The 57,671-nt window shown below is 44.6% G+C and carries 58 protein-coding genes and 1 pseudogene (1 of these 59 running past the window's edge); 10 read left to right on the top strand and 49 right to left on the bottom strand.

Annotated elements, in window-relative coordinates:
- From AA84_RS0114985 to AA84_RS0114920, 14 genes are all read right to left on the bottom strand, one after another.
- A protein-coding gene (locus AA84_RS0114985; RefSeq protein WP_028977879.1) for a cell division protein FtsQ/DivIB crosses the window boundary here: on the bottom strand, nucleotides 1–645 show its 5' portion. 138 nt of this gene lie to the left of the window's left edge; only the first 645 of its 783 coding nucleotides appear in the window; its start codon is at nucleotides 643–645; the stop codon falls past the left edge of the window.
- 149 nt (nucleotides 646–794) lie between these two features.
- Nucleotides 795–1,892, bottom strand: coding sequence for a stage V sporulation protein E (gene spoVE / locus AA84_RS0114980; protein WP_028977878.1), 1,098 nt, complete (start codon nucleotides 1,890–1,892; stop codon nucleotides 795–797).
- A 65-nt stretch (nucleotides 1,893–1,957) separates the two neighbouring features.
- Nucleotides 1,958–3,322, bottom strand: a complete 1,365-nt coding sequence (gene murD, locus AA84_RS0114975) for a UDP-N-acetylmuramoyl-L-alanine--D-glutamate ligase (RefSeq protein ID WP_028977877.1) — start codon at nucleotides 3,320–3,322, stop codon at nucleotides 1,958–1,960.
- Nucleotides 3,319–4,296 carry a phospho-N-acetylmuramoyl-pentapeptide-transferase gene (mraY, locus tag AA84_RS0114970; protein ID WP_028977876.1) on the bottom strand — a complete coding sequence of 326 codons (978 nt, stop codon included), beginning with the start codon at nucleotides 4,294–4,296 and terminating at the stop codon, nucleotides 3,319–3,321. The genes murD and mraY overlap by 4 nt, the downstream gene beginning before the upstream one ends.
- Nucleotides 4,297–4,358: 62 nt before the next feature.
- On the bottom strand, nucleotides 4,359–5,747 hold the full coding sequence (locus AA84_RS0114965; RefSeq protein WP_028977875.1) for a UDP-N-acetylmuramoyl-tripeptide--D-alanyl-D-alanine ligase: 1,389 nt from the start codon (nucleotides 5,745–5,747) through the stop codon (nucleotides 4,359–4,361).
- Nucleotides 5,748–5,782: 35 nt separating this feature from the next.
- Nucleotides 5,783–7,258: a UDP-N-acetylmuramoyl-L-alanyl-D-glutamate--2,6-diaminopimelate ligase gene (locus AA84_RS0114960; RefSeq protein WP_028977874.1), complete on the bottom strand. Its 1,476-nt coding sequence runs from the start codon at nucleotides 7,256–7,258 to the stop codon at nucleotides 5,783–5,785.
- A 178-nt stretch (nucleotides 7,259–7,436) separates the two neighbouring features.
- Nucleotides 7,437–9,377 (bottom strand): stage V sporulation protein D, encoded by a 1,941-nt coding sequence (locus AA84_RS0114955; RefSeq protein WP_028977873.1) that lies wholly within the window; start codon nucleotides 9,375–9,377, stop codon nucleotides 7,437–7,439.
- A 76-nt stretch (nucleotides 9,378–9,453) separates the two neighbouring features.
- Entirely contained in the window at nucleotides 9,454–11,667 is a 2,214-nt protein-coding gene (locus AA84_RS0114950) for a penicillin-binding protein (RefSeq protein WP_028977872.1), read from the bottom strand.
- Between the two features lie 14 nt (nucleotides 11,668–11,681).
- A complete protein-coding gene (ftsL, locus tag AA84_RS0114945; RefSeq protein WP_028977871.1) occupies nucleotides 11,682–12,038 on the bottom strand; it encodes a cell division protein FtsL in 357 nt (118 codons plus the stop codon).
- Complete coding sequence (gene rsmH, locus AA84_RS0114940) at nucleotides 12,035–12,991, bottom strand: 16S rRNA (cytosine(1402)-N(4))-methyltransferase RsmH (RefSeq protein ID WP_028977870.1); 957 nt, start codon at nucleotides 12,989–12,991, stop codon at nucleotides 12,035–12,037. Before rsmH ends, ftsL begins: the two co-directional genes overlap by 4 nt.
- 44 nt (nucleotides 12,992–13,035) lie before the next feature.
- On the bottom strand, nucleotides 13,036–13,467 hold the full coding sequence (gene mraZ / locus AA84_RS0114935) for a division/cell wall cluster transcriptional repressor MraZ (protein ID WP_028977869.1): 432 nt from the start codon (nucleotides 13,465–13,467) through the stop codon (nucleotides 13,036–13,038).
- Between the two features lie 371 nt (nucleotides 13,468–13,838).
- The gene (locus AA84_RS0114930) at nucleotides 13,839–14,384 is read right to left on the bottom strand and encodes a hypothetical protein (RefSeq protein ID WP_028977868.1); all 546 of its coding nucleotides are present in this window, start codon (nucleotides 14,382–14,384) and stop codon (nucleotides 13,839–13,841) included.
- 340 nt (nucleotides 14,385–14,724) lie between these two features.
- Nucleotides 14,725–14,898, bottom strand: a complete 174-nt coding sequence (rpmF, locus tag AA84_RS0114925) for a 50S ribosomal protein L32 (protein ID WP_010026240.1) — start codon at nucleotides 14,896–14,898, stop codon at nucleotides 14,725–14,727.
- Between the two features lie 24 nt (nucleotides 14,899–14,922).
- Complete coding sequence (locus AA84_RS0114920) at nucleotides 14,923–15,438, bottom strand: YceD family protein (protein ID WP_028977867.1); 516 nt, start codon at nucleotides 15,436–15,438, stop codon at nucleotides 14,923–14,925.
- Between the two features lie 181 nt (nucleotides 15,439–15,619).
- On the opposite strand from AA84_RS0114920, the gene AA84_RS0114915 reads away from it, so the two are divergent.
- Nucleotides 15,620–16,864, top strand: coding sequence for a nucleotidyltransferase (locus tag AA84_RS0114915; RefSeq protein WP_028977866.1), 1,245 nt, complete (start codon nucleotides 15,620–15,622; stop codon nucleotides 16,862–16,864).
- Nucleotides 16,865–16,890: 26 nt separating this feature from the next.
- Here the strand turns inward: AA84_RS0114915 and AA84_RS0114910 are convergent, their stop codons facing one another.
- The gene (locus AA84_RS0114910) at nucleotides 16,891–17,904 is read right to left on the bottom strand and encodes a SepM family pheromone-processing serine protease (protein ID WP_028977865.1); all 1,014 of its coding nucleotides are present in this window, start codon (nucleotides 17,902–17,904) and stop codon (nucleotides 16,891–16,893) included.
- Between the two features lie 181 nt (nucleotides 17,905–18,085).
- On the opposite strand from AA84_RS0114910, the gene ylbJ reads away from it, so the two are divergent.
- Entirely contained in the window at nucleotides 18,086–19,288 is a 1,203-nt protein-coding gene (gene ylbJ, locus AA84_RS0114905) for a sporulation integral membrane protein YlbJ (protein ID WP_028977864.1), read from the top strand.
- On the opposite strand, the gene coaD is transcribed toward ylbJ, so the two are convergent.
- The 10 genes from coaD to cyoE all read right to left on the bottom strand — a co-directional run bounded on the left by coaD (nucleotide 19,277) and on the right by cyoE (nucleotide 25,949).
- On the bottom strand, nucleotides 19,277–19,777 hold the full coding sequence (gene coaD / locus AA84_RS0114900) for a pantetheine-phosphate adenylyltransferase (RefSeq protein WP_028977863.1): 501 nt from the start codon (nucleotides 19,775–19,777) through the stop codon (nucleotides 19,277–19,279). The genes ylbJ and coaD overlap by 12 nt on opposite strands.
- Nucleotides 19,770–20,354: a 16S rRNA (guanine(966)-N(2))-methyltransferase RsmD gene (rsmD, locus tag AA84_RS0114895; RefSeq protein ID WP_028977862.1), complete on the bottom strand. Its 585-nt coding sequence runs from the start codon at nucleotides 20,352–20,354 to the stop codon at nucleotides 19,770–19,772. Before rsmD ends, coaD begins: the two co-directional genes overlap by 8 nt.
- 409 nt (nucleotides 20,355–20,763) lie before the next feature.
- On the bottom strand, nucleotides 20,764–21,051 hold the full coding sequence (locus tag AA84_RS0114890; protein ID WP_028977861.1) for a YlbG family protein: 288 nt from the start codon (nucleotides 21,049–21,051) through the stop codon (nucleotides 20,764–20,766).
- 140 nt (nucleotides 21,052–21,191) lie between these two features.
- Entirely contained in the window at nucleotides 21,192–21,629 is a 438-nt protein-coding gene (locus AA84_RS0114885) for a YlbF/YmcA family competence regulator (protein ID WP_028977860.1), read from the bottom strand.
- A gap of 86 nt (nucleotides 21,630–21,715) precedes the next feature.
- Nucleotides 21,716–21,958, bottom strand: coding sequence for a YlbE-like family protein (locus AA84_RS0114880; RefSeq protein ID WP_028977859.1), 243 nt, complete (start codon nucleotides 21,956–21,958; stop codon nucleotides 21,716–21,718).
- A gap of 5 nt (nucleotides 21,959–21,963) precedes the next feature.
- Nucleotides 21,964–22,407: a YlbD family protein gene (gene ylbD, locus AA84_RS18085; protein ID WP_051578075.1), complete on the bottom strand. Its 444-nt coding sequence runs from the start codon at nucleotides 22,405–22,407 to the stop codon at nucleotides 21,964–21,966.
- Nucleotides 22,408–22,508: 101 nt separating this feature from the next.
- On the bottom strand, nucleotides 22,509–23,585 hold the full coding sequence (locus AA84_RS0114870) for a CAP domain-containing protein (protein ID WP_223362478.1): 1,077 nt from the start codon (nucleotides 23,583–23,585) through the stop codon (nucleotides 22,509–22,511).
- A 78-nt stretch (nucleotides 23,586–23,663) separates the two neighbouring features.
- On the bottom strand, nucleotides 23,664–24,191 hold the full coding sequence (locus AA84_RS0114865) for a hypothetical protein (RefSeq protein ID WP_028977857.1): 528 nt from the start codon (nucleotides 24,189–24,191) through the stop codon (nucleotides 23,664–23,666).
- 127 nt (nucleotides 24,192–24,318) lie between these two features.
- Nucleotides 24,319–24,807 (bottom strand): GNAT family N-acetyltransferase, encoded by a 489-nt coding sequence (locus tag AA84_RS0114860; RefSeq protein WP_028977856.1) that lies wholly within the window; start codon nucleotides 24,805–24,807, stop codon nucleotides 24,319–24,321.
- A gap of 218 nt (nucleotides 24,808–25,025) precedes the next feature.
- Nucleotides 25,026–25,949, bottom strand: a complete 924-nt coding sequence (cyoE, locus tag AA84_RS0114855; RefSeq protein WP_201770059.1) for a heme o synthase — start codon at nucleotides 25,947–25,949, stop codon at nucleotides 25,026–25,028.
- A 330-nt stretch (nucleotides 25,950–26,279) separates the two neighbouring features.
- Between cyoE and AA84_RS0114845 the strand changes: the two genes are divergently transcribed.
- Nucleotides 26,280–27,188 carry a COX15/CtaA family protein gene (locus tag AA84_RS0114845; protein WP_028977853.1) on the top strand — a complete coding sequence of 303 codons (909 nt, stop codon included), beginning with the start codon at nucleotides 26,280–26,282 and terminating at the stop codon, nucleotides 27,186–27,188.
- Nucleotides 27,189–27,255: 67 nt separating this feature from the next.
- Here the strand turns inward: AA84_RS0114845 and pyc are convergent, their stop codons facing one another.
- The 3 genes from pyc to AA84_RS0114830 form a co-directional block, all read right to left on the bottom strand.
- Nucleotides 27,256–30,699, bottom strand: a complete 3,444-nt coding sequence (pyc, locus tag AA84_RS0114840) for a pyruvate carboxylase (RefSeq protein ID WP_028977852.1) — start codon at nucleotides 30,697–30,699, stop codon at nucleotides 27,256–27,258.
- Nucleotides 30,680–31,840, bottom strand: a complete 1,161-nt coding sequence (locus tag AA84_RS0114835) for an FtsW/RodA/SpoVE family cell cycle protein (protein ID WP_028977851.1) — start codon at nucleotides 31,838–31,840, stop codon at nucleotides 30,680–30,682. Before AA84_RS0114835 ends, pyc begins: the two co-directional genes overlap by 20 nt.
- Before the next feature lie 156 nt (nucleotides 31,841–31,996).
- Complete coding sequence (locus tag AA84_RS0114830; RefSeq protein WP_010024900.1) at nucleotides 31,997–32,278, bottom strand: Fpa/YlaN family protein; 282 nt, start codon at nucleotides 32,276–32,278, stop codon at nucleotides 31,997–31,999.
- A gap of 177 nt (nucleotides 32,279–32,455) precedes the next feature.
- Between AA84_RS0114830 and AA84_RS0114825 the strand changes: the two genes are divergently transcribed.
- The gene (locus tag AA84_RS0114825) at nucleotides 32,456–32,668 is read left to right on the top strand and encodes a YlaI family protein (RefSeq protein WP_028977850.1); all 213 of its coding nucleotides are present in this window, start codon (nucleotides 32,456–32,458) and stop codon (nucleotides 32,666–32,668) included.
- 318 nt (nucleotides 32,669–32,986) lie between these two features.
- Here AA84_RS0114825 and typA read toward each other — a convergent pair whose 3' ends face one another.
- Entirely contained in the window at nucleotides 32,987–34,840 is a 1,854-nt protein-coding gene (gene typA / locus AA84_RS0114820) for a translational GTPase TypA (protein WP_028977849.1), read from the bottom strand.
- Nucleotides 34,841–35,035: 195 nt separating this feature from the next.
- Between typA and AA84_RS18080 the strand changes: the two genes are divergently transcribed.
- Nucleotides 35,036–35,218: a hypothetical protein gene (locus AA84_RS18080; protein ID WP_037563890.1), complete on the top strand. Its 183-nt coding sequence runs from the start codon at nucleotides 35,036–35,038 to the stop codon at nucleotides 35,216–35,218.
- On the opposite strand, the gene AA84_RS0114810 is transcribed toward AA84_RS18080, so the two are convergent.
- Nucleotides 35,215–36,060 carry an inositol monophosphatase family protein gene (locus AA84_RS0114810; protein ID WP_028977848.1) on the bottom strand — a complete coding sequence of 282 codons (846 nt, stop codon included), beginning with the start codon at nucleotides 36,058–36,060 and terminating at the stop codon, nucleotides 35,215–35,217. The two genes, AA84_RS18080 and AA84_RS0114810, sit on opposite strands and share 4 nt — an antisense overlap.
- A gap of 200 nt (nucleotides 36,061–36,260) precedes the next feature.
- Complete coding sequence (locus AA84_RS0114805; protein WP_028977847.1) at nucleotides 36,261–36,449, bottom strand: hypothetical protein; 189 nt, start codon at nucleotides 36,447–36,449, stop codon at nucleotides 36,261–36,263.
- 215 nt (nucleotides 36,450–36,664) lie between these two features.
- Between AA84_RS0114805 and AA84_RS0114800 the strand changes: the two genes are divergently transcribed.
- Nucleotides 36,665–37,306: a YktB family protein gene (locus AA84_RS0114800; RefSeq protein WP_028977846.1), complete on the top strand. Its 642-nt coding sequence runs from the start codon at nucleotides 36,665–36,667 to the stop codon at nucleotides 37,304–37,306.
- Between the two features lie 58 nt (nucleotides 37,307–37,364).
- Here AA84_RS0114800 and lpdA read toward each other — a convergent pair whose 3' ends face one another.
- Genes lpdA through pdhA form a run of 4 tightly spaced genes read right to left on the bottom strand, consistent with a single transcriptional unit; the run spans nucleotide 37,365 to nucleotide 42,209 of the window.
- Nucleotides 37,365–38,774: a dihydrolipoyl dehydrogenase gene (gene lpdA / locus AA84_RS0114795; protein WP_028977845.1), complete on the bottom strand. Its 1,410-nt coding sequence runs from the start codon at nucleotides 38,772–38,774 to the stop codon at nucleotides 37,365–37,367.
- Nucleotides 38,775–38,776: 2 nt separating this feature from the next.
- Nucleotides 38,777–40,090 carry a dihydrolipoamide acetyltransferase family protein gene (locus tag AA84_RS0114790; RefSeq protein ID WP_028977844.1) on the bottom strand — a complete coding sequence of 438 codons (1,314 nt, stop codon included), beginning with the start codon at nucleotides 40,088–40,090 and terminating at the stop codon, nucleotides 38,777–38,779.
- Between the two features lie 47 nt (nucleotides 40,091–40,137).
- A complete protein-coding gene (locus AA84_RS0114785; protein ID WP_028977843.1) occupies nucleotides 40,138–41,115 on the bottom strand; it encodes an alpha-ketoacid dehydrogenase subunit beta in 978 nt (325 codons plus the stop codon).
- Nucleotides 41,112–42,209 carry a pyruvate dehydrogenase (acetyl-transferring) E1 component subunit alpha gene (gene pdhA, locus AA84_RS0114780; RefSeq protein ID WP_028977842.1) on the bottom strand — a complete coding sequence of 366 codons (1,098 nt, stop codon included), beginning with the start codon at nucleotides 42,207–42,209 and terminating at the stop codon, nucleotides 41,112–41,114. Before pdhA ends, AA84_RS0114785 begins: the two co-directional genes overlap by 4 nt.
- A gap of 371 nt (nucleotides 42,210–42,580) precedes the next feature.
- Here pdhA and def point away from each other — a divergent pair, with 371 nt between their 5' ends.
- Nucleotides 42,581–43,138: a peptide deformylase gene (gene def, locus AA84_RS0114775; protein WP_028977841.1), complete on the top strand. Its 558-nt coding sequence runs from the start codon at nucleotides 42,581–42,583 to the stop codon at nucleotides 43,136–43,138.
- 154 nt (nucleotides 43,139–43,292) lie between these two features.
- Here the strand turns inward: def and AA84_RS0114770 are convergent, their stop codons facing one another.
- A complete protein-coding gene (locus tag AA84_RS0114770; RefSeq protein ID WP_028977840.1) occupies nucleotides 43,293–44,081 on the bottom strand; it encodes a Cof-type HAD-IIB family hydrolase in 789 nt (262 codons plus the stop codon).
- Between the two features lie 263 nt (nucleotides 44,082–44,344).
- Here AA84_RS0114770 and AA84_RS0114765 point away from each other — a divergent pair, with 263 nt between their 5' ends.
- The gene (locus AA84_RS0114765) at nucleotides 44,345–44,554 is read left to right on the top strand and encodes a DNA-dependent RNA polymerase subunit epsilon (RefSeq protein ID WP_028977839.1); all 210 of its coding nucleotides are present in this window, start codon (nucleotides 44,345–44,347) and stop codon (nucleotides 44,552–44,554) included.
- A gap of 3 nt (nucleotides 44,555–44,557) precedes the next feature.
- Nucleotides 44,558–46,264 (top strand): ribonuclease J1, encoded by a 1,707-nt coding sequence (gene rnjA, locus AA84_RS0114760; protein ID WP_028977838.1) that lies wholly within the window; start codon nucleotides 44,558–44,560, stop codon nucleotides 46,262–46,264.
- 65 nt (nucleotides 46,265–46,329) lie between these two features.
- On the opposite strand, the gene AA84_RS0114755 is transcribed toward rnjA, so the two are convergent.
- From AA84_RS0114755 to AA84_RS0114720, 8 genes are all read right to left on the bottom strand, one after another.
- Complete coding sequence (locus AA84_RS0114755) at nucleotides 46,330–47,337, bottom strand: cytochrome d ubiquinol oxidase subunit II (protein ID WP_028977837.1); 1,008 nt, start codon at nucleotides 47,335–47,337, stop codon at nucleotides 46,330–46,332.
- A gap of 469 nt (nucleotides 47,338–47,806) precedes the next feature.
- Entirely contained in the window at nucleotides 47,807–48,751 is a 945-nt protein-coding gene (locus AA84_RS0114750; RefSeq protein ID WP_028977836.1) for a DUF4097 family beta strand repeat-containing protein, read from the bottom strand.
- Nucleotides 48,748–49,305 carry an HAAS signaling domain-containing protein gene (locus tag AA84_RS0114745; RefSeq protein WP_028977835.1) on the bottom strand — a complete coding sequence of 186 codons (558 nt, stop codon included), beginning with the start codon at nucleotides 49,303–49,305 and terminating at the stop codon, nucleotides 48,748–48,750. Before AA84_RS0114745 ends, AA84_RS0114750 begins: the two co-directional genes overlap by 4 nt.
- Nucleotides 49,292–49,621 carry a PadR family transcriptional regulator gene (locus AA84_RS0114740; protein ID WP_010026503.1) on the bottom strand — a complete coding sequence of 110 codons (330 nt, stop codon included), beginning with the start codon at nucleotides 49,619–49,621 and terminating at the stop codon, nucleotides 49,292–49,294. Before AA84_RS0114740 ends, AA84_RS0114745 begins: the two co-directional genes overlap by 14 nt.
- 219 nt (nucleotides 49,622–49,840) lie before the next feature.
- Complete coding sequence (locus AA84_RS19100) at nucleotides 49,841–49,993, bottom strand: DUF4097 family beta strand repeat-containing protein (RefSeq protein ID WP_160168736.1); 153 nt, start codon at nucleotides 49,991–49,993, stop codon at nucleotides 49,841–49,843.
- A 111-nt stretch (nucleotides 49,994–50,104) separates the two neighbouring features.
- Nucleotides 50,105–51,214: an N-acetyldiaminopimelate deacetylase gene (locus tag AA84_RS0114730; protein WP_028977834.1), complete on the bottom strand. Its 1,110-nt coding sequence runs from the start codon at nucleotides 51,212–51,214 to the stop codon at nucleotides 50,105–50,107.
- 40 nt (nucleotides 51,215–51,254) lie between these two features.
- A complete protein-coding gene (gene dapD / locus AA84_RS0114725) occupies nucleotides 51,255–51,965 on the bottom strand; it encodes a 2,3,4,5-tetrahydropyridine-2,6-dicarboxylate N-acetyltransferase (RefSeq protein WP_028977833.1) in 711 nt (236 codons plus the stop codon).
- 45 nt (nucleotides 51,966–52,010) lie between these two features.
- Complete coding sequence (locus tag AA84_RS0114720) at nucleotides 52,011–52,880, bottom strand: LysR family transcriptional regulator (RefSeq protein WP_028977832.1); 870 nt, start codon at nucleotides 52,878–52,880, stop codon at nucleotides 52,011–52,013.
- A 131-nt stretch (nucleotides 52,881–53,011) separates the two neighbouring features.
- Between AA84_RS0114720 and AA84_RS18075 the strand changes: the two genes are divergently transcribed.
- Nucleotides 53,012–53,245 carry a Spo0E family sporulation regulatory protein-aspartic acid phosphatase gene (locus tag AA84_RS18075; protein ID WP_037563888.1) on the top strand — a complete coding sequence of 78 codons (234 nt, stop codon included), beginning with the start codon at nucleotides 53,012–53,014 and terminating at the stop codon, nucleotides 53,243–53,245.
- A gap of 190 nt (nucleotides 53,246–53,435) precedes the next feature.
- On the opposite strand, the gene AA84_RS0114710 is transcribed toward AA84_RS18075, so the two are convergent.
- From AA84_RS0114710 to AA84_RS19685, 5 genes and pseudogenes are all read right to left on the bottom strand, one after another.
- Nucleotides 53,436–54,443 carry an inorganic phosphate transporter gene (locus AA84_RS0114710; protein WP_028977831.1) on the bottom strand — a complete coding sequence of 336 codons (1,008 nt, stop codon included), beginning with the start codon at nucleotides 54,441–54,443 and terminating at the stop codon, nucleotides 53,436–53,438.
- 90 nt (nucleotides 54,444–54,533) lie between these two features.
- The gene (locus tag AA84_RS0114705) at nucleotides 54,534–55,154 is read right to left on the bottom strand and encodes a DUF47 domain-containing protein (protein ID WP_028977830.1); all 621 of its coding nucleotides are present in this window, start codon (nucleotides 55,152–55,154) and stop codon (nucleotides 54,534–54,536) included.
- Between the two features lie 463 nt (nucleotides 55,155–55,617).
- Nucleotides 55,618–56,748 (bottom strand): radical SAM/CxCxxxxC motif protein YfkAB, encoded by a 1,131-nt coding sequence (yfkAB, locus tag AA84_RS0114700; RefSeq protein WP_028977829.1) that lies wholly within the window; start codon nucleotides 56,746–56,748, stop codon nucleotides 55,618–55,620.
- A gap of 105 nt (nucleotides 56,749–56,853) precedes the next feature.
- Nucleotides 56,854–57,120 carry a hypothetical protein gene (locus AA84_RS0114695; RefSeq protein WP_028977828.1) on the bottom strand — a complete coding sequence of 89 codons (267 nt, stop codon included), beginning with the start codon at nucleotides 57,118–57,120 and terminating at the stop codon, nucleotides 56,854–56,856.
- 208 nt (nucleotides 57,121–57,328) lie between these two features.
- Nucleotides 57,329–57,397, bottom strand: a pseudogene (locus AA84_RS19685) (YjcZ family sporulation protein); the annotation flags it as partial.
- Nucleotides 57,398–57,671 lie beyond the last annotated feature (274 nt).

The following is a 57,671-nucleotide window of genomic DNA, read 5'->3' as shown; positions in this document are numbered from 1 at the left end:
TACAAACGTTCGCGTGCTGGCGACCACTTGGTTTCCATCATTCATGTACAAAACAAGATCTTCATTGTTTTCTGATGCCTTTATGTAGTGAATATCAGAAATGTTATGTGCCATTTGTTTTGATATGCCCGACAAACCTTCAGCAACCTTTTTTATCGCGTCTTGCTCTGAAAAGCCAATGAGTACCGGTGCGTCAAAAGGAAACGTTCCTTTTGATAGTTTATTCAGCATCGCACCATTTTGAAGGATCGGGTAGTAGCCGTCGTTTTTCTGCAGGTATGCCTTGCGCGTGTATTCTCTGATGCTTAATGTCACATGGTTGGGAAATTTCTTCTTAATCGTAACCGAGCGAACCGCCGGCAATTTTTTAATTTTGCGTGTAACGGCCTTTTCCCCAATATCCCATATATGTGTTTTATTCGAGATGCCGCTCGCTTTTATGACGCGCGCACTGCTCGTAATTTGTTCCCCCTGTACGGTAATCGATTGTACCCGGCTTAACGGAGATTGAATATAAACGACGATGAGGACCAAGAGAAAAAAGACAGTCGCATAAAGCGCAAAACGCCGATTTGCTTTCTGTTTTCGCTCTTTTTTTAATTGGGGCAGTCGATCTTCCAGTGCGACAACCTTTTTCTTGTCCATGGGACATGTTCCTCCTCATTTGATGGCAAGACCATTTTCTATGGCAGCACCATGCTCTGTCTTTTTCTCATGAGTCTATTGTATTTTTTTTTGTGAAAAACAGCAAACCCTGCGTTAAGCAGGGTTTGTTTCGCACATATAGCGGACGCTTAATGTGCGTGTTTGCTGACATTCAGCAGTATGCCGATCGATACCAACATTAAGGTTAATGAGGAACCGCCGTAACTGAGGAACGGCAGCGTAATTCCGGTAACGGGAATTAAACCCGTGACAACCGCAATATTGATCATGATCTGTATGGCGATCATCCCTGTAATGCCTACCGCGAGCAATGTTCCAAACAAATCCGGTGCCTTCATCGCGATTAAGATGCCCCTCCACAAAAGAAGAAAGAAAAGCACGAGTACAAAGGATGCACCAATGAAACCAAGCTCTTCCGAAACAATCGAAAAAATAAAATCCGTTTGCGGCTCAGGAAGATACTGATATTTTTGTCTGCTCTGGCCCAATCCAAACCCAAGTAAGCCGCCCGGGCCAATCGCAAGCAGCGACTGGATGATTTGGAAGCCGCCCTGCTTCGGATCTTGCCACGGGTCAACAAATGAGGTCAAGCGCTTAATGCGGTATGGAGCAGATACAATTAGGCCCACAAATCCAAGAACTCCGAGTGATCCCATCATGACGAAATGCTTAATCCGCGCTCCGGCAATGAAAATCATGATCACACAAGTCAGCACAAGAACCATCCCTGTTCCTAGATCCGGTTGGAGCATAATAAGCCCAAAAGCAAGGAGTACCGGTAAAAACGATCGGACAAGCCCTCTCCAGAAGTTGGGAAGCAACGATTGATGTTCGGAAAGAGACTTGGCTAAAAAGATAATCAGCGCCACTTTCGTAAATTCAGAAGGCTGAATTGAGAACGCGCCAACCCCTAGCCAGCTACGTGCCCCGCCTCGCGCAAGACCAACGCCTGGAATTAAGACCACGCAAAGCAAAACATAGCATGCGATTAAAGCAAGCTTTGCCCACGCCCCCCAGAAATGATAGTCGATACGCATCACAGCAAACATTAATCCGACGCCAACGACAGCGAAAAGCAACTGTCGTTTTAAAAAATACAAAGAATCGCCGAATTGGCTTGCAGCTTTAACGGCACTAGCACTGTAAACCATCGTAAGCCCAAGGATGAGCAAGGTGAATGCGATCCCAAGCAGAATGAGATCCGGCGACTGACGATACTTGCGCATGTGCAACACTCCGTTCAGATCGGGGACCCAAATTGCCGACACCAAACCTTACCCGGCCTGTCCCCTTATCTAAACTTATTCACTTCTGCGATAAAAATGTCACCGCGCTGTTCAAAAGATTTGTATTGATCCCAGCTTGCGCAAGCAGGTGAAAGCAAGATGACGTCACCCGGTTGTGACAATGCGAATGCTTCAGGAACTGCAGCCTCAACATTTTCCACTTCTTTAATGAGCGGTATCTTGGCTTTCAAACAGGCATCTTTCAATTTTTGTTGGGTTTCTCCAAACAAAAGTACTGCTTTAATCGGCGCTTTGACAAGATCGGGAACCAGAACATCAAAGCTATTCCCACGATCAAGTCCACCAGCAAGCAATACAATCTCTTTTTTTGGGAACGCATGCAACGCTTTTGAAGTAGCAATACTGTTTGTTGCTTTTGAATCATTGTAGACCGTACGTCCTTGGACAACCCCGACATATTCCAGACGGTGACGCACGCCCTTAAAAGAGCGTAGAACATCGGCCATATGCTGAACTGAAACGCCGTATACACCTGCAACGGCTACTGCAGCCAAAGCATTCATCAGGTTATGCTCTCCAGGAAGCCCCATCTCTTCCACTTTCATGATCGCCTGATCTTTGAAATAAATCGTTTCTTCTGAAACATATACACCATTTGCTACTTTTTGTTTTAGTGAAAAAGGTACTTTTTTTGCTTTTGTTTTCTCGGCGATGAACTGAACTACCCGCTTGCTGTCTGCGTTATAAACCAGCGCGTCATCTGCCGTCTGATTAACCGTAATCTGTGCTTTTGCCTTCGCGTAGTTTTCAACGGTTCCATGATAATCCAAATGATGGTCGAAGATATTCAAGACAACCGCAACATGCGGGTGAAAATCTATCGTCCCTTGAAGCTGAAAGCTGGAAAGTTCGGCGACAATCACATTTTTCTCGTTCGCCTTTTGAACAACCGAAGTCAAAGCCGTGCCGATATTTCCGGCAACAATTGGTTCATAGGCGGATCCCTTCATCATTTCGCCAATAAGCATGGTTGTTGTGGTTTTTCCGTTTGATCCGGTAATGCCAATAAATTGTGCATCGGCAAGCCGACCGGCGATTTCAACTTCCGTAACCACGGGGATACCGAGCGTTTCTGCACGTTTAATCATCGGATTTGAATATGGAATCCCTGGATTTTTGATCATCAACGCCGTCGTTTGATCAATGAGTTCTAATGGATGGCCGCCGTCAACGATCCGTACACCCAGTTTGACAAGCGCCTTAGCGTGCTCATTCTGGCTTAAGTCGCCACGATCATTAACGGTCACATCGGCGCCAAGTTCATTCATCAATTTAGCGGCAGCATATCCGCTTTTGGCTAACCCGAGCACAAGAACTTTTTTATTTGCAAATGTATCCAATGCTTTCAATTGATCATCCCCACCTTCAAATAGATTCCAATTACAGCAAGGGCCAGCCCAACCAGCCAGAATACCGTAACAACCTTCCATTCAGACCATCCGGTCAATTCAAAGTGATGATGAATCGGACTCATTTTGAAGATACGCCGTCCAGTTGTTTTAAATGAAATGACTTGTATAATGACAGACAATGTTTCAATCGCAAACACACCGCCAATAATGGCCAGAAGAATTTCTGTATTTGTCAAAATCGCCATACCGGCAAGTGCACCGCCGATAGCAAGCGATCCGGTATCGCCCATGAACACACGAGCAGGATGGGCATTAAAAATGAGAAAACCCAGCAGCGCACCCAGCATCACCATCGCAAAAACAGCAACACCAAGATTCATGGCGTACCATGAAATGACGGCATACGCAGCAAAAGCGATGATGGATAGCCCGGTCAGCAATCCGTCCATGCCATCCGTCAAATTCGTTGCATTTGGAACACCGATCAATAGAAAAACAACAAATACCGGATAAAACCAAGAAAGATTGATCATAACATTTGTACCCGGGAACGACAGATAAGTCGAATAATCATAGGAGGTGAAAATGAACCAGAAAACCACAGAAATAACAATTTGCGCGGCCATTTTCTGTTTCGAAGTCAGTCCCATATTTCGTTTCATGACAATCTTAATAAAATCATCAAGTAATCCAACAAGCCCGAACCCAAAGGTCACAAAGAGCAGCATGTAAGTTTCCGGTGTTGTTACATGGTATTTAAGGCCCATAACCAGAATTCCGATGAGCAGTCCAATCAAGAAAATAACACCGCCCATTGTTGGTGTTCCGCTCTTTTTTTGATGACTCTGCGGCCCTTCCTCACGGATATACTGACCAAAGTGAAGTCTCCGCAGCATCGGGATAAAAAAAGGTGCAAAAACAAGGGTTACAAGAAAAGAGATCGATAAACCAAATAATAATGTCAATGTCATAAATCCTTTCGCTCCTTTAAAATACGCGGCATACAATTATCTCGATCATATCAAAAGATTCGTTAGTCTGCAGGCGCTTCTGCCTGAAGATGGCTGGAGAGTTGTTCAAGTGCCATTCGCCGCGACGCTTTAAACAACATAACAGTCCTCGCATCCAGAAGCGATTGAAGGTACGGAAGTGCTTCTTTCTTCGTTTTATAGACGCGAACCTCAACGGCAGAATCGCTGCTTTGTTCGCGTAAACCATCAGCAATCCAAGCCCCTTTGTCGCCAATGGTAACTACATGTGTTAACGGTGGCGTCAATTCTGCTGCAACACCTTTATGCATGACTTTCTCATTTTTTCCAAGCTCATACATATCGCCAAGCACAGCAACACGCCGATCATATCCAGACAAATTTTTCAATGTTTCAAGCGATGCCTTCATTGATGTCGGATTCGCGTTATAGCAATCGTTAATGAGCAAAGAGCCGTTCAGTCCGTTTATTCGTTCAAACCGCAAATGGGTCAGTTGCAAATGTGCGAGCCCATGACGAATCGTGTCAACTTCTGTGCCGATGACTCGAGCAGCTGCAAAGCTGAGCGCTGCGTTTTTCACATTATGCTTGCCAAGCACCGGCAGATCAAACGGATGTTTCTGTCCTCTTAGAGAGAATCGCGTACCCGTCAGCGACTCCTCGACATCCTCAATATGCCAATTATTATGATCGCCATAACCGCAACGCACAATCTGAAAAGCGTTGGTCTGAACAGGGGCAAGCAGCGGTTCGTCACCGTCAATGATCAGCGTTCCATGTTTCTTCAAGCCATTTACGATTTCGAGTTTTGCCTTAGCAATGCCCGCACGGCTGCCAAGATATTCGATATGCGACTCGCCGATATTCGTGATCAATGCAACATTCGGTTTGGCGATCTGGCTGAGAAAAGTCAGTTCGCCAAAATGATTCATCCCCATTTCCAGCACGAGAACCTCTGTGTCCTCAGGCATCGCAAGGATCGTCAACGGAACGCCGATATGATTATTCAAATTTCCTTGCGTTTTAAATGTCCGAAACGCGCCTTGAAGGATGCTGTAGAGCATGTCCTTGGTCGTCGTTTTCCCATTAGATCCGGTAACCGCGATGACCTTTGGCTGCACTTGATTCAGATAACTCTTCGCCATGTTCTGAAGTGCTTTTAACGTATCGCGAACGAGAAAGAGAGGAAAATTCGCGGGCAGATCCTGCGGAAGAGGCTCCCTTTCCATCCAGAGCGCTGCTGAAGCTCCATTTTCAATGGCCTTATTGATGAACTGATGACCGTTGAAATGATCGCCGATTAAAGGTACAAAAAGGCTGTTTCGATGCGGCTTGCGGCTGTCTGTCATGATCGCCAAGCGACCGATCAAATGATCGGCAGATCCGATCGATTGAATCGCTTGACCTCTGATTATATCGATACCAATACTCATTGGTTACGCTCCCTTAATGCGAACAGTACGTCCGTTTATTCATTCCGATTCAATCGTTCAAGAATTGCTTTGCGTGCTTCTTCTCGATCGTCAAAATGGTGTTTTGTTGTTCCGATAATCTGATAGTCCTCATGCCCTTTACCGGCGATCAATAGAATATCTCCGCTATCAGCTTCATTTACCGCATCGCGAATGGCTTCTCGGCGGTCGGGAATTTTTCGATAGTCCCGACCCTTTACGCCGGCTTCCATTTCCAGCAGAATTTGCTCGGGATCCTCGGTTCGCGGATTATCAGCAGTTAGAATAGCAAGATCGCTGTTATCCACAGCAATTTTTGCCATAATCGGTCGTTTGCCACGCTCACGATCACCGCCGCAGCCTGCAATCGTAATCACACGCTTTCGAGCAAATTCTTTGATCGTGCTCAGGGCATTTTCTAAGCTGTCCGGGGTATGCGAGTAATCGACAATGACTGTGAAATCCTGACCGGCATCAACGGGTTCAAATCGTCCTGCCACGCCTTTAATTTGTTCCACTGTATGAATCATAGCTTCTAGAGCGATCCCTGAAACGGAACAAGCAGCAAGCGCCGCAAGCACATTATAGACACTGAATTTGCCGATCAGTTTCATTGAAACCGGGTAACTACGACCGGCGTTTTCTAGAATAAACGCCGTTCCCGATGGATTAATTTTGATTGCCTTCGCGCGAAAATCTGCGGAATGATTAATTCCGTAGGTAATCACATGAGCCGCAGTCATGTGTTTATAGACCTCTGATGCAGGATCATCTACATTCAAAACTGCAGCCCTTTTCTGTCCAATGCCGTAGCAATTTCCAAGCTGCGAAAAAAGTAGACTCTTTGCATACATGTAGTCTTTCATCGTTCCATGAAGATCCAAATGGTCCTCAGTTAAATTCGTAAAAACACCTACATTAAAGGCGCAACCATGTAATCGACCATCATAAAGCGCGTTCGAGGAAGCTTCCAGAACGACCGAGACTGCCCCTTCAGCCTTCATTTTCGCTAAATTTTGATGAATTAAATGGACTTCAGGTGTAGTATTCTGGACCGGAATCGATTTATTTTTATAATGCATACCCATTGTACCAATTAAACCGGTATTTATGCCGGCCGCTTCTTGAATTGCCTGCACAAGGTACGTAATGGTTGTCTTCCCATTCGTTCCTGTAACACCGAGCAGAAACAAATCATGGCTCGGCTGCCCATAAAAATAATCCGAGATCATGGCCAGTGCACGGTGCGTATCGTTCACCCGAATCACCGGGATAGAAACATCAACTGCATCTTGAGCAACAATCGCTGATGCACCGCTCGCTTGCGCTTGTTGCGCAAAACGATGGCCGTCAACGTGATGACCTTTTATACAAAAGAATAGTGATCCGGGCTTTACCAATCTCGAATCAATCATAAGCTCATCAATCTCAGGGTTTCCTGCTCCTTCTTGTCTGAAAATATCAAGTGCCTTCAGGCAATCGGAAAGTTTCATTATTTGACACGTCCCTCGTCATCTTAATGTCAAAGCGGTGCACTGCTTCAGCACACGCTGAAACAGCGTTTTTTCAAGGTTAATGCATGATCAAGACCAGGCACAGCCCCCCGCTTAGTTATGTATGCTCGGGGAGCCGGCATTACGCGCACCGGCTCCCGAACGTCCATTGCTTATTTTAATCGTCTGCCTTCTTTTTGTCACCTAAGTACACCATTATTGTTGAACCTTGTTTGACCTTAATTCCTGGTTTCGGCGATTGCATGGTCACAACATCGCCATCACCTTTTGTTTCAAGTTTTAAGTTAAACAGGGCATTTCGCAAATCGTTTTTATCCATACCCTTAAGATCCGGAATTTTAATCATCGGCTGATCTGGATAGCGCACTTCTTTCTCAAGACCGCCTTTTTGTTTCTTGACCCCCATCGCACTCAGACTGTCGCCAATGATTCGTCCGGCAATCGGTGCAGAGACGGTACCGCCAAATTGAACGGTATTTTTGGGATGGTCAATTGAGACATAAACAGTAATTTTCGGATTATCTGCCGGCGCAAAGCCCATAAAAGACACAATATAATCATTACTCAAGTAGCGTCCCGTTTTCGGATCTACTTTTTGTGCGGTACCTGTTTTTCCTCCTACACGATAGCCTTGAACAAACGCATTTCGGCCGGTTCCTTGAGCAACAACACTTTCAAGCGTATCTCGCACCTGCTTGGACGTATTCTCAGAGATCACTTTTCGCTTCATGACGGGTTCAATGCGGTTGATGACCTTGCCGGTATCTGTGTCTACCCACGCTTTTGCAAGTTGCGGCTGATAGAGGTACCCGCCGTTGATCGCAGCGGATACTGCAGTTATTTGCTGAATCGGGGTGACCGAAACCCCTTGACCGAATGCTGTCGTTGCAGCTTCCAGCGGTCCGATCTTATCTTTGTTGAACAAGATCCCTTTCGCTTCGCCTTGAAGATCAATCCCCGTTTTGACGCCGAAGCCAAATTTATCAATATAAGAAAACAATTTGTCCTTCCCGATTCGCTCGCCCAAAGCGACAAAACCAGGGTTGCAGGAATTCTGAACGACTTCCAAAAATGACTCGGAGCCATGCCCGCCTTTCTTCCAGCAGTGAAGATGTGCCCCGCCAACCTCAATAGAACCTGAATCATAAAAATGATCCTTTTTAAGGTCAACGGCTTTCTCCTGAAGTGCTGCTGAAAGCGTGATAACTTTAAATGTTGAACCGGGTTCATAGGTCTTCCAAATCGGCAAGTTGTGATTATACACGTCCGGTGAAACGGTCTTATATTTTTCGGGATTATAATCTGGTTTCGATGACATGCCGAGTATTGCACCGGTATTCGGATCCATAGCAATCGCCAAAGCACTATCCGGATGATAAGCAGCAACAGCATTGTTCAACTCGCGCTCTACGATGGACTGCACACGTGAATCAACGGTCAGCATTAGACTCGCACCGCTTTTGGGCGGAATATACTCATCCTTGAGATCAGACATTCGATTCCCGTTCACGTCTGAGAAAAAGGCAACATGTCCGTCTTTTCCTTCCAAACCTTCATTGTAGTAGGATTCCAGTCCGGTAAGACCTTGATTGTCAATGCCGGCAAACCCTAGTACATGGGCCAAAAAGTTTCCTTTTGGATAGTCCCGTTTAAAATCTTCAGCAACAAAGACGCCTGGAAGGCCCAGTGCTTTCACTTCGGCTGCCTTCTCATTTGAGATTTTTCTTCCCTCGGGGGTAATGCGGACAATGGACTCGTTTTTTGAGATTTTCTCATACGCGCGCTTCTTGCTCATGTTCAGTACAGAAGACAGCTGATCCGCTGTCTTATTTTTATCCTTGACTTGACGGGGGACAACCAAGACAGACGGACTGCTCACATTAGTCGCCAGCACCTTGCCTCGAGTATCCAAGATTCGTCCACGTTCGGCCTCATAGGGAATTTCTCTGCTCCACGAATTCAGTGCGTAATTCATCAGCCAATTATTTTCAAAGATCTGCAAATAAGCAAGTCTCGCAATAAAGATTGCAAAAGCAATCAATCCAATCGTCAAAAAAAACAACAACCGTCTTTTGACGGTCACGTTCGAAATACGCACAGGTAAGCCTCCCTCCTATCTTCCTTGTCCTACCCATATGAGCAGTTCAAGAAAAATAGAACGAGCTTCCAATGATTTACGGGTTATCTGAGGTTCCCGACTCAGAAGCGGACGATGTTGCCGGCACATGTGATGCACCTTCCGACGAGTTCTTCTTTTCGCCTGTCAAAGTGACGGTCAGCGTGCGTCCTGCTTTCAACTCTGCACCTTTTGGAATACTTTGATCCGATGCAAAGCCATTGCCCTTAGTCACGAGCTTAAGCTCTTCCAAATCCGCCAGTTTCATGATATCGGCCATAGACCAACCGCTTAAATCAGGCATCTTCTTTTGCACATCGCCGGATAAGATGAATTTACTGCCGGCGTACACGCGTTCTCCCGGATAAGGCAACTGATTTCGAATCGTTCCTGAGCCAATTTGAATCGGAACGATGCCTTTTGCCTTTAGAGCATTCGCCGTTTCTTCCATACTTTGTCCGGTATAATCGGCCGCTTTGACAGAAGAAAGTTTGGTCTTCTCCGTTGCCGTGCTTGCTTTTTTGTCTACTTGAAGATATTGAAGTGCACTGGTCATCACTGGGCGCACAATGTCGGCCACCGGCTCAGGTCCCAGTTCGGTTGCTTTAAGCTGCGGTTGTTTGACTGCAACATAAACGATCAACTTCGGGTCTTTTTCAGGTGCCATACCTAGAAAAGAGTGGATGTAATTATTTTTGCCATATAAATAGTTCCCGTTTAAGGAGATCTGCGCAGTGCCTGTTTTGCCAATAACGTCATATCCAGGGAGATCATAATTCAGGCCGGTCGCACTTGTCCCGTTGACGACATTTTTGTCTGTTACTACTTTGCGCATCAGCGCTCGAGTCTGTTCAGCAGCTGAGGCAGAAATCGGATGTCCAGTAACAACCGGCTTGTGCTGCAACACGGTCTTGTTCGTCTCTGGATTCACAACATGATCGACGATATAGGGACGCATCATTTTCCCGTTGTTTGCAACCGCAGTCGCAGCTTGAACGATCTGCATCGCTGTGAACGCTGAGGCTTGTCCAAATGAAGCCTCCAATTTATCTAGTCTCCAGCGCCAATTGACAACGCTTGAGCGCTCGCCAGGGAGATCAATGCCTGTTTTTTGCATGAAACCAAATTTACGCAAATAATCGCTCAGCTTGTCCGTTCCCAAATATTTATCGGTCAACACTGCCATCCCTACATTTGATGACAATTCAAATCCTTGGTCAAACGTGATCGTTCCCCAGCCTTGACGCCGCCAATCATGAATTGTCCCGCCATCTGTTTTGTAGTCACCGGATGCATAGGTCGCCGAACCATTGTACACGCCAGCGTCAATGGCCGATGCTACCGTAAATGTCTTCATGACCGAACCAGGTTCGTAAGGAAGTGCGATCGGTGCATTGCTGAACTGCTTAATGTCGCGCTTATTCGGGTTAAAAGTCGGGTAACTGGACATTGCCAATAGTTTCCCTGTTTTAGGATCAGCTACAACACCAATTATATTTTCCGGCTTGTATTTTTCCTGAACACTGGACATCGTTTGATCCAAAACCGTTTGAATTCGTGAATTCAGCGTCAGATAAACATTTTTGCCAGGAACGGACTTTGTCATTTTCTGTTTTTCATCCGGGATGGGAACACCGGTAAGGCTGCGGTAATAACGAATGGATCCGTCTTTTTCCGTTAAATAGTTGTCCAGTGATTGTTCAATGCCAAACACACCTTTTTGCTGATTTTTTTCCGAGTTCATTTGCGTAAAACCAAGTGTGTAGGCAGCACTTGACTGATTCGGATAATAGCGCTTCGATTCCGTAATATAACCAATCCCCGGAAGCTTTAATTGATCAATGGCCTGTTTTGTCTTATAGCTCAGCATCTTGCCCTTAGCTCCGAATTCTACCTGATAAACATTTTTATTGAGTCTTTGTAGAATATCCGAGACCTTCATTCCTAAGATCGGTGCCAGCTTCTCTGCTGTTTTTTGCTTATTCTTCACATAGTTATCACTTTTCGGGCTTAAAATCGCATACAACGTGTAAGCAGGAACATCTTCAGCAAGAATTCGTCCGTTCGAAGAATAAATGGTTCCTCTTTTTTCATCGACAACCTTATACTGCGACCACTGTTTTTCACCGAGTTGCAAAAGATTATGGTTATCAATTTTTTTCCCCTGAGCGATGTAAACGAAGCGCCCAATAATGACAAAAAAAGCCAGCATGAAAATCGTGCCGACTATTCCTGTCCAAAAGCTTATTAATCTTCTTTTGCTTTGATTCATGGGAGCAAACCACCTTAAGGAAGTACTTTGACGTTTTCAATGTCCAGTTTTAACCCAAGTTCCTTTTCCGCAAATCGAACAATGCGTTCCGGCGAACTTAAGCTGTCCGATTCTGCTTTCAATTGCTGGGTCACTTTTGCTTGTTCATCAATTTTCGATTGGAGAGAAGCAACATCTTTTGATGCGATGTACAATTTTGCTTGATTCGCAACGAGCAGTAGTGCCATAGCAAAGATCATGATACCGGCCATCGCCCACAGCGCTTTCTCACCCTTCGTCACGCGCCGGGTAATGACAACTTGTCTCTGGCGCGGTGCCGCTTCAACATACTCCTGCCTTTGTACTTTATACGCTTGCTGACTGAGATTCATTGCTCCTCATCCTCCTCAATAGATCTGATTTTTTCTGCAACTCTTAGCTTTGCGGAATGTGATCGACGATTTTCTAAAACTTCTTTCTGTGAAGGTATTATCGGTTTTCTGCTCACTTTTTTCAAAACTGGTAAAAAAGTTTTCGGTACAACTGGCAACCCGGGCGGCAATTCCGGGGGATCGCTGTATTTTTTGAAAAACTGTTTGCACAGTTTGTCCTCAAGTGATTGAAAGCTGATCACCGCAATTCTCCCGCCAATTTTCACCATGCGGAGCGACTGAGTCAGGGCTTCGTCAAAGCTTCCCAACTCATCATTGACGGCAATGCGCAAGGCTTGAAAGACACGTTTTGCCGGGTGGCCGCCTTTTCTGCGTGCCGGTGCAGGAATCGCTTCTTTAATCAGTTCCGTCAGCTGCTCGGTTGTCTCGATCGGGTGCTGCATACGTACTTTCTCAATTTTTCGTGCAATTGCTTTTGAGAACCGCTCTTCCCCATACAAGAAGAAAATTCGAGACAATTGCTCAAATGGCCATTCATTGACAATAACTGCCGCCGTTAAGGGCTGTGATCGATCCATGCGCATATCAAGCGGTCCATTGTGCTGATAGCTGAAACCACGATTTGCGTGGTCAAATTGCGGTGAGGATACGCCCAGATCAAACAGTATGCCGTCTACTTCCAACACACCATGCTGATGAAGTTCTTGTTCTAAATGTCTAAAGTTCGATTTGATAAACGTGATTTTTTCTGCGAAGGGCTTCAAGCGTTCGGAGGCAGCTTGAAGCGCCTCATCATCTTGATCAAATGCGTAGAGACGGCCTTGATCAAGCTGCGAAGCAATCGCTTCGCTGTGTCCGCCGCCGCCAAGCGTACAATCCACATAAATTCCATTTGGATTCACATTCAGTTCGTTAACTGCTTCATTCTTCAATACTGTTCTATGTTCAAACACTGCTACCGACTCCTATCTCAAAGAACACAAGCAGTTCATTGCCCTTAGAGGTCCAAATCAAGCAAGCTCTCCGAGATGTCATTGAAGGATTCTTCAGATTGTGCGAAATAGCGGCTCCACGTTTCTTGATCCCAAATCTCAAGACGCGTCGATACACCGATGACCACACAATCTTTCACTAATTTCGCATACTCACGGAGACTGTTGCCGATTGATACCCGACCCTGCTTGTCCAACGCGCTTTCACTGGCTCCCGAAAAAAAGAAACGCGTGAATGCACGTGCATCTTTTTTTGTAAAAGGAAGTGCCTTAAGTTTTTCTTCTATTCTGTGCCATTCATTCATTGGATAAACAAAAAGACACTGATCAAGGCCACGTGTGATGACAAAAGAGTCCCCGAGTTCATCGCGAAATTTTGCTGGAATGATGAGACGGCCTTTTGTGTCTATGTTGTGATTGAATTCTCCCATAAACAATAGAGCCGCCCCCTCTTTTGTTTTTACTTTACCACATTCCCCCACTTTCCACCACTTTATTTTTTATATTCGCTTAATTAGGGTTGTAATCCTTCCCAAATAAGAAAAACCGGGCTTGTCCGCCCCTTACTTCTGCAGACCGGTGGCTTTCGCGTTGGGTACAGGGCGTGACCGCGGCTGATCCAGAGTCGCTCCTCAGGGACCCGCATTTGCGCCGCTTAACTTTTAAAAGTTGTTTACTATGTATAAAAAAAGATCAGGTTTAACAAGAAACCCGATCTGAACGCTTGTACGCGAGTCTAACATCATGCATCGCGTCCCCTGCAACGGAAGTCCCAAACCATCAGCATGATTCTTTAATGGGGCGGCTTTCAAGATTCTTTGATCGCTGGAATTTCCTTCCTTGCCTGATCAACAACTTTGAATACATTAAGCAGTGATTCATAATTTTGTTTCATAACTGTATAATCACTTTTTAACTGCTGATAGGCAGATTCCAGCTGCTGCTTTTCGCGAAGCAGCTTTTCCTCTTCCTCAACATCAACATCACTTGACTGTTCCTTTAAATCAGTAAGAAAACGGATTAATTGATCGATTTCCGATTCAGAAATGTGCCGCTTCTGTTCCGGTATTTCGGCAAACGGATCCTTAAGTGGCTGAGATTCTAAATCTCCCTTTTTCTTCTTTTTTTTGCGCGCTTTGCGGATGGCTTTTGCTTCCTGCAATTCTTGCTCATATAACTTGCGAATCGATGAATTCCAACGAAAGCCGCAGGCTGCCGGCGTACGAGAGAGTATGCTTCCGGCCTCGGCAAATCCGGCAAGTTGTGTGCTGCCTTCTTTAATATGGCGCAGAATGATTTCTGCAAGTTTGACATCTTCTGCATGCATCCACGCGTCTTGTCTTATCGATGGCATTCTCTTCCCTCTTTTCTCTTAAATCTTGTTTGAGCTGTGCTCTTGTTTTATACCTTATGCTGTTGATAGGATCGGTAGAAGAAAACCGGCTTTTTTCTTTTGAGACAAGCGATAAAAAAGGGTAGAAAAAACCGGGCAAAAAGTGCCCGGTTATTGCTCTGTATGCAGTTTTTAACCATCAATTTTGTACCTGACGGGCGCCCCAGCTGCTCGCTTGCTGCGGGCAGTACGGGGGCAGCTCGCCTCAAAATGCTCGCAAACGCTTTTCATTGTCTGCACGTTTTGACTTTTGTTTTTCCAACGAAAAAAGAGCCGCTTGGGCTCCTCGCATGAATAGAAATTATTTCTCTACGACTTCTTCACCTTTATATGAGCCGCATGACGGGCACACACGGTGAGCTAATTTATATTCACCACAGTTGTCACACTTTACCATGCCTGGAACGGCCAGTTTAAAATGTGTACGACGCTTGTTTTTGCGTGTAGTAGACGTTCTTCTTTTTGGTACTGCCATGGATGACACCTCCTCAGACACTAATTAATCGTCAAAAAACTTTTTCAGTTTTTCCAACCTTGGATCAATCTGGTGCTTCGACGTTTCCTCATCAACAAGCGCCCAGTCATTCCCGGAGAGATGATCCTGAGCACGCGCTTTTTCACTGACTACTCGCATTGGTTTCTCAACCATAATTGCTTCAACGAGATAAGGGGTTAAATCAATTTGTTCATTCTCAATGGTATGGACAAATTCTCCCTCATCTTCGCTTGCATTCCCCGCCGTTAATAAAAATGTTTCGGCGCTATTGATTTGAAAGGGATAATCAACATCCTCCAACGTCATGGCACATGGGAGCACCATCGTTCCCGATAACCGCAGATGGAAGGTCAATGATCGTTTTGAAAATTCAACGACACCCTTAACCTCAACAGGTGATATGCTTCGTATTTCAGGATCCGAGCGAAACAATTCCAGAGGTAATACAACTTCTTTGTTAAAACTCAGTCCCTCATCTCGATACTGCATCAGATCAGGAACGGACCATGTTAAAGACATACTGAACCACCTCTAGACAACAAATGTTATTATAAGCCCCGCATAATAGAATGTCAATCCGCCGAGCTGCCTTAGTTAAGATTATCATAATAAGCGGACCCAGAGCAATTTCTCTTTTATTCGATGATTATGATAAAATGGGAACATTCATGATCTTGATTTCAAAAAGGATGAACGCATAATGATTATTGCCGGAATTATCGCCGAATATAACCCATTTCATAATGGACACCACTATCAGCTTGACACACTAAAGAAACAACTGCATCCTGATGTTGTCATTGTCGTCATGAGCGGGGATTTCGTACAAAGAGGCGAACCGGCACTTGTTTCAAAATGGCGACGCACACAAATGGCACTTCAAGCAGGTGCAGATCTTATCGTTGAACTTCCTTATGTCTATGCAGTCGGTAAGGCGGATGTTTTTGCTCGAGGCGCAGTCGCCATTCTGGATCGGCTCGGCGTAAATGCTTTACTCTTTAGCAGCGAAGATGGAAAAATTGCGCCTTTTATGAATACCCTTTCGCTGATTGAACAACATCAAACAGACTATGACACGAAATTAAATGAATCGATGAAACAGGGATTGAGTTACCCAAATGCCCATGCAGCTGCTTATCGAGCTATAGCCACTGACAAATCAATTGATCTCGTCGATTTAGCAAAACCGAATAACAGCCTTGGTTTTCAATACATCAGAGCCATTCGGCAGCGAAACAGTACGATAATACCGTACACCATTCCGAGACGTCAAGCACAGCACAACGATCAGAGCTGGGATCAAGCGAATGCTATAGCCAGCGCATCAAGCATCCGCAGCCATCTTGAGCAACAATCAATACAATCGATTAGCGATAAAGTACCTGATTTTGTTGCAGATCAACTAGAATTGGCTCATCGCGAGCAAGACTACGGAACTTGGGAACGCTTCTTTCCCTATTTGAAATATAAATTGATCTCCTCAGACAAAGAGCGGCTTCACGCTATTTATGAAATGGAAGAAGGCATTGAACATCGTTTGCAGTCGCAAATTCGTCATGCACACTCTTTTCAAGCGTTTATCTCGGCAGTTAAAACAAAGCGGTATACATGGGCGCGTCTGCAACGTCTCTCGGCACATATTTTGACGGATACACTGAAAAAGCAGGCGATTTCACTTGCTCTAGAAAGTGAGCCCGATGCGATCCGTCTGCTTGGAATGAACAGCGTCGGACAAGCATATCTGGCGAAGATTCGAAAGAAGATCTCGGTTCCAATTCTTTCCAAAATCCGCAATCACCGTTCAGATATGGTAGAACTCGATCTCAAAGCAGCTCAGATTTACGATTTCTTAACGATTAAAGACCCGACAAAGACAACCTACAGTGAAACAGGACATCCTCCGTTTCGCTATGATGAAACAACAGGACGATTTCTCAATGAGTAAATCGTCCTGTTTCAATCATATATGCGTCATTGTTCCAGATACTCAATGGCTTCTTTAAATGTCGCGACCTTTACAATTTTCATTCTTGTATGGATATCTTTTGCCGTCTTCCGAGCAGTCTCATATTCATGATCGGCCGCAGGGGCAAAAAAGATATCCGCACCCGATCTGGACGCCCCGACTACTTTCTCAGCAATCCCTCCAATGGGTCCGACTTGGCCGTTTAAGCCAATTGTTCCGGTGCCAGCAATGTCTCTTCCTCTTGCAAGGTTTTCCGGGACCAACTGATCGTATACTTCCAGTGTCATCATCAGCCCGGCAGAAGGTCCGCCAATATTTTCTATGTCGAAGTTTACTTTAGGACTCACCTGAACTTTGACATGATTATCTTGGTAGATTCCAATCCCCCAGCCTCTGCCTGCCCCAACATATTGTTTTGGGAATGGTGCAGATCTTACGGTTACGTTCCTGACTCGATGACCGCGCATTAGCGTCACTCGATAGGTGTCGCCAAGCTTCTTCATCTTTATTACGCGATCCATATCCTGCACAGTTTTAATGGTTTGACCGTCTACCCCTGTAATCAGATCCCCTGTCTTAAGCACTTTGCTGCTTGGCATCCCTTGCATGACACCGAGGACGAGTACTCCGGCTTCCGTTAATTTCGGCGCCTTGCCCGCAGCTTTGTAAGCAACATAGGCTGCTGACTGCTGGGCACTGCTCATATAGTTTTGCTGACGCAAATTATAATCCTGCTCATCCTCTTCAGGCATTTTAACCTGATTTTCTTTAACCAACGTTGTGTATTTATTCCGATCGAATTTCGCCCATAAGTATTGGTAAATATTCGCTTTTCCTAAATAGATATAGACAAGACGGTAGGCTCCGTCAACTTTTTTTGCTCCGGTCACCTGAACCATTTTCGCCATTGATTCTGCTTTTCCCGGACGTTGCACATAATAAGGCGTACTGACAAAGTTAAGCCCGAGGAGCACAACAGCAGCAATGATCAAGGTCCACTTTATCACTCTTCTCCGCAAAAAAACGCCGCCTCCTTCAGTTACAAAATTTCGATTGAGAGAATCACCTTTGTGATTATATGTAGTATGCGCTTATTTATTTTTGATCATCGATTGGTCTATCAGCGAAGATCGAAACGTATAGTTAGTGTCATAACGGACAAGTCATAGATACGCTGAAAATTGCAGGTGAACCCAATCAATGAATCAATCAAAAACATTTACTTATTTGCTTGCGACCGGCTCAGTTTCCCTTGTCGCACTTATGGTTTGCTATCCCGAAGTTGCTGTCGGCGGTTCGATCAAGGGATTAACCATTTGGTGGAACCAAGTATTTCCGGCATTATTCCCATTCTTTGTGCTTGCAGAATTGATGATCAGTTTCGGTGTTGTCAATTTTGCCGGTATTTTGATGGAACCACTGATGCGGCCGATTTTTCGCTTACCGGGAATCGGCGGGTTTGTTTTAATGATGGGAGTTGTCTCTGGCTTCCCTGCTGGCGCACGCATCACAGCCGACCTTTATAAAGACAAGAAACTAACCAAATCCGAAGCAGAACGGTTGGCGAGCTTCACAAATTTCAGCAACCCGCTCTTTATTTTTAGTGTTACCGCTGTTCAGTTCTTTCACCAAGCCTCACTTGGGATTATTTTCGCGCTTTCCCATTATCTTGGCAATCTTTGTGTCGGTTTAACCATGCGCTTCTTCAGTAAAAGCAAAAAAAAGACAAGTACCATCCAGGTCCGCTCACGATTTGTATATGCACTTGAGCGTATGCACCAAGAACGTCTTGCGCGCAATCAGCCGTTCGGGAAAAAAATAGGCGATGCCGTCGTATCATCCGTTTCGACACTGCTTGCCATCGGTGGTTTCATCGCTCTTTTTTCAATGTTGTATCAATTATTCCTCAACATTGGTGCAATCAACCTCTTGGGAGAAGTCCTCAGCATATGTTTCAAATGGATTGGCTTTTCACCCGAGCTTGGTTCAGCGGTGATTCCGGGGCTTTTCGAATTGACAATCGGCGACAAATCGGTTGCCGAGTTAACATCGGTGCCGCTCATTGAACAAGTTGTCGTTGTTTCTGGCTTGCTTGGCTTTTGCGGCTTTTCCATTCAAGCCCAAGCAGTCAGTATTCTTTCTCAAGCAGGACTCCGTTCTCGTCTGTTCTTAATAGGACGCATCCTGCAAATGATCTATTCATCCATCGCTGCATTCTTTCTCTTTCACGTATTCCCTACAAGCAGCGGCATTGAAACAACAACCGCGTTCAGTCAGAACGTAAGTGCTCTGACACACCACGCAGTTGTTTGGGGACCGACGCTTACATTCGTTATGCTCATTATCTTTATCGTGCTCCAGTTGCACAGGGTTTGTTCACACAGTCATCATTTAAATGGATGACCTGCCGCTGCTGAACTTTGCTTCTAACGCTTGCTCCACCTGAGCGGGTACGAGTTCATGAACCGATCCATGGTACATTGCAGCTTCTTTAACCATACTTGAACTCAGAAAAGAATACCGATTACTCGTCATCATAAAACAGGTTTCAATTTTCGGGTTCAAATGTTTATTAATTGAGGCAATTTGCAGTTCATATTCAAAGTCGGAAATGGCGCGCAGCCCTCTCAACACAACGCTGACCTTTTTCTTTTGTACATAATCCACAAGGAGACCTTCGAAAGAATCAACCGTCACCGAATCCAAATGCGCTGTAGCTTTCTTGAGCATGTCGACACGTTCCTCAACCGTAAAGAGCGGGTGCTTAGACGCATTATTCAGTACAGCAATAATGACATGGTCAAAAACCGTAAGCCCGCGTTTGAGAATATCTAAATGTCCATAGGTCACCGGATCAAAACTGCCCGGATAAACCGCAATTCGTTCACTCACCCGAAACACTTCCCTTTTCAGATCGGCAGATATAGATCGATACTGCCGTTTGCCCCTGATAGGTTCGATATTTTTCCCGACTTAGCCGTTCATGAAAAAATTCAGGAAGCTCAATTCCCGTTTCATGCTCTGCAACAACAACCGCATGGTCAGCCAGCAAATCCTTTTCAATGAGTGTTTCGATGTCCAATCGAATGTGTTGCTTTGCATAAGGAGGATCTAAAAAAACCAAATCAAATCTCATTTGATCATTGCTTAGCTGCTCCAGAGCACGTGTTGCATCAAGTTTAAGCACTTTCGAACGATTCTCACAGCGGCATAGCGCGATGTTTTCACGAATCGTCTGACATGCTGCTCCCGCCCGGTCAACAAAAACTGCCGCACGCGCACCGCGACTGAGTGCCTCAATGCCCAGAGCCCCGCTTCCTCCATAGAGATCAAGAACAGCACCTCCATCAAAGAAAGGACCAATCATATTAAAAATCGTTTCTTTTACTTTATCCGTCGTCGGGCGTGTCATTCGCCCATTCACAGCTTTCAGCCGTCGTCCTTTGTTTTCTCCTGAAATCACTCGCATGAATCGACCCTCCACTTGAAGATATACCGGATAAGAATCAATCTTCCATAGACGATTGATCTTACTAGCCGAAGAAACAAAAAAAACGCATGTCCGCCTCAGCCCTGTCACACACACAATCAATTACCATGTATATAATTTCATTGCATGGTGAATACTAGCTTTTGGCAACATCCTAGAGAGATGTTGGCCCAACCGCGGATGCTTACGTTTCCCCATAAGTTTTCCGCCGGTTTCTCCTCTCCCATTGTCTTGCATCTTTTTTGATGCGTAAAGACAGCCCGCAGTTTGCCTGCGGGTTTTTTCTTTTTTTAAATTTACTCCATTTTATCCGCCACGTTCATGACAATCATCGCTTCAATTGCGGACCACTTCATTCCGCTTGTCCGCTGCTGTTAAACGCTAACGATCAGCGTACTTGCTCGCGCATAAGCCTCTCGTCGCGTTCCTCAGCTCTGCTTTTTCCCTTTTCATAGGTCGTCCTAACCTCTTGCATATGCGACACATCCACTGCTTTAACAAATTTTAATTTAAGCAGCTGATTCAAGGTTTTTTTTGTTTGCTCATGATCGCAATAAAGAAGCGCATATTTCATTCGTTTTGAAATGTAATGCACATAACCATAACGCCGAAGCACACGTAAATATTTTGTATTATAAAGCCAGACAATAATTCCGTCTCTGTTCTGAATCCCCACTGAAACACACCACCCCTTTGTTTCCGGTCCTTTAAGGGTTTATACTCAGGAACAATCCGCACACGCGCTTAATGATCCATAAGCAGAAACCCAGCTTCTCTCTGAGCATCATCGAAACAATAGAAACGGATGTCTTAACGTTAATGACAGCCGCATTTTCCACCTGATCCGCAGCCGCTGCCACACGAGCGGTCAAAAAACGGATCTCCAGTCGGTACTTTTATTGATTTAGAAACGGCATATGCCAAAACCTTGCTTAATTCACCAAGGAGATCGTTTAACTGTTTCTCCTGCTGTTTATAGGCCGCAATCGAAGGATGCGTGTCAAGCTCACGCTTCATTTGCATCATTTCTTTAATCACTTTCTTGTAATCGGGATGATATCTGCCAAACCGCTGCACTTCATCGTACCGATCTCTCACTTTTAAGAAAGCACGAACAAGTTCTTGCGCTTTTTGATCACGTTCAACATTACGTTTGCTCTCTAAATAGCTCACATAGGGCTCCGACTGAATCATCATCGCAGCAAGCTCGTCTGCCTCATCCAAAAGCGAGATATTTTCCAATGTTCCAATCATCTCGAACACCTCCAGTTCTATTAAAATATACAACAAATGGACGCAAAGTGCCATTCATCGATTCGAATGCCGGCCGATTGGTTGGACTATGCTTTCTTTTCCGCCATGGCCTCCGCCATCGCAACGAACATACTCATCATACTCGCCCGCTGATTAAAACGATCCAACCGCTGACTGAATGTTCGGCCATAAAAAAGATCCGCCGCTGATTTAAGTCTTTGGACTTCCAACGGCGATCTGCTCAACGTCCGGTACCATTCCGGATGCATGCGCACAAATAGTTTTAGATCAGCATTCTGGTCTAAATAGGCCTGAATTTCTTTTCTCATCGGGCTCAATCCCTTCGAAAGAAAAATGGATTTTGTGCAGGTGCAGACGGATGTTCGGTTTGATTTGGCTGTTCTTGATTGTTGGTGCTATTTTGTGGATCCTGATCGCTATTTTGACGAAACTGCCCGATAAATGATTGAATGCCGGTGATCGCACCGCTTATGGTTTCAAGCCTTTCCTGCCACTGTTTTGTATCAATATTATCCACAACCTTCAAGACTTTATGAAAAGAAAACGCTGGATGACTTTTTTCATCGTCATCTTCACTTGATTTTTCTTTTAAGCCGTATTTTTCCCATACCTCATGAGATTCGCCGAAAATGACCCAATCATCAAACACATCTCTCCACTTTATGTCATTCTTATGAACATATGCCACAATCTCAGGATGATTTCGAAGAAATGTTTTAAAGCGACCAATCGCAGCGTTTGTCTTTTCCTCTGCCATGAGGACACACTCCTTCCCGTATCGGAACTCCTACATTTATCATAGTCATCCCCTGAGAAAATGGTGCATCAGTACATGATAAAAAAGCCCTTGGTCCATGCTTATGGATTAAGGGGGGTGACAAAATCTTGAGTATAATAATTTTTATACGATCCAACGCCCAGTTCTGTAAATACGTCGTTTAAGAGATTTTTACGATGATCAATGCTGTTTAACCAGCCAAGACTTACCGCAGCCGCATCGGGATACCGGGCAGCGATGTTCTCTCCCGCCGTTTGAAAATAAACGTTTTGCCGATCAAGACGTGTCTTAAGGTCGCCCGACCACTTTGAATCATGTGAGAAGTAATTTCTGGTTTGCATTTCTTTACTATGCTGATAGGCTGCCTGATGGGCCTGTTTATTCCACTTAAGCATAGGCTTGTTAAAACGCAAACGCATGACATTGCTGATGTCAAAGATCTCTTGGTCTTCTGCTTGATTTACAGCTATCCATTCTTTATCATTTAAGTTCGGTGTTTTCGGCAGCTGTCCTTGATAGGTCATTGAATAAGGATGCTGCGCGGCGAGAACACCCGTCGTCATATAGCGGACACCAATCAAACGATCCGAGACATGATCAAAGTTTAATTGTACCCAGTCCTTGCCAAATTTCATTAAGGGACGAATCATCATATCCTCTTCATTTAGCTCAAAATTTATTCTTGTTCCATTATAATTGAAGGAAAGATCGGCTTCGATCGGCACCTTTTCATATATTTTTTGAGAAGCTTCGCCGATGGCGAATGGATTTAGTTTCAGTTGTTTTCCAAGTGCATAGATCGTTGTGACGCGATCCGTTTTCACATCAATGCCTACTTGTACATAGTTTTCACTTTCTCTTCCGTAGATAAACCAGCGGTAGCCGAACTTGGTCGGATCAACACGTTCCGGCTTTCCAAGCATTTTGCTCAACTGCTTCTCCGACTTGCCCATGAGCGTATGGATACCGCTTTCCGGTACCTTAAAGCTCGACTTTGACGGCAGAGACAACTTTTGATTTGTCGAAGGGTGATCCGGATATTCAGAAGGCAGACTGACCAAGCTGATTATGAAGGTACCCGCAAAGACGGCTACGGCAATGAAAAAGATAATCACATTCGTTCTTCTGATCTTCCATCCCCCCTTAATACTTGGCAACCTCTACCATTATAGCAAGTCTTGCAATTTACAGATAAACGATCCGCTCCAGAGCACGGTTAAAGGGGTATTGCCCAGCTATTTATCTGCGGCGCGGTCACGATACAAAACAATCCAGACCTGTCCGTTTCTTCCCGATGCATAGCCCACCCCGATGCGAGAAAGATGCGCTGATTGCAGAAGCTTGGCATCTGCTGTATCACGCAGAATCTGAGCAGCGTCCATGGGTCTTCTATTGCGCTGCATTTTCAAGACATGAACACTGCCCGGATGATAACCCAAGTCGCTCAACATCGTTTCAATGTTCCCCTTTTCCGCTGAATCTTGGGATGCAAGTTGCTGCGCGACGATGCGTGACGCACGAAACAAGTCCCAATCCGGTTCAGCAGGCTTTTGATGGGATGCGTTACGTTGCCGCTGAACCTGATTAAGTATCTCTCGTTCCTGGTCAGCGACTGGAGAAATTTGACGTTCCTCTTGGGTGGTCGCGGTTGTTTTCGCCGACACAGGATGCCACGCTTGTACGTAGAGAATCATGCCCGCGACCCAGAATGAGAGAATAATAAGGATTGTACAGCTTTTTTTAAACGAGACTGGTAGTTTCAACTCGGCTTAACCTCCCTTGACTTTCCAGTCCCATTCTGTCCCATTCCTCACATTGATAAACCCGTAAACGACCGATATATCATTTACTTTAACACTTTTAAAAAAGTTCCATCCGAATTATTGTTCCTCATTCCTTTTTTAGGCACTTTGCCATGTAGAACGCATCGACCATGGCTCCATCTCGTTGAAAGGCTTCTTTGCGTATCCCCTCTACACTATATCCTGAAGTTCCAAAAAGCAGCAGAGCGGCTCGGTTCTCATAACCCACACAAGCTTCAAGACGAAAAATATCATGCCCATGTGCCCATTGCTCTGCCTTCTCGAGAATCATTTTTCCATAACCATTGCCTCGAAACGCCTTCAACACGCCGATGCTTAGCGATGCGCAATGCTTTATTTCAGGTGCTGAATGACCCTGTATGGCAATAAAACCTATCATTTGCTTCTCCTTTACCGCAATAAAACAGGTGGTCTGCGATCGATGGCGCTGAACAGGTTTGCATTGATTAAGCCAATTCGATTCAAGCCCAAGCATCCAGGTTTCTTCATGAATCGGTCTGTACACGTCGATCAACTGGTTGGCATTTTGTTCATTCACTTCAATTAAGTTCAGCATCGCTTGCCCTCCTCATCATCAATCATATTAAATGTATGAACGTGGAAGAGGACATATGTTAGGCCGTTGCAGTGATCCAAAGGTCTCATAGCGCAGCTGCAGGTCAGGGACCATTCCAGAGGAACAGGAGGAGACCGCTATTTTCTCGAGCTTTTTCTTCACTGTAAAAAAGAGCCGAAAGCATGCGCCTCCGACTCATTAATGATGCAATAAGTAGATCATAACAATGCTGCAACGATCATCAATAAAAAGAGCAGCATCATATAATTCAGTGAATAAACAAACATCAGCTTTGCCCACTTAATGGTATCTTTCGCTTTAAACCCGTATATCGCCAGCCCAAGCCAAGTAAAACTTAAAACCAATGCGCCTATAATGTAGATCGGTCCAAGCTCATAAAGAAGAAACGACGTTGGAACTAAAGCAGCTACATAGACAATCATTTGCCGCTTGGTTACCTCAAACCCTGCAACAACCGGAAGCATTGGAATTCCCGCCCGCCTATATTCTTCAACGCGCTTCATTGCAAGTGCAAGAAAATGGGGAGGCTGCCAAAGAAATAGGATAAGAAACATGATCCAAGGAATCGGCGAGTTAAGCGAAGGGTCAACGGCTGCCCATCCAATAATGGGCGGAACCGCTCCGGCTACACTGCCTACGACGGTATTCATCGAATGGCTTCTTTTCAGCCACAAGGTATATACCAGAACATAAACAAGCAGGCCCAGTAACCCGAATGCCGCTGCTGTTATTGATGCAGCAAGAAGCGCAACAAGGCCGAGCACGGACAAGGCAACCCCCATAACTAGTACGGTCTTTCCTGTCATTTTTCCGGTTGCCGACGGACGTTCATGCGTGCGCTCCATCAACGGATCAATGTCCCGATCAATATAATTATTCAGTGAACATCCTCCGCCAATCACAAGTGCTGTTCCAATGAGAACGAAGAGAATCTGCGGCCATACATCAAGCCAACTTGCTCCAGTAAAGTGCATCGCCAGCATAAGCCCGGAAAAAGTGGTAAAAAGATTAGAATCAACGATGCCAATCTTTACGGTCGTCAGTACATCGCGTACCATATCTCGCAAAGGCGTTGTATCATGCGATTCAATAGCCTGGCTAGAGGAGTCGATCATTTTCATCATAGAATGCCTTCTTTCTTATGCATAAAGGGATAAGCTGTTTTTTTATTAAATAAACCGTGTTGACTAACAGCAAACAAAACGCGTCGTCTAACACATCGTTCCCATTTAATTATAAAGGAACGGCTCCGATTTGTCTTATGTAATACTCAATGATTTACATCACTATTTTTCATTCATTTATCGGATTTTTGATGAAAATGCAGCCTTTTTTAAGGCCAAAGCCTTTGAATTTGAGCGAAATATGCAAGCAGCTCGGCAAAATTTGATAGAATGGAACCATGCGGTTAACAAATCGCAATCTGCAAAAACAGAAAATCAGGTGATTCTATGCGTTCTACATGGTTAAAAATGATCAGCGTTGCCGGTACACTTGCTGTACTGATTGTTGTATTGATGGGGGCACTCGTAACGAATACCGGCTCGGAATATGGCTGCGGAAATAATTGGCCGCTTTGCAATGGAAAAGTCATTCCGGATGCGCAAACCCACCATACTTGGATTGAGTATAGTCATCGCGTTGTTTCAGGACTAGCCTCACTTCTTGTCGTTGCCCAAGCCGTTTGGGTATGGATTCGTTTCAAACACGTATGGGGCATGCGTTTTCTAGCTTGTTCCTCTGTCTTTTTTATTTTTTTACAAGCATTTCTTGGCATGGCTGCCGTCGTTTGGGGACAGTCCTCCGTTGTCCTTGCACTTCATTTTGGTATTTCACTGCTCTCATTTGCAAGCATGGTTCTTTTGACCTGTCTCGTTTTTGAACAAGTCAATCCGAATCGTTATCGGATCAATCTCTCCGTGCGGACGCCAATGAAATGGAATTTTATTTTATTAGGCATTTATACTTATCTCTTGGTTTATTCAGGTGCTTTTGTCCGCCATACCGAATCAAGTCTGGGATGTACCGATTTTCCGCTCTGCAATGGGCACTTGTTCCCTGAACCATGGATGAGTAAGGCAGGGGTTCAGTATTTACATCGCGCCCTTGCATTAATTTTGCTTGTCTGGTTAATCGGAACACTGATTGCAGCAATAAAGCGGTACAAGAGTCAAGAACAACTATCAAATCTGCTCTTTATCATTCTTATTTTGGTATTTCTTCAAGCGGTAGCAGGGATATTCATTATCACCACGAAGATGAATTTACTCTTTTTATTGCTTCATGCATTCTTTGTAACCGGATATTTTGGCATTTTAACCATCCTCATTTTGTTTGGCTGCCGTCCAGAAAAAAAATAATAATGCTGTACAACAAGAAAAGAGCCGGGGGAAATTCCCCCGGCTCTTTCTTATCCAATTCTTTACATTAGCTTAACTCAATCATCAAATCCCCAGTTTCGATTACATCGTTCTCATTAACATGTATCTTTTTAACGGTCCCATCCATTGAAGCCTGGACGGTTGTTTCCATCTTCATTGCCTCAGTAACGAGCAGATGGTCGCCCTTCTTCACACGCTCTCCGGAAGATACAAGAACTTTAACGACCGTACCTGGCATGGAAGCACCAATTTGATGTGGATTATCTTTCTCAGCTTTTTCATGCGCCGTTTCAGATGATTGGACATTCACATCTTTCACCGATACTTCGCGCGGCTGTCCGTTTAATTCATAGTACAAAGTCCGCGTTCCGTCCTTTTGTGGATGGCCGATTGAAATTAATTTAACGACAAGCATCTTACCTTCTTCAATCGTTACCGATACTTCTTCACCTAAACGAAGGCCATAGAAGAAGGTCGGCGTACTAAGCACCGTATTTTCTCCAAACGTATCGCAAAAATGCAGATAGTCTGTATAGACCTTAGGATAAAGCGCCGCAGAAAGCACTTCATGAAATTTAAATTTACGTTCAAATTTTTCTTCAAGGCGTGCCTGAATATCGTCAAAATTAATCGGCTCAAGATTTTTTCCTGGTCGATCGGTCAACGGCTTTTTGCCTTTCAGAACAATACGCTGCAATTCCCTCGGAAAACCCTGATACGGCTGGCCAAGTTCACCCATAAAGAAGTTAACCACAGAGTCAGGGAAGTCAAGCGTCTGGCCTTTTTCATAGATGCTGTCTTCATTGAGATTATTTTGCACCATATACAAGGTCATATCGCCAACCACTTTGGAAGATGGTGTCACCTTAACAATGTCGCCAAACAGCAAATTGACACGCCGGTACATATCTTTAACTTCTTCGAAACGGTCGCCTAGTCCCACCGCAATCGCTTGTTGCTTCAGATTGCTGTACTGACCGCCTGGCATCTCCAACTTATAAATCTCTGCATTCGAGGTTTTCATGCCGCTTTCGAACGGGAAGTAACAGGCGCGTACTTTTTCCCAATAATGACTGAGCGATTCCAAAGCGTCAATTGATAGGTCCGGTCTGCGGTCATTCGCACTGAGCGCATAATACAGCGAATTGACACTCGGCTGAGACGTCATCCCTGCCATCGCTTCAATCGCAACGTCAACAATGTCAACACCCGCTTCAATGGCTCGGACATAAGTATAAATACCGTTTCCGCTTGTGTCATGTGTATGAAGATGGATCGGAATATCAACCGTATCCTTCAATTCGGCAATCAACCGATACGCTGCCTCAGGTTTGAGCAGTCCCGCCATATCTTTAATACCGAGAATATGTGCGCCGGCGTTTTCAAGTTCCTTAGCCATCTTTTTATAATAATCAATCGTGTATTTGGTACGTAATCCATCAAGAATGTCACCGGTGTAACACATTGTGCCTTCGGCAATCTTCCCGCTTTCAATGACCGCATCAAGGGAAACACGCATCCCCTCAATCCAGTTCAGGCTGTCAAAAACACGGAACACATCGACACCATGTTTTGCCGCTTCTTTGACAAATGCTTTGATGAGGTTATCCGGATAATTCTTGTATCCGACAGCATTCGATCCGCGTAAAAGCATTTGCAGCAAGATATTCGGCATCTTGGCTCTGATCTTATGCAGCCGTTCCCAAGGATCTTCTCTTAAGAAACGATACGCGGTATCAAAGGTTGCACCGCCCCAAGCTTCTTCTGAAAACAAATGAGGCAGAAGATGTGCCGTTTGTGCCGTGACACGAATAATGTCCTTGGTCCGCATCCTTGTGGCGAGCAAGCTTTGGTGTGCGTCACGGAATGTCGTATCCGTAAGCAGTACCTTTTTTTGTGCTTTAACCCATTCAGAAACGCCTTTAGGGCCCTTCTCTTCTAAAATTTGTTTTGTGCCGCCCGGATAGGGATCCGATAATTTCACATCCGGAATTGGCGGAACATCAAAGATCGGTTTCTTATTCTTTGCAATTCCCGGATAACCGTTAACCGTTACATTGCCAATATAGCTCAGCATCTTCGTTCCGCGATCCAATATTTTTTCAAAAACAAACAGTTCCGGTGTTGTATCAATAAAGGTTGTCGAAACATTGCCCTCGAGAAAATCAGGGTGTTTGACCACGTTAATTAGAAACGGAATATTGGTTTTAATCCCGCGAATCCTAAATTCCTTTAGGTTACGCAGCATTTTTACCGCAGCACTTTTAAAGCTGCGCGCCGATGTTGACAGTTTGACGAGTAGCGAATCATAGTAGGGTGTAATCACGGAACCTGTGAACGCATTGCCAGCGTCCAGACGAACACCGAAACCGCCCCCGCTCCGATAAGCAACAATTTTACCTGTGTCGGGCATAAATTGGTTGCTTGGATCTTCTGTTGTAACACGGCATTGAATCGCATAGCCGTAAGTATGAATCTCTTTTTGTTCTGGAATCAGTACCGGATCCTCGTGAAGACCATAACCTTCAGCAATCAGAATCTGCGAGGAGACAATATCGATTCCGGTAATTAATTCTGTTATTGTATGTTCAACCTGAACACGCGGATTTACTTCAATAAAGTAAAACTGGCCATTTGGCGTAACCAAAAATTCAACCGTTCCCGCGTTTAAGTAATTAACACTCTTCATTAGACGAACGGCAGCTTCACAAATCTCATGACGTAGTTTCTCACCTAGTCCTCGACTTGGTGCCACTTCGACCACTTTCTGATGACGGCGCTGAACCGAACAGTCCCGCTCATAGAGATGAACGATCTCGCCTGACTGATCTGCCATAATCTGAACCTCGATATGACGTGGGTGATCCAGATATTTTTCAACGTAGACATCTTCTTTTCCGAATGTCTGCTTTGCCTCGGAGGTTGCGCGTGCATAAGCTTCCTCAACACCCTGCGCACTGCGGACAATACGCATTCCGCGTCCGCCGCCGCCGAGCACCGCTTTAATTATAATTGGGTAACCATGTTTTTCACCAAAATTTTTGACATCTTCAACAGAAGACACAGGTCCACCCGATCCAGGGATAACCGGGATATTTGCATTAAGCGCTGCTTCTCTGGCAGCAGCTTTATCACCGAATGTGGTCAGATGTTCCGGACGCGGACCGACAAAAATAATGCCTTCTTCTTCACAACGGCGCGCAAATTCGGCATTTTCAGAGAGAAAACCGTATCCTGGATGAATTGCATCCACATGATGCGTTTTTGCCACTTCAATGATGCTGTCAATATCTAAGTACGCTTCAATCGGATTTTTTCCTTTACCGACCAAATACGATTCATCAGCTTTATAGCGATGATAGGAGCTGATATCTTCCTTGGAATAAATGGCAACCGTTCGGATACCGAGTTCCGTACAGGCACGACAAATTCTGATTGCAATCTCACCACGGTTAGCAATTAGCAATCGTTTAATTTTTCGCTTTAACATTCTCTCTCTTCCCTTCTATTTGGCTCGACCTTTTTAAATTAACAAACCCAGAGATGTTCATTAAAACGCAGATTGAAAAAACCATTGTGATCAGCGAAGAACCACCATAGCTGACAAAAGGCAGAGTTACCCCGGTAATCGGTAAAAGACCGGTAGCAGCTCCCAAATTTACAAACGTTTGAATTGCAAGCATACTTGAGATCCCAATAGCAAGCAAACTGCCGAATACATCTTTGCAGCGGATTGCGATCACGAATCCCTTAAACACAAGATAAGCAATACATAATACAACAAACAAAATACCTAATAAGCCAAGTTCTTCCCCAATGATTGAGATAATGAAATCCGTTTGGGGTTCCGGCAAGAAGCCCGTTTTTTCAATACTCTGACCAAGACCTCTTCCCGTCAATCCTCCTGAAGCAATAGCTATATATGAATTGATCAACTGCCGACCCGTCTTATCCGCAACGGAAAACGGATCATAGGCAGCTGTAAATCGCCCGAGTTGGTTGCCGCTTAATGCAAAATGGTAAACGCCGATAACCGCGACAGCAGAAAGCGAACCCAAAAAGAGTAAATGCTTCGTTCTAAGTCCTGCACAAAGCACCATCACCGTGGATATCATCATCAGAATCATTGCTGTACCAAAATCCGGTTGCTTCGCAATCATAAAAAAGAAAATCATAATAACGATGAGTGGCGGCGCAACAGATGTTTTGAAATCAGCGATCATATTCTGTTTATTCGAAAATACGGAAGCTAAATAGAGAATAACTGTAATTTTTACTAATTCAGCAGGCTGAAGATTAAACGATCCAAGTCGTAACCATGATTGTGCATTGTTAACAGTACTTCCCAAAGCATATAACAAGAGCAATAAAAAAAAGGATAGAAGAATCATCGGTTTTACAACTTTTCGATACGCCTTATATGGGACAACCATCCCCACAATGCCAACCGGCACCGCAAGAGCCGCCCATCTCAATTGATGAACAAAGAAATAGCTGGCCGGCTGCGGCGTAGAAAAAAAGATACGTGCCCAAACCGAACCCGCGCTATAGACCATGATCAACCCAAATCCGATCAAGAGCGACATGGTTACGAGTAAAGAATAGTCAATATGATGCAGCAGCTTTTTCAACGTAAGATCCACCCTATCTGATCCATTGTCATTACATCCAAGATCAATCGTTCTCGGAAGCAGGTTTCGAACAACAGGGTTTTCATACCTGGTGAACTGTGATAAAAAAGCCCAAACCTCACCTTCAGTTAGGGTATGAGTTTGAGCGCTTTGCTATTATTTATGTGTCGATGCCTCATGAAGGGCAGACACCTGTCGTTCAAGCGAACTCAGAAGTTCTTTTCCTTCATCTGCACGGACAACACCGAGACGCACCGCAAAATCAATTTCACGGGACAGACCGAACATTTGTGTGTCCAGCACTTCTTCGTACAGGGGGCACTGGGGCATCGTCAAGTTTTCCATTTGTACCCCGATCAGTTTCAGAATCTTCTGCGCGTCGGCCTGCAGCAATTCATAGGCTTTTTCACGTTTGCCTATCTTAATCTCGACTGACATATCTGCTCCCCCTTGTCTCAATTACTTGCCTAAAGTTTATCTTAACCTCTGTCCTGATAAAATGCAAGATTAATCACAGTCTACAAACGACCACCTGCGGGTTTGCAGTAGTCCGTGCGATCATTGCTTCGATTTCATTCCAAAACCTGCTATACTTAACTTAAGGAGGTTTTTTTCATGCAAGTCAAGTGTGCATTATGTGAAAAGATCTGCCAGCTGGATGATCAGTCGGCGATCGCAAAACGGCTAAAAAATAGACCGATCCACACGTATCTTTGCGATTCTTGCCATAAAAGAATCAGTGAACGAACGCGAGCACGCTGGGCCACCGGCAAATTCACACTGCACCTGCCTTCACACAGTAGCAAAAAGAAGGTTGGGCGTTCTTAAAAGTGTACGGTCCCATCGTATTCGATGACTGAGATCAAGTTCGTAACTAATTTTCTTAAAATAAAGCGATGCATGTTCTGCTCCCCCTATAAGATGGACACTAATCAGTCCGCTTAAGGGGGTTTTATATTCACGGAAGCTCCGCTGATTTTTCGACAGCCGCAAGGCCAAATCATCGGCTTTCTTTACTTGCAAAAAAACTCGGTGGTTGAAATCCGATTAACGATCGGATTTTCAACCACCGAGCAAAGCGTTTCATGCTGTGTTCAGTTTTTCGAAAACAGATCAAATCCATGATAAACTATTGATCTTATTTAATCAGCCGTTATACTTTGGAATCTTGCTTCCTCGGCGTTCAAAACGTTCACGTTCGCCCTTGTTCAAAATCTTCTTGCGCATCCGAACACTCTTAGGTGTAATTTCACAGTATTCATCATCATTCAAGTAAGAAAGTGAATCTTCAAGGGACAACTTACGCGCCTCTTTCAAAGTTACGGTTTGATCCTTGTTCGAAGAACGTACGTTGGACGCGTGTTTTGCTTTCGTAACATTCACAGTCAAATCATTTTCACGGTTATGTTCGCCAACGATCATGCCTTCATAAACATTAACACCGGGTCCGACGAACATCTCACCGCGATCCTCAAGTGCAGCAAGCGAATACGCCGTCGTTTGTCCTTGATCCATCGAAACCAGCACACCATTTCGGCGCCCGCCGATTTCTTCTTTGATAAACGGAGCAAAGTGATCAAAGGTATGGTTCAAGATACCGTAACCGCGTGTATCCGCCATAAACTGACGATTATAACCAATCAAACCGCGAGAAGGAATCATGAACGTCAGACGTGTCTGCCCCGGCTGTTCCTGACGCATATCTTTCAATTCGGCTTTGCGTTTCCCCATCGATTCAATGACTGCACCGACATATTCCTCCGGTACATCAATTTGAACGGATTCATACGGTTCGCACAGCTTGCCGTCAACTTCCTTTGTAATAACGCTCGGCTTCGATACAGATAGCTCGTAGCCTTCTCGGCGCATTGTTTCAATCAAGATCGACAAGTGAAGTTCCCCACGTCCAGAAACGATCCAGGAGTCATGCGAGTTCGATGCCGACTCAACTTTCAAGCTGACGTCGCGTTCCATTTCCGCCATGAGCCGATCTTCAATTTTTCGGCTTGTCACGTAGTCCCCTTCCTGACCTGCAAAAGGACTCGTATTAGGCAGAAAAGTCATTTTCAAGGTTGGTTCGTCAATGCGAAGCGGTTCAAGCGGATCAACGTGATCCACATCATTAATGGTATCGCCAATATCAATATCGGAAACACCGGTTATAGCGATAATATCACCGGAGCAAGCTTCTTGAATCTCCGTCCGTTTCAGGGCGTGATAGCCAAAAAGCTTGGTGATGCGGAACTTTTCAACACTTTCACCGGCATTTTTAACGAGTACAGCATCTTCTCCGACCTTGATCTTGCCTCGATAAATTCGGCCAATACCAATACGGCCGACATAGTCATTATAATCGAGCATCGTGACTTGGAACTGTAGGCTTTCGTCGCGATTGTCAACCGGTGCCGGAGCATACTTCAGAATCATATCCAGAACTACGCTCATATCTTGGTCAACATGTTCAGGATCTGTTCCTGCAACGCCATTTACCGCAGATGTATAAACAACCGGGAATTCAAGCTGATCCTCATCAGCTCCCAGATCAATAAACAAGTCAATCACTTCATCAACGACTTCTGCCGGACGAGCCATTGGCTTATCGATTTTGTTTACAACAACGATTGGTTTCAGATGTTCTTCCAGCGCTTTCTTTAATACAAAACGTGTTTGCGGCATGCAGCCTTCATAAGCGTCAACAAGCAGCAGAACGCCGTCAACCATTTTCATAATTCGTTCCACTTCGCCGCCAAAGTCTGCGTGTCCCGGTGTATCTACAATATTTATTGTATGGTCTTTGTAAGAGAGACTCGTATTCTTCGCCAGAATGGTAATGCCGCGTTCCCGTTCAATTGCATTTGAATCCATTGCCCGTTCATTAATGTGCTGATTTTTACGGAACGTCCCGGATTGCAACAACAGTTTATCCACTAATGTCGTTTTACCATGGTCGACGTGTGCAATAATCGCGATATTCCGCAATTCTTCCCTTAATTTTGTCATTTATTCCTTACTCTCCTCATCTTTTCCAATCGCTTCGCATAAATTAGCCGAAACATACACATGCAAATCATTTTCTCACAAGTCGCGTTCTATTGTCAATTTTTTCTGTGTCTATTGAAATTTTGTTTCGGCACGTCGGCAAAGCTTTTGTGCTTTTTTCGCTTTCGCTTTATGATGAACTTAGGAGGCGATTCAATGTTTCGTATCGGTTTATTCTCAGTCATCCTATGCACCACTGCAAGCTTGGGCGGAATCGTTGCAGGAATGATCCTCGGCCAGCCAATGCTTACTCTTCTCTCAGCATTTGCGGTCATTTTGTTTATGTGGGTCGGTTTTATGCTGAAGGCGATCCAGCAGAGAAGCCGAGGGCATGATTAATGATTATGCCCTCCATCAGGTTCACAGATGAACTTCCCACTCTGAATCTGTTTGCGTACATGTTCTGCAATAAAGTGATGGAGTCCCGGTCGAGCCGCAAGCACTGACGTCTTGCTCAGAATATTAAGCGGCTGACCATCTGCCCTAGAATAACTGCCGCCGACCTCTCGAAGCAGGATCAAGCCGGCACCGTAATCCCAAGGCGAAAGGCGCATTGTAAAATAGGCATCCAAATAACCGGCCGCTACATAAGCGAGTTCTAGAGACGCCGCTCCATAAGCCCGAGTCCCGCTGCACCGTTTAACAATTTCCATCATGGTTTCCTCGTGGATCATCCGGTTAGGCTTCAGCCAAGTCGCGCTAAGATCAATCAAACTGTTTTCAATCGTTACCGATGTCAGTGTCGCCAGCCTTTTCGTATTCTGATAAGCACCCTGGCCGCTTATACAATGGAAGAGTTCATCAGCCATCACATCGTAAATAAAAGCCGCACGCCCCTCCCCTTCCTCATATACGCCAATAGAAACAGCAAAGAAGCGCTTCTGCATCACAAAGTTCAGCGTCCCATCAATAGGATCAAGAAGCCAAAGCACACCATCTGTATCAGCCACTCCGTCACCGAAACCCTCTTCAGAAACAATTCGATCCCCAGGATACGCCGCACGGATCTTTTCAATAAGAAATTTTTCAATGTGACGATCCATATTTGTTACCAGATCATTATGTGCACTCTTCTCGCTGACTTCCAAAGGTGTTAACAGCGATGCACGCAGCTGTGTACCTGCCTCTTTGATCCATTGAATAACTTGCCGCTCAAGCGCGTCCCAGTCATGTTCCGTCATTTTTCTGTCAACTCCTGATTCTACGTGTTCCATTGCCTGTAGATTACAAATCGATATCGATTCCGTCCGGCATACCATCGTCTCATTCAATAGTACATCATTTAGCTGCAAAAAGAAAAATCACCGATTTCTGCCGGTGATTATATCCTCTCAAAAACCGTTTATTTTTCTTAACCTTACCCATGGATCTGATCAGCCCCTCAAATCTCCAACAAAAGCATTTCGCGACGCAACCGTTCCAGTTTTTGTTTGCATCGTACAATTGTTTTATCATCCTTATTGACAAGTGCTCGATGCAGTACAGTAAGCTCGCTGTCGATTGCGATCCGTACTTGTGGAATTCTTTTTTCTGCATCCTTCCTGCTCAGTGTCTGGTTAAGCTGTTTCATGGCAAATGCCACTTCCCTTCATTTTTTGCCGTTCACAGGAGCGCGAAATGAATCAGAATCTTATCAAATTACGGATTTGTTGTTTCTTTAGTTTATGCGAAAATTTATGTGTATTACCATTAAAATGATTGTTTTTCAGAAGCACTAGATATAAATAATCCGGTCAAGCTATGGTATGCTAGTTTAAGATTTTCTACATAAAGGAGTGTAAAACGATGCCTCAGGATGGTTTTACTACGCTTGATTTCAATTGCATGCAGCTGCCTGGATTGGACGAACGGATGAGCGCCATTCGCCAACAGATTCAACCACAGTTCCATCGAATTGCGGATCAACTCATCCCGTTCCTGAACGAAAAGGAACGAGCCGAGCCAGCTTTCTGCGCCCATATCGCACGCCACGCTAGACGAACGGTTCATCCACCGGAAAGTACATGGCTCGCACTTGCACAGGATAAACGGGGCTACAAAAAGCATCCCCACTTTCAATTCGGTATTTGGCCGAATCATCTCTTTTTTTGGCTTGCTTTTATTGACGACTACCCTTACAAAAAGGAACTGGGTGAAGCGATGCTCTCGCATATGCCGAACCTAATGCAAACGTTTCCGCCTTCCTTTGCTTGGTCTTCCGATCACACAGCTGCTGATTACACGCTGCAGGGCGAGCTTACTGCGAACGACCTGCAGCAGTTATTAATCCGTCTGACCAAGGTAAAAAAAGCGGAGCTACTCTGCGGCGTTGTGATTCCGAAACAGGAAGCAATTGCAGCGTCCGAAGAGCAGCTGATCGCCTATTTAAAGGAACAGATTGTTAAACTGCTTCCACTCTATGAACTTGCTTTGCACAGCACCATTTAAAAAGCATCCACTTTATAGAAAAAACCCTGAGCACTTGTGCTCAGGGTTTTTCTTGCTTTTATTTTGCAATATGAATCGGATGGCCAAGTACTACATCTGCTGCTTCCATCGCAATTTCGCCTAAAGTCGGATGGGCATGAATGGTGAGAGCAAGATCTTCAACGGTCATTCCTGATTCAACGGCTAAACCAAATTCAGCAATCATATCGCTTGCACTTACGCCAACAATCTGCGCACCAAGAACCAAGCCATCCGAAGCACGTGAAACAATTTTTAAGAATCCGTCCGACTCGCCAAGTGAGAGTGCGCGCCCATTTGCCGCGAACGGAAATTGACCCGTTTTGACTTCGTACCCTTCTTTTACTGCTTCTTCTTCAGATAGTCCAACCGATGCGATTTCAGGATCAGAGAAGACAACGGCAGGCATCGCCCGGTAGTCGACCTCTGAAGCGATTCCGGAAATTGCCTCAGCAGCAATCTTACCTTCATAAGAAGCCTTATGGGCAAGTGCCATTCCTGAAACAATATCGCCGATCGCATAAACCTTGTCGTTCGAGGTTTTTCCTTGTTTATCTACATGGATCAAGCCGCGTTCACCAAGTTCAACACCAGCCAAATCAAGGCCAAGATCTTTCGTATTCGGACGGCGTCCAACCGTCACCATGACATAGTCCGCGTCAAAAGTCTGAGTCTTACCCTTTACTTCGGCAGTAACAGAAACGCCGTTTGCTGTTTCTTCCACACCTTTTGCTAAAGCTTTGGTAAAAACAGAAACGCCTTTTGCCTTAAGTTTCTTTTTCACCGGTGCAATCAGCCGCTTTTCAAAAGCAGGTAAAATAGACGGTGAGCCTTCAAGAATGACAACCTCAGTCCCAAATCCAGCAAGAGCCGAGCTGAGTTCGATCCCAATATATCCCCCGCCGATAACGACTAATTTTTTTGGAATCTCTTTTAGAGCAAGCGCACCTGTCGATGACAACACACGACTGCTCCACTTAAATCCGGGAATTTCAATTGGTGATGATCCGGTGGCAATGATACAATGATTAAATTTATACCGTGAAGATTCATAGCCGTGATTGACGCGCACGACATCAGAATCAACAAACAAAGCTTCGCCTTCAACGCTTTCAATATTATGCGCTTTAAACAGCCCTTTGACACCGCTGGTTAACCGATCAACGATCTGTCCCTTCCATTCCTGGACTTTGTGAAAATCAACATGAACATTTTCCGCGCTGATGCCCATTGATTCCGAATGATTCATTTGCTCAAAGCGGTGACTTGCTGATATTAGTGCTTTTGATGGGATGCAACCGACATTCAGACACACCCCACCGACATGCTGTTTCTCAATAACAATGACTTTCTGTCCCAGCTGCGCAGCACGTATCGCTGCAACGTAACCGCCAGGCCCAGCTCCTATGACAACCGTATCCACCTCAGTCGTAAATTCACCTACAACCATCTCTACCCCTCCAAAATAAGTCGTTGCGGATCAACTAACAGCCTTTTTATTTTGTTCATTGCCCTCTGAGCAGTTGCGCCGTCAATTAGACGGTGATCAAAGCTCATAGACAGAGCAAGCATTGGTGCAGCAACGATCTGTCCATCGCGTATGATGGCTTTTTCAGAAATTCTTCCGACCCCAAGAATCGCGGATTCCGGCTGATTGATCACCGGTGTAAACCATTGGCCGCCTTCTGAGCCGATATTCGATAGGCTGCAGGTCCCGCCCTTCATCTCTTCTGCAGTCAGTTTTCCGGTACGCGCTTTTTCTGCCAGTTCTTGGATCTCACTTGCAATAGCATACATCGATTTCGCTTCAGCATGCTTTACTACGGGCACAACAAGTCCGGCGTCCGTATTTGTAGCGATACCTATATTGTAATAGTGTTTGTAAATAATTTCCTGACTTTCTTCATCAATCGATGCATTTAATATCGGAAATGCTTTGAGCGCAGACACAAGTGCTTTTACAAGATAGGAGAGATAAGTCAATTTGACGCCAAGCGCCTGTGCCTCTTCCTTATATTGTTTTCTATGTGAAACAAGCAGCGTCGCATCCACTTCATCCATCAACGTAACATGTGGTGCGGTCTGTACGGAATGCGCTGTTGCCCGAGCGATCGCCCTGCGGATCCCCATCAATTTTTCACGCGTTTCAAGTCCCTTGGAAACCGCCGTCTCGTTTGACTCGGCAGCTGTTGCTTTCGTCTCGCTTTCCTTTGGCGGCTGCTGCGACTCAGTAGACGGTTCAGTTATCTCAGATTCACTGATGAAGCGGTCAATATCCGCTTTCAGTATGCGGCCATTGCGTCCTGTTCCGGTTATTTGTTGCAGATTGGTCCCGCGATCTCTTGCATATTTTCGAACGGATGGCATTGCGATCACCGATTGACGATTTTCCACGGCTTGATTTCCATCTGCTATCGCCTCATTTTGAGGATCAGGCTTAGAAGCCGGTTGTTCAGAATCCTTTTGGCTCACCTGGGCACCTTGAACATCTTCTTCCTGGGTTACTGTCGCTTGCGATGCATGATCATCATCCGATTGAAGGGTGATCACAACGGTGCCCACTTCAACCACTTGACCTTCTTCTGCATTGAGTTCCAGCACTTTTCCGTTAACAGGAGAAGGGATTTCAACAACTGCTTTATCATTTTGAACCTCAGCGAGCGTATCATCTTCACGCACGATATCGCCGGGTTTCACAAACCATTTTAAAATTTCGCCTTCATGGATTCCTTCACCAATGTCAGGCAGTTTAAAAAAATACGCCAACGGGGGTTCACTCCTTTCACCGATCTGGTTTTCCTGTTACCTTCTCTTTAAAAGTTGACGGTTGCTTTCGCTTGTTCAATAATATCTTTTTCGTTCGGCAGCCATACATCCTCAGCAGAGGCAAACGGAAAAACAGAGTCCGGTGCGCTCACCCTGCCGACCGGAGCCTCAAGATGCAGCAACGCACAATCATTGATTTCAGCAATAACTTGTGCTGCAATACCTGCTTGCTTCTGCGCTTCCTGAACCACAACCGCACGATTCGTTTTTTGGATCGACTTGACGATCGTCTCCGTGTCGAGCGGGCTTATTGTCCTAAGATCGATTATTTCACAATCAATGCCCTCTTTTTGCAATTGTTCCGCTGCTTTCAATGCAGTGCGCACCATCGCACCATACGTAATCAATGTAAGACCGCTGCCCTCTCGAACAATTTTCGCCTTGCCTAACTCAATCGTATAGGCTTCCTCAGGCACTTCCTCTCGAAAAGAGCGGTACAGTTTCATATGCTCAAGAAAGAGAACCGGATCGTTATCGCGAATTGCGGCAATCAGCAACCCCTTCGCATCATAGGGATTTGATGGAATGACAACTTTTAGTCCCGGACATTGGGCAAAGAGTCCTTCCAAATTATCTGCATGGAGTTCAGGGGTTTTTACCCCACCGCCAAACGGGGAACGAATCGTTACAGGCGCATGGTAGTGCCCGCCGGATCGATATCTAAGCCGTGCCAATTGAGATGCAATACCGTCCATCGCTTCAAAAACAAATCCGAAAAATTGAATTTCCATAATCGGTCTGTACTGCTGGAGCGCAAGACCAAGCGCCAAACCGGCAATTCCCGATTCAGCAAGCGGCGTATCAAATACGCGATCCTCGCCAAATTCATCATAGAGTCCCTCGGTTGCCCGAAATACACCGCCGTTTTTTGCAACATCTTCGCCAAATACAAGCACATTATCGTCTCTGCGCAATTCCGTTCTCATGGCATCAGTGATCGCCTGGATCATCGTCATTTGTGTCATCGCTGATCCCCTTCCCTTGCGCTGTAGGCATCCAGCTGTTCTTGGATATTCTGAGTAGGTTTTTCAAACATAAAGCCGAGCAAATCGGTCACGTTTTGTTTCGAAACCCGATCTGCTTGCTTCAACGCTTTGTCAACATCCGTTCTCGCTTGCTCAGCCGTCTGCTCTTCATCTTCCTGTGACCAAAGTCCGAGCCGTTCAAGGTAAAAGCGGAAACGAATTAACGGATCTCTCTTTTCCCATTCCCCTGTAAGTTCGTCCGTCCGATATCGAGTTGGGTCATCACCCGCCATGGTATGCGGGCCGTAACGGTACGTTAGCGTTTCAATCAACGTCGGTCCGTCTCCGGCGATGGCATGCTCGCGGGCCTTTTTGGTCGCGGCATAAACAGCCAGCGGATCCATGCCATCGACTTGAATTCCTCGAATTCCTGCAGCAACTGCTTTCTGTGCCAACGAGGCGGCTGCCGTTTGTTTTTCAACTGGTACCGAAATGGCAAAACGATTATTTTGACAAATGAAGATTGCTGGCGCTCGATACGCGCCGGCGAAGTTCATGCCTTCATAGAAGTCGCCCTGTGAAGTTGCCCCATCACCAAAATAGCAAAAAGCAACTTGTTTTTTCCCGCGTTTTTTCAAGCCCAGTGCGATACCTGCAGCTTGCGTACATTGTGCCGCAATGATAATTTGCGGCATAACCGCTTTTAATTCTTCGGGATATTGCCCGCCTTCAAAATGACCTCTTGAATAGAGAAAAGCTTTGTAAAGCGGCAGCCCGTGCCAAACAAGCTGTGGTATGTCCCGATAAGACGGCAGCAGCCAGTCTTCCTGGTCCATCAAAAACGCGCTTGCCAGCATTGATGCCTCTTGTCCGGCGACTGGTGCATAAAAGCCGAGCCTTCCTTGTCTATTGAGTTTAAGCGCGCGCTGATCCCAAACCCTCGTATAGACCATACGCCGCATTAATTCCTTTAATTCATCATTGCTAATCTCAGGCCTTGCTTGTTCATTGATCACATGCCCCTGAGTATCAAGAATCCGTAACGTTGGAAAAAAGTCTTCAATTCTTCCAGAATCGTTTACAGGCAAGTCCATCACCTCTTCCCTCAGTATGCGTGGTTCTTTTCAAACTTACTAATGAGACATTCATCACTTAACCGCTTTCATTAAAAAAGAAACCACTCAAAACGTAACGCCTTCTCAACAGCTCCCCTGTCCAACCAAGCTTCTGTACTCATGTACGAACAAAACGACACGCGAGAGCGTTGATCACTTTTTTCTAAACTCAGTTTATACTACATGATTCGTCCAAGTCAATTGGAACGAATTTGTGGGGATGTCGCAATGCAAGGTTGTTGACTTTTGATCAGTAAAGTAAACATCTGCGTCTTTTAATGATAAACTAAGCATTAGAAAGTTTGTTCAGCGAGCCCAGTGTTCGTGAACGTTTAAAGGAGTGCTCATAAATGATTACAATGGATGATATCATTCGGGAAGGCAACCCGATTCTCAGACAAGTCGCAAAGGAAGTCCCGCTTCCTGCTACAGAAGACGAAAAAAACACGTTAAAAGAGATGCTTCAATTTCTAAAGAACAGTCAGGATGAAACGATTGCAAAAAAATACAGCCTGCGCGCCGGCATTGGCCTTGCAGCACCGCAAATTGCGCTTAGCAAGCGGATGATCGCCCTGTATTTGGATGATGAAAATGGCAAGCACTATGAGTACATGCTTTTCAATCCCAAAATCATCAGCCATTCGATTGAAAACACCTATCTCGATGGTGGCGAAGGCTGTCTTTCCGTTGACCGCGAAGTCCCCGGCTTTGTACCACGTCATGCGCGGGTTAAAGTGAGCGCCTTTGATCCAGAGGGCAAACCATTGACGCTTCGTCTTAAGGGTTACCCTGCCATTGCCATTCAGCATGAGATCGACCATTTGGATGGCATACTGTTTTACGACCGAATCAATAAGAAAGATCCGTTTAAAATTCCGGATCATGTGGAGGAAAAAAACATCTATTAATCCGCAACCTTCGCGATCTGCACGTCGGCACAGGACGTCCTTTCACAGGATGCGATGACTTTAATGCCGCTTAACGCAATACCACAAAGCAAAATCAGATAATTTCTTTGTTTGGAAAAAAAAGAGACCGTCCAGCGGTCTTTTTTGCATTTGATTACAGCAACCCTATTTCTTTTAATCCATAATAAATGCCGTCTTGATCGACCGGCGTAGTCACTCGCTTTGCTGATTTTTTTGCAGCATCTACAGCATTCCCCATAGCAATGCCGGTGCCTACATAAGCAAGCATCTCAACATCATTATTCCCGTCCCCGAATGCGCAAGCATCTTCGGGGGTAAGATTCAAACGATTCAACAGCTGTTTTATTCCAGCCGCTTTAGAGCCGCTGCCCGGGATAACATCCACGCCATACTCATGCCAGCGAACATAACGGAACGCATTAAACGGGGTTTCTTTTAGAAAACGCGAATTATCTGCCTCTGAATAAAAAAGCAATCCTTGATAGACGGGATGATCCTCAGCAAAATGAGCATCTTGCTCTGGAAATGCAATAGGCAATTTCAAGCTTGCAATCCCTTTCTTTGCTTTCTCATCAACAGGGCCGGCCATTTTCATCGTTTTCTCATTGACTAGAGTCATGGACCAGCCAAGCTCGTCAGCCTTTTCGACAAGAGCATGCAGCGCTGAATCCTGAAGTGGATTCGTATACACCGCTTCATCTTGATGAACGACATAGGAGCCGTTAATACTGATAAACGTATGGATATCCAGCTGTGCTCTGAGGTCCTGGAACATAAACGGCGCCCTGCCGGTTGCGATCGCAGTAATCACCCCGTCCTTTTGCAGCCGGTGCACGGCCTCTACAGTCGATTCCGGAATCTTTTTATCATAGTCATACAATGTATCATCAATATCAAAGAAAACAATTTTCGGTTTCGACACGTGAAAAAATCCCCCTTTTTTTGGATCGAATCGATTCAAGTGAACCGTTCGTTCGATTCAAAACCCTCGTTCCATTATATCAGTTTAAACAAATAACGTCGGCTTTCCGGTATGATTTTTCGAAGATCGTCAAAAATAAATCTAAACCGTTTCACATCGCACTGACAAGCATTCCTTCAATTCAGAAGCTAGACAGTGAAAAAGATCGCCATTTCATATATAATGATTTGTAGAACATTTTTTTGTTGGAGGGAATACGTATTATGATTTACAAAGTATTATATCAGTTGTCTAAAGATGAAATCCCTGTCAGGGAACAGACAGAGACCCTTTATCTTGAAGCAGCGGACGTTCGTGATGTCCGTAAAAAACTTGCAGACAAACCATACAACGTGGAATTTATTCAACCGCTCACCGGCAAATTCCTTGATTATGAAAAAAAGTCTGCCGCATTTAAACTGGAGAATCTGTAATTTATGAAATTTGTTAAGAACCATCAAACTGCCGTTTTTTCTCTTGGCGGATTGGGAGAAATCGGTAAAAACACGTATGCTGTTCAATTTCAGGATGAGATTATCGTTATTGACGCAGGGATCAAGTTTCCAGAAGATGACCTTCTCGGTATCGATTATGTCATTCCTGATTACAGCTATTTAGTCAGGAATGCCGATAAAATCAAGGGTCTGTTCATTACTCACGGCCATGAAGATCATATCGGCGGTGTTCCCTACCTGCTGCGTGAGGTCAATATACCTATCTATGCTGGAAAGTTAGCCGCAGGCTTGATTCGAAACAAGTTGGATGAGCACAATCTGCTTCGAACCACAGTGATTCATGAAATCACGGAAGACGACGTTATTAAGTTTCAGAAAACATCGGTCAGCTTCTTTAGAACCACACACAGCATTCCCGATTCCTATGGCGTTGTCGTAAAAACACCTCAGGGAAATATCGTTGAAACCGGTGACTTTAAATTTGACTTTACTCCGGTCGGCGGTCAAATCGCCAATTTAACCAAAATGGCTGAAATCGGCAAGGAAGGCGTTCTTTGCCTTATGTCGGATTCAACAAATGCGGAAGTTCCCGGTTTCACCATGACCGAGCGTGAAGTTGGCGAAAATATTAAAGATATTTTCCGCAAGGTTGATGGACGGATCATTTTCGCCACATTTGCGTCAAACATTCATCGGCTTCAGCAAGTCGTTGATGCCGCGGTAGAAGCTGGCCGCAAAATTGCCGTGTTTGGCCGTAGCATGGAAGCCGCCATTACCATAGGTGAAGAACTCGGCTATATCCATGCCCCTGAGGATACGTTCATCGACCATCAGCAAATCAATCATTTGCCCGATCAAGAAGTAACGATCTTATGTACCGGCAGCCAAGGCGAACCGATGGCCGCATTATCACGGATCGCAAACGGCACTCATCGGCAAATCCAGATTCAGCCTGGGGATACGGTGATCTTTTCCTCGTCGCCGATTCCGGGAAATACAGTAAGTATTAACCGGACCATTAACCAGCTCTATCGTGCCGGTGCCGATGTTATTCACGGAAAACTGAGCAATATCCATACATCTGGTCACGGTGGTCAGGAAGAAGAAAAATTGATGCTGCGCCTGCTCAAGCCAAAATTCTTTATGCCGATCCACGGAGAATACCGCATGCTGAAAAAGCATGTTGAAACCGCACATGCTTGCGGAATCCCATACGATCATTCATTCATAATGAGTATTGGCGATGTACTTGCTCTTGACCAAAATTCTGCGACTGTAACTGGCAAGATCCCTTCCGGCACCGTTTACATCGACGGAAGCGGAATCGGTGATATCGGTAATATTGTTCTTCGTGATCGCAAGATTCTCTCCGAAGAAGGTTTAGTTATTGTCGTTGTTAGTGCAGATATCGAAGCCCATAAGCTGCTTGCCGGGCCTGACATTATTTCACGAGGATTCGTTTACATGCGTGAGTCCGGGGACTTAATCAATGAAGCACAAAGCCTTTTGACTCAGCGTCTACAGGAAGTCATCCAACGCGATTCCTTGCAATGGTCACAGATTAAAAGCGAGGTCACGACTATTTTGGCACCATTCCTCTATGAACGTACACGGCGCAAACCAATGATCCTTCCAATTATTATGGAAGTTGATGAAAAAGCAAACAAGCAAATGGAAAACAGCAAATAACACGGTTTTCTTATAAAAATGAAGCACAGCAGCCCTTTCGGGCCGTTGTGCTTTTTCTTATTTCATTATTCATGATGTTTCTGATCCGCTACATTCCAGCAGCGAATGCGCAAATAGCACACCAGCGTACCTATGCTAATCACAAGAGAAAAGACGAAGAACCATCCGGATTTCGCCCAGTTGGACAATCCCGAATTCAAAACAATATCCGGATAAACAAGATAAGGGAAATGAGAAACCGTATAACCGTATAAAGCAAAGAAATATTGAAGCATAACAAGAAGGAAGGTCCACGGATATTTTCTAAGAAACACTAAGGTAACTGCAGCAAGCAAACAGATCAGTGAGAGGACAAACGGCCATAAACCATCCAAAGCCGCACTGAAATGTTCAGGGTTTTGCGATTCCAACCCCAGAAAGACAACACCACTGGCCAATACCGTCGGCATGCTTAGAAACAGCGCGTAATTTCTAAAATGTTCTGTGAGCGGTTCGTTGCCCATTTTCCAAGCGAACTGTACAAGATACATGGCACTAATATAGAAGATACTGACAACCGCAATCAGCACAACCGACCAAAAGTATACATTGAACAGCAAAGATCGAACAAACGCGTGAAATGCTCCTGTTCCATAATCAGCAAAGCCGCCCTCACTAATCACAAGCGCAATACTCAGAACGACGGGTATAAAAATTCCGATAATCCCATTGCCGCTTGAAAACACGCGACTTGCCGTACTTCCTCTCGGTAACAATTCAGCAAATGCAAAGAACGTTCCTTTTACAACGGTAAGAACGATTGCAAAGCCACCGCAAAAAACAAGCGGGGTCTGAAAATTAAGAAGGATTTCCGGAGAGAAGCCAATCACAGCCGCAAAGATAAGTACAAAGCCGATATTCATGAATTCCGAGGTTGGTGACAGCCACCTTTGGAGCGGCGCGTAAAACCGTCCCTCACGTCTCAAGTACTGGCCGTAAAACAAGTAAAAGCCCATACCGAAATCTATTGATGCCGCAATCATATATCCGTACATTATCGTCCAAAGAATAACTAGAAACACTGCTCCAATCATATGATCTGTACGCTCCAGTCTGCAAACACGCTTTCTGTTAAGTCTGCCTCCCCATTATACCAAAGAACCTTTGCGCTTCACGAAAGGATACACTGAAACGGTACAAATATGCACTACTGCTTTGTTCAATTGGTCTAATGTATTGTGCCGGCTAAGCATCAAATGAACAGACCTTCCGTCAAGATTCATGAGTTCCTCTTAGTCCCCTACTCCACGATCTCCCCTTCAACAAAATTAAAACAGGACGATACTCTCGCCCTGTTTTTTCAATGACAGCAAATCAGTTGTTGAAATAGTCAAAACTCGTGTTTTGCTGCTCCATGCGGATCATCCATCCTTCGTTTTATTCAGAACCATCAAAGGACAGTTTCTCCCTTGTTGAAAAAAATATGCATCTTAGTGTGTAAAGAAAAACGATCCGCCCAAGTTTCACTCAACGAATCGTTTTTTTATTTTCTATCACTATCACTCATTGCAAATTGAAATCTCCGGAATTTGTTCTCACTCTGATTTTGTATTTGCCGTCGCCTTTTTGTCCGATGATGAGGTGATCTGTTTTTTCTTTATAGAGGAATCCGTCCAGATTAACTTTGCCTTCTCCTGACCCGCCGCGATAGTCAACGGACAATGAATCTGGATCCTGCGCAAAATTAATATCGATATCACCGCTCGCTACTTGCGCATCAATATCTCCGGACAATTGGTGACTTTCAATGTCTAGGTCGCCCGAATTAGCTTGTGCAATCAGAGATCCGCTGTACCTTTGAACATCAATATCTCCGGAGGCCGTTTCAAGTCGCGTGGACTTGGCAGTCAAATCGGACACGTCAAGATCTCCACTGTTTGCAGAGACACGGGCTTCGTTCTGGGCTTGATTATGCTGCATATCAATATCACCACTGGACGCCTGAACGATAAAATTCCCTCTAGACTTATTATTTTTAGCAGTGACATCTCCGGAGCCGGAAGTTAAAGACAAGTGTCCTGCCTGTAGGTCTTCAATAGAAAGATCTCCTGAGCCCACATCAACAGTAATTTGGTTATACGCCTGCTCCGGAACCTCGATGATTAGCTTTGACCAACCAATAGTGAAGGTGAAAAACGATTGATTCCGCACTGCAGTCACATGAAGAGCATCGCCTTCCTTATTGATCGCAAGCTTAACCCCTTGGATCATTTGCTTATTGCCCCAGCCCTTCACCTTGGCAGACAATTGATCACGATTTGTTTTCTTTACTTCAACATCCAGCGAGGATACGTCTACATTTATTTTCTTTATTCCATTGACCGATGCTGTTTTTGTTTGTGCGCTTGCTTTGCTCGTTTGGAAAAGATCTGTTGTTTGAAAAACAATCAATCCTCCTATAGCGCCGATAAGAATGAGTGCCAGGGCAATATAGATAATTTTTTTCATGATCGCTTCCTCCCTGTTATGAGATCCATGTTAAAACGGACATAACCGACACATGCGTGCCAAAGAAATTTACCGATGTAGCTCAATGCGATACTGAGCAGTAAGCCTACTCCGCAGCAAGCAAGCGATACGAAGAAGGTGAATAAAAAAGCATCAAAACCAGACTGAAAATAGGATAAAAGCGAAAGCAGCGGGCTAATCACCAGACAAATGGCACCAACCCATAGACCAATAAATCCGAAGAAAATGCCGAAAGCAGGTCCTGCAACAACCACCAGATTAAAAAAAATCAGGACCATAGCGAGCAGCAGCGAGCGCGTGGCTGACGTTGCCCCACCCTGTCTCGCCGGATTTGTGGCATAATAATCGGCAAGTTCCGCGTTAGCAATATCTTTTGGATCACCGAGTTCTTGAATGATTTCTTCTTCTGTTTTTCCTTCATTAGATCCAATTGTGAAGTGTTCTTCAAAGTCCACTAGAATTTCATCACGCTCTTTTTTAGGGAGTTCTCTCAGCAAGTGGTTCAGGTTACGAAAAAAATCATTTTTCACCATGTCCCGCTCCCTCCTTAATAAATTGATCAACCGCTTCGGAAAATTGTTTCCATTCGTCAATTAATGCATTCATATACTGCTCCCCTTCTGCTGTAATGGAGTAATATTTTCTTGGCGGTCCTTCAGTTGACTCGCCGAGATACGTGGATAGATAGCCTTCCTTCGTCAGACGTCGAAGCAGCGGATAAAGTGTACCCTCAGCCACTTCAATTTTTTTCGAAATGTTCTGAGCAAGTTCGTACCCGTACTGGTCTCTACCATCGATAAGCACAAGCACACAAAGTTCCAGAACACCTTTTTTGAACTGAACATTCAAGTGATTCATCCTTTCAAATCAAGATATATTTATTGATCACTACTGATTTTTATCTAATAGATGTCCAAAAGATAGCGTGATCGACTCGTTCATTCCATATGTATAGAATAATACACTCTACTGATTAATGCAATATAGTCGGTCATTTTTTTACTTACCACATAATAAAAAAGATCCGAACGCGCGTTGGAGCGTTTGTCGGATCATTTTCTTACTCATTTATCGGAATTTGAAGTCGCCGGAACTTGTCTGTACTCTGACGGTGTATCTGCCGTCGCCTTTCTTGCCGACGATTCGGTGGTCGCTTTTTTCTTCATAGAGCATATCCTTAATACGCACAGATCCGTCGCCTGATGAACCACGATAATCCATCGTAACGGAATCCGGTTCCTCTCTCTTGCACTTAAAGTGTAAATTCAAGCCAGTAAAAAAATCGGAGCTAAAAAAATTATTTCGCTCCGAAAGATCTTTCGTTTTATTTTGTTAAAAACCTTCTCGAATATACGTACTGACAACTTTAACTCCTTGAGCAAGTGCTGCTTCATCGGGCTTAAAATCCGCTGAATGCAAGTTCGCTGTTTTTCCAACACCGAGCCAAAACATAAAGCCTGGAAAGTCACGCAAAAAATATCCGAAGTCTTCGCCGGCCATTCCCTCATCACAAAGTTCAAGAGGATACTTGTTCTGCCTGCAAAATTGAATAAACGGATCAACATATTCTTTACGGTTAAAGACCTGATAATAGTTGGCACCGTAATCAATCTCACCTTTACATTGATAGGCGGTTTCTACCGCCTGAACATGGCGCTCAATATCGGCTTTAATTGCCTTCATTGTTTCCTGATCAAGCGTTCGGATTGTCCCTTCAACACGCGCATGTTCAGCAATAATGTTCTGCTTTGTGCCCCCGGATATTTTTCCAATTGTTAACACAGCTGAATGAAGTGGATTCACGCGCCGTGCAACGATGGTTTGCAAACCCACCACAAAATGGCTGGCAGCTACAATGGTGTCATGCGTCAGATGAGGACTTGCAGCATGGCCTCCCTTCCCAAAGAAATCGATAAACAACTCGGAAGTATTGGCGAACAGAATCCCCTCCCGTGTCGCTACCGTTCCTGCAGGAAATTCAGGAGATACGTGTAATGCGAAAATCGAATCCGGTTTCCAGTTTTGGAATTCGCTGCTTGACATAATAGGAAGTGCTCCTCCCGGTCCTTCTTCAGCAGGTTGAAAGATAAATAATACGTCTTCCTTCACCGGATGAAGTACAACATCCTCAAGCGCTCCCAATGCGATTGTCATGTGAAAATCATGTCCGCAAGCATGCATATTGCCTACATTTTTGGATTGAAAGGAATAGCCGGTGTTTTCTTTAATCGGAAGGGCATCGATGTCCGTGCGGAAACCGATGACCTTCGTTGGGTGGGTTCCAGCCACGCGGACAAGTAACCCGGTCTTCCACTTTTTAATTTGTATACGCCCTTGAGGCAACTGTTTTATTTGATCAAGCAGAAACGCTTGCGTTTCCACCTCTTCAAAACCGAGCTCCGGAATCTGATGCAATGCACGTCTTACAGCAACATAGTCCATATTTGGTCCCTTCCCATTTTTCAGGCGGTTACCCGCATGATTATAATTGACGCAGTTCCTTCATGATCTCTGTTTTTGAACGCGTTTTTTCATCGATTTTTTTCAGGACACGAGCAGGAGCGCCGACAACGACCGTATAGTCCGGAACATCCTTGGTAACGATGGCACCGGCAGCGACTACAGCGCCTCTACCGATGTGAACACCTTCCAAAACAACGGCATTCGCGCCAACAAGGACATCGTCCTCAATAACAACCGGTTGTGCCGACGGCGGTTCCACGACGCCAGCAAGCACTGCCCCTGCACCGATATGACAATTTTTCCCTACTGTCGCGCGTCCGCCAAGCACTGCGTTCATATCAATCATCGTTCCTTCACCAACCACAGCCCCGATATTAATCACTGCACCCATCATGATGACTGCTTGCTTGCCGATTTCAACCTTTTCACGAATAAGCGCTCCCGGTTCAATACGTGCCTCGATCCCTTTAAGATCAAGGAACGGCACTGCAGAATTCGCCGCATTGTTTTCGACAATATAATCTTCAATTTTATCTTTATTGGCGGAAAGTATCGGTTCAATCGCTTTCCAATCGCCAAACAGTGTTCCCGCTTGTCCACTAATAAATGATTTAACCTCTGCTCCAAATGAAAGTGAGCGTAGATCACCTTTTATGTAAACTTTTACCGGTGTTTTCTTTGTGCTGTTTTGCAAAAAAGAAATAATTTCATGTGCATCCATTTGTTTCATAAGAGTCCCTCCATATAGTCGTTTCACTTGATATATTAACGAAATTCAGGAAAAAAGTCCACGTTTCACCAGTTCAATAAAAGCATGAACCTGTTTCAAGCGCTTCGCTTTCTGATCATAGAGCAGCCAGTTATCACGAACAATCGCTTTTCCCTGATGATCCTTTAACGGAATGCGCTGCACGCGATCTTGCTCGGTCAAACTAATTGACGGCAGCACCGCATAGCCGATGCCATGTGTAACCATCTGTTTGCATGTCTCGATCTGATCAACCATAATTGTACGGCTAGGCGGTCTCAAATTTTGTGAATGCCACCAATTTTGTATCACTTGATCATAGCTTGAGTCACTGCGAAATTGAACATAGGGACGATCATCCAAATTTAATTCTTCTAATCGCGTAATTTTTGAATCAACGAATTGAAGCGGATCAGAGAAAAGATGCAGTTTACCCCCGCTCCAATTCGGGGTCCCACGAACAATTGCCGCTTGGCATTCACCGCGATAAATTTGCTCCAATACCCCACTTGACCAACCAGTTGTCAACGAAATCCTCACATGAGGGTACTCATCAACAAAGGTCTTCAATACATTTGGGAGCCAGTACTGCCCGTTAACAGAAGACACCGCTAATTTTAAGGTCCCATAAATTTCAGATGCGTGAGCCAGTAGCTCCGCACGTGTTTCCGCCATCTTTTCCAGTGTGCTGCACACAAACTCTTTAATCCGTTCTCCTTCAGCAGTCAGCATGACACCACGTCTGGAACGAACAAACAATTTCGCGTTCCATTCCGATTCAATGGCATGAAGACGCTGGCTTAGTGCGGGCTGAGAAACAAAGAGTCGTTCCGAAGCTTTGCTCATGGTTCCTTCTTCAGACAACACGACGATGAGTTCCAGATCAGTGAATTTCATACCCAGTCCTCCAACAATTTAGTGTCTATCTGATTCTTGATCATACCACAAAATGGTTTAATAAAACCTTATCTAGTAGACAAAAAAAATAGTCATGATATAATGTCTATATAATTGGTAGATTTTACATTGTGAAGGAGGGACATGCACATATCTCTGGGTACCCAGAGATATGTGCATCCCAGGAAATTAGTGGTATTTATTCAGAAAAAATCGAAGAAAAAAGGCAAAAATTATTAAACACCGCAAAAAAATATGGAACGTACTCCAAACAGACATTGAAAGTCAGTCAGGAACTTGACCAACTGATTATTGAGATTCAAGAGAAGTATTCACCATTGCGTGAACATGGTGCGTCATTCTAATCAGATTAGTCAAGCATTTTCCAAATCAATGAATGAAAATTCTTTCCGGTGTACAGCCGTTTTTATTTTTTTGAATATGTAAGCGCTTTTTTAAATATCGGCAAAAATCGCCTGCACAACATTAATACAGGCGAGAAATCGCTTTATGTACCCAAAACAATTCCGGCACTTCCCGTACGGTCCCCTCTTTTTAAAGAACCCATTTCAATAAATGATAGATTAATGCGCCAATCAGCGCGGTAAATGGCAGTGTAATGACCCACGTAACGACAATGTTCAGAGCCATCTTCCAATTCACACCGCGAACACGTTCAGCAGAACCAACGCCTAAAATGGACGAAGTAATGACATGAGTTGTACTGACTGGAAAATGGATCATTGTAAATCCGAAGATGATGGTTGCAGAAGTTAAATCAGCTGCTGCACCGTTAATCGGTTGAATTTTCATAATCTTGCTTCCTACCGTATGAACAATGCGCCATCCACCAACCGATGTTCCCATTGCCATCGCCAGACCCGCTGCAATACGTACCCAAAGTGGAATTTCTACCTCAGTCAAATAGTTGGATGCAACCAAGGCCATTGTAATGATCCCCATCGTCTTCTGTGCATCATTTGTACCGTGAGCAAACGATTGAAGGGCAGCGGTAAAAACCTGAAACAATCGAAAACGGCGATTTGTTTTGACAAGCGAAAAATTGTGAAAGATGATTGTAAACAGCTTCATTACAATAAAACCGATCGTTATTGCAGCGATTGGCGAAAAGATTAAGGCTTGAAAAATTTCGATAAACCCTTTATAGTTCAGCGCTCCAAACCCAAGTGCTGCGATCCCTGCTCCGGCAAGTGATCCAATAATTGCATGCGACGAGCTGCTTGGCACACCAAATAGCCAAGTAACTAAATTCCAAAGAATCGCACTGATCAAGGCGGCCATTACGATAATCAGGCCTGTTGTTTCATCTTGAATCGAAAAAGGATCAATAACGCCTTTGCTGATCGTTTGCGCAACTCCGGTAAATGTAATCGCTCCGAGAAAGTTCATGACTCCTGCAAGGATGATCGCTGCCCGCGGACGCAGCGCACGCGTCGATACAGAAGTGGCAATGGTATTTGCTGTATCGTGGAAACCGTTAATAAAGTCGAAGATAAACGCGAAGAACACAATCATCAGCGTCAACGCAAACAAACTTTCCATGATCATTAAACCCTTTCGTTGTAAAAAATGAATAAACAGTCGAACAACAATATTTTAATTTACAAATAAGTGTCTTCGCTCAATACAAGATTAAGCGTTTCGCATCATGATTGTTTCGAGTGTATCGGCGACGTCTTCGCAGCTGTCTGCAACGCTTTCAAGCATCTCATAAAGTTCTTTATATTGAATAATCTTGATCGCATCTTTTTCATTTTTAAAGAGATTCGTAATGCACTTTGAAGTCAACTCATCGCATTGCGTTTCATACTCATTGATTTTAATCACACTATTACGGATACCAGACAAATTTTTCTTGCTCATCAAGGTAATCGCTTGATTGATCTCTTTGCATGAGTCAAAGAGCAGACCAACAAATTCAACCATAAATTCATCAGCATGAGAAATTCTGTAAATTTCCAATCTCATCGACCATTCTTCAAATCCGTCAAGTACGTTGTCCATTTTCATTGCCAATTCCAAAATATCCTCACGCTGCAGAGGCGTCACAAATGTTTTGTTCAGCGCAATGATCAATTCATGAACGTACGAATCTCCTTTCCGTTCAAAGCTCTTCATTTTTTGAGAAAATTCGTGCAAATCTGCTTCGCTTTTGATTTTACTTTGATCAAAATACTTTGCAGCATCTTCTAGATTCAGTGAAATAATCGATAGCATGTTTAAAAACTTGTCATTTTTCGACAAAAAGTGCACAAAGTCCACCTCTCCATTCCGTAGTCCTGACATTGTAACCCGCTGCTAAAAATGAGCCCAAACTCCATTTTAACAGAACACAGTAGATTTACAATCTGTTTTCGTTTCCTTAAAATAAGATTAACATAATTTTCGACAAGCGGCACTTGTAACAAATTAAGAAAGACTAAGCTACGCCTAGTCCTTTGCCATTGAACTTGTGCCTGACGGGCACTACAGCTGCTCGCTTGTCGCAGGCAGTCCAAGAGCCTCCTCAGACAGGCAGGAATCTGCGGGGTCTCGCTGGCACGCATCAACTAAGCGCGATCCCGCTGGCGCCAGAGTACCTCCGCTTTGATTCTCGGTCAAGACACGGGTCTACTGGCTTGAAGAGTGGGCAAAATCTTATACTTTCTTATCCTGTGAGAAAGGAAAACAGCCGGAACCGAATTCATACAGGCTCCAGCTGCTTTACGATACACATTCAGCGTGCAATTAGCGCTTTTCGTTTTGTAAAATCGACATCTTTATAGTAAGTATTTTTCACGAGAACATTGGGACCTAGGCATTTTACCGCCGGACAGTGACAATTGAGCGATTGAGCAAGCGGCGTTGTCCGCCAGTATCGGTAAGCATCTTCCAGCGACGTTGTTTTAATATTGCCCAATGCGGGCGCATCAGCAAAGTCGGTAACAATAATGTCTCCATCAAAGATATTAACGTTCAATCGAGAGCGTCCGTCCGGATCATTTCGTACGGTAACATTTTTCTCATGATACAGGCGATCGAGCAATGCAAGATCTTTCTCATTTTTATTACACGGATAAAAAGGCAGGGTTCCGAAAAGCATCCAGACATCCTGATCACGACAGTCAAGCAATCGATGGATGCCGGTTCGTATTTCATCAAGCGAAGCGACCTGAAGACTGCTTGCGAAGTCACTCGGGTACATGGGGTGCACTTCATGACGCTGGCAGCCCATTTCGACCACTTGTTCATGAATCCGTTCGAGATGAGGCAATGTGCGCTTGTTGATCATCGTTTCCGCCGACACAATGACACCGCGAGCGGTTAGTTCCCGCGCATTTTCAATCATCCGATTAAAGAAAAGCTGCTGTGCCTTGACATTCGGCTTTTTTTCCATTACCGCAAATCCAATTGATGAATAATCCTCAAAGCTACCATAATTAAAGGAAATATGCAGTACATCAAGATAAGGAATAATCAATTCATAGCGAGCCAAATCGAGTGTCAAATTTGAATTGATCTGAGTTCTCAATCCGCGTTCGTGTGCATACTTTAAGATGGGCACCACATACTCTTTCACAGACTTGAGCGAAAGCATTGGTTCTCCGCCCGTTATACTAAGCGCATGAAGGTCTTTGGCTTCATCAAGACGCTTAAAAATCAGGTCCAAGGGTAGTGCATCGGGATCATGCTTCCGTAATGTATAACCGACCGCACAATGTTCGCACCTCATATTACAAAGTGTTGTGGTCGTAAACTCGACATTGGTTAGTTTTAAATGTCCATAATGCTCCATATCAAAATAAGCTTCCCACGGATCATTTTCAGGGCTGATTGGCGCTATCCGTAAGTCTTCCAGTGTTGTCATGCAAAGTCGTATCCTTTCACTATGAATTCATCACACTCATACTATACCATACTGAAAAGATATTTTTATAAATTGTCACATGTTCAACCATTTTGGTTATTGACATTAGGCAGTTTGCACACCAGACAGATGTTTTGAAATGTAGTTCTTCGTTTCATTAATCCCGCTTCCTTCAATGACAATTAAGCATTCGTGATCATGGGAGAACAGGATAAAGGAAAGTAACTCAGACAGGCGCCGAACCTTATGTGCCTCATTATTACCATATACATAAATGTTTTGATTCCATTGCGTGCAATAGGCGTAAAAATCAATGAACTTATTTAACTTTAGTTCTGCAGGGTTGAATTTGAAAGAAACGATGTTTGGCATCGCTGCTGGCACTTCCTTTCACATAATTAAGGTACCTTTATTGTCACACATTTCGCTCAAATTCTGAACGGGGTTTTTTTGTCGAGGAAGCACTAGTTTCGATGAAGCTTTTCACAAAAAATCGGTTGACAAATCCACTTTATACGCTATTAATAAAATAAATAAAAAAAGAACCAGATTTCATTTGTAGCTGAATTCTGGTCATGGGTTAATAAAACAACCCAACGATAATCAAAAGAATGAACATCACAACAATGAGAAGAAACATGTTGCATCCTCCTCTATTTTTCTATAGTTTATGTGACATCACGCCGTGCTGCATCGGCGTTCGCACATTTTCCGACAAATTTTACGCCGCTTTTTTTTGCTTCGTTTCTAACGAAAAAAAATTGCCAAAGCAGCGATTTCATCACACAACTGAGGCTAAAGCATTCTCAAGCGAGTAAGAAAAACCGGGCAAAAAACGCCCGGTCCTTTTTTGTTTAGAGATAATCTTTAATTCTGTATTCCTGGCCGTGAACCCCTTTGTAGTATTCAGGATACATTTCTCC

This window comes from Sporolactobacillus terrae DSM 11697, from assembly GCF_000648615.1.
In the GTDB taxonomy this organism is placed as follows: Bacteria; Bacillota; Bacilli; order Bacillales; family Sporolactobacillaceae; genus Sporolactobacillus; species Sporolactobacillus terrae.
This window is presented reverse-complemented; position numbering and strand designations above follow the sequence as displayed.

What these genes read in the sequence shown, in the direction of transcription:
- spoVE (WP_028977878.1), bottom strand. Translation starts at nt 1,892, where the DNA reads ATGCGCAAGTATCGTCAGTCGCCGGATCTCATTCTGCTTGGGATCGCA.
- mraY (WP_028977876.1), bottom strand. Translation starts at nt 4,296, where the DNA reads ATGACATTGACATTATTATTTGGTTTATCGATCTCTTTTCTTGTAACC.
- AA84_RS0114965 (WP_028977875.1), bottom strand. Translation starts at nt 5,747, where the DNA reads ATGAGTATTGGTATCGATATAATCAGAGGTCAAGCGATTCAATCGATC.
- AA84_RS0114960 (WP_028977874.1), bottom strand. Translation starts at nt 7,258, where the DNA reads ATGAAACTTTCCGATTGCCTGAAGGCACTTGATATTTTCAGACAAGAA.
- AA84_RS0114950 (WP_028977872.1), bottom strand. Translation starts at nt 11,667, where the DNA reads ATGAATCAAAGCAAAAGAAGATTAATAAGCTTTTGGACAGGAATAGTC.
- ftsL (WP_028977871.1), bottom strand. Translation starts at nt 12,038, where the DNA reads ATGAATCTCAGTCAGCAAGCGTATAAAGTACAAAGGCAGGAGTATGTT.
- AA84_RS0114930 (WP_028977868.1), bottom strand. Translation starts at nt 14,384, where the DNA reads ATGCCATCGATAAGACAAGACGCGTGGATGCATGCAGAAGATGTCAAA.
- rpmF (WP_010026240.1), bottom strand. Translation starts at nt 14,898, where the DNA reads ATGGCAGTACCAAAAAGAAGAACGTCTACTACACGCAAAAACAAGCGT.
- AA84_RS0114920 (WP_028977867.1), bottom strand. Translation starts at nt 15,438, where the DNA reads ATGTCTTTAACATGGTCCGTTCCTGATCTGATGCAGTATCGAGATGAG.
- AA84_RS0114915 (WP_028977866.1), top strand. Translation starts at nt 15,620, where the DNA reads ATGATTATTGCCGGAATTATCGCCGAATATAACCCATTTCATAATGGA.
- ylbJ (WP_028977864.1), top strand. Translation starts at nt 18,086, where the DNA reads ATGAATCAATCAAAAACATTTACTTATTTGCTTGCGACCGGCTCAGTT.
- rsmD (WP_028977862.1), bottom strand. Translation starts at nt 20,354, where the DNA reads ATGCGAGTGATTTCAGGAGAAAACAAAGGACGACGGCTGAAAGCTGTG.
- AA84_RS0114885 (WP_028977860.1), bottom strand. Translation starts at nt 21,629, where the DNA reads ATGATTGGAACATTGGAAAATATCTCGCTTTTGGATGAGGCAGACGAG.
- AA84_RS0114880 (WP_028977859.1), bottom strand. Translation starts at nt 21,958, where the DNA reads ATGAGAAAAGAAATTCAGGCCTATTTAGACCAGAATGCTGATCTAAAA.
- ylbD (WP_051578075.1), bottom strand. Translation starts at nt 22,407, where the DNA reads ATGGCAGAGGAAAAGACAAACGCTGCGATTGGTCGCTTTAAAACATTT.
- AA84_RS0114860 (WP_028977856.1), bottom strand. Translation starts at nt 24,807, where the DNA reads ATGCTGAACTTAATTGAAGTGAATGAACAAAATGCCAACCAGTTGATC.
- cyoE (WP_201770059.1), bottom strand. Translation starts at nt 25,949, where the DNA reads ATGAAAATGATCGACTCCTCTAGCCAGGCTATTGAATCGCATGATACA.
- AA84_RS0114845 (WP_028977853.1), top strand. Translation starts at nt 26,280, where the DNA reads ATGCGTTCTACATGGTTAAAAATGATCAGCGTTGCCGGTACACTTGCT.
- pyc (WP_028977852.1), bottom strand. Translation starts at nt 30,699, where the DNA reads ATGTTAAAGCGAAAAATTAAACGATTGCTAATTGCTAACCGTGGTGAG.
- AA84_RS0114830 (WP_010024900.1), bottom strand. Translation starts at nt 32,278, where the DNA reads ATGTCAGTCGAGATTAAGATAGGCAAACGTGAAAAAGCCTATGAATTG.
- AA84_RS0114825 (WP_028977850.1), top strand. Translation starts at nt 32,456, where the DNA reads ATGCAAGTCAAGTGTGCATTATGTGAAAAGATCTGCCAGCTGGATGAT.
- typA (WP_028977849.1), bottom strand. Translation starts at nt 34,840, where the DNA reads ATGACAAAATTAAGGGAAGAATTGCGGAATATCGCGATTATTGCACAC.
- AA84_RS18080 (WP_037563890.1), top strand. Translation starts at nt 35,036, where the DNA reads ATGTTTCGTATCGGTTTATTCTCAGTCATCCTATGCACCACTGCAAGC.
- AA84_RS0114810 (WP_028977848.1), bottom strand. Translation starts at nt 36,060, where the DNA reads ATGACGGAACATGACTGGGACGCGCTTGAGCGGCAAGTTATTCAATGG.
- AA84_RS0114805 (WP_028977847.1), bottom strand. Translation starts at nt 36,449, where the DNA reads ATGAAACAGCTTAACCAGACACTGAGCAGGAAGGATGCAGAAAAAAGA.
- AA84_RS0114800 (WP_028977846.1), top strand. Translation starts at nt 36,665, where the DNA reads ATGCCTCAGGATGGTTTTACTACGCTTGATTTCAATTGCATGCAGCTG.
- lpdA (WP_028977845.1), bottom strand. Translation starts at nt 38,774, where the DNA reads ATGGTTGTAGGTGAATTTACGACTGAGGTGGATACGGTTGTCATAGGA.
- AA84_RS0114785 (WP_028977843.1), bottom strand. Translation starts at nt 41,115, where the DNA reads ATGACACAAATGACGATGATCCAGGCGATCACTGATGCCATGAGAACG.
- pdhA (WP_028977842.1), bottom strand. Translation starts at nt 42,209, where the DNA reads ATGGACTTGCCTGTAAACGATTCTGGAAGAATTGAAGACTTTTTTCCA.
- def (WP_028977841.1), top strand. Translation starts at nt 42,581, where the DNA reads ATGATTACAATGGATGATATCATTCGGGAAGGCAACCCGATTCTCAGA.
- AA84_RS0114765 (WP_028977839.1), top strand. Translation starts at nt 44,345, where the DNA reads ATGATTTACAAAGTATTATATCAGTTGTCTAAAGATGAAATCCCTGTC.
- rnjA (WP_028977838.1), top strand. Translation starts at nt 44,558, where the DNA reads ATGAAATTTGTTAAGAACCATCAAACTGCCGTTTTTTCTCTTGGCGGA.
- AA84_RS0114755 (WP_028977837.1), bottom strand. Translation starts at nt 47,337, where the DNA reads ATGATTGGAGCAGTGTTTCTAGTTATTCTTTGGACGATAATGTACGGA.
- AA84_RS0114750 (WP_028977836.1), bottom strand. Translation starts at nt 48,751, where the DNA reads ATGAAAAAAATTATCTATATTGCCCTGGCACTCATTCTTATCGGCGCT.
- AA84_RS0114745 (WP_028977835.1), bottom strand. Translation starts at nt 49,305, where the DNA reads ATGGTGAAAAATGATTTTTTTCGTAACCTGAACCACTTGCTGAGAGAA.
- AA84_RS19100 (WP_160168736.1), bottom strand. Translation starts at nt 49,993, where the DNA reads ATGGATTATCGTGGTTCATCAGGCGACGGATCTGTGCGTATTAAGGAT.
- AA84_RS0114730 (WP_028977834.1), bottom strand. Translation starts at nt 51,214, where the DNA reads ATGGACTATGTTGCTGTAAGACGTGCATTGCATCAGATTCCGGAGCTC.
- dapD (WP_028977833.1), bottom strand. Translation starts at nt 51,965, where the DNA reads ATGAAACAAATGGATGCACATGAAATTATTTCTTTTTTGCAAAACAGC.
- AA84_RS0114720 (WP_028977832.1), bottom strand. Translation starts at nt 52,880, where the DNA reads ATGAAATTCACTGATCTGGAACTCATCGTCGTGTTGTCTGAAGAAGGA.
- AA84_RS0114710 (WP_028977831.1), bottom strand. Translation starts at nt 54,443, where the DNA reads ATGGAAAGTTTGTTTGCGTTGACGCTGATGATTGTGTTCTTCGCGTTT.
- yfkAB (WP_028977829.1), bottom strand. Translation starts at nt 56,748, where the DNA reads ATGACAACACTGGAAGACTTACGGATAGCGCCAATCAGCCCTGAAAAT.
- AA84_RS0114695 (WP_028977828.1), bottom strand. Translation starts at nt 57,120, where the DNA reads ATGCCAAACATCGTTTCTTTCAAATTCAACCCTGCAGAACTAAAGTTA.